The 57,671-nt window shown below is 32.9% G+C and carries 44 protein-coding genes (2 of these 44 running past the window's edge); 18 read left to right on the top strand and 26 right to left on the bottom strand.

From position 1 onward, the window contains the following. The 6 genes from DG508_RS03100 to DG508_RS03075 all read right to left on the bottom strand — a co-directional run. A protein-coding gene (locus DG508_RS03100) for a protein-disulfide reductase DsbD family protein (protein WP_108866729.1) crosses the window boundary here: on the bottom strand, window positions 1–818 show its beginning. It extends 1,228 nt beyond the left edge of the window; the window shows 818 of its 2,046 coding nt (coding positions 1–818); its start codon is at window positions 816–818; its stop codon lies beyond the left edge, outside the window. A gap of 111 nt (window positions 819–929) precedes the next feature. After that, complete coding sequence (locus DG508_RS03095; RefSeq protein ID WP_234418161.1) at window positions 930–3,764, bottom strand: M16 family metallopeptidase; 2,835 nt, start codon at window positions 3,762–3,764, stop codon at window positions 930–932. A gap of 348 nt (window positions 3,765–4,112) precedes the next feature. After that, entirely contained in the window at window positions 4,113–5,492 is a 1,380-nt protein-coding gene (locus DG508_RS03090; RefSeq protein WP_108866728.1) for a TlpA family protein disulfide reductase, read from the bottom strand. A gap of 90 nt (window positions 5,493–5,582) precedes the next feature. Next, the gene (locus DG508_RS03085) at window positions 5,583–6,998 is read right to left on the bottom strand and encodes a RagB/SusD family nutrient uptake outer membrane protein (RefSeq protein ID WP_108866727.1); all 1,416 of its coding nucleotides are present in this window, start codon (window positions 6,996–6,998) and stop codon (window positions 5,583–5,585) included. 14 nt (window positions 6,999–7,012) lie between these two features. Continuing rightward, window positions 7,013–10,552: a SusC/RagA family TonB-linked outer membrane protein gene (locus DG508_RS03080; protein ID WP_108866726.1), complete on the bottom strand. Its 3,540-nt coding sequence runs from the start codon at window positions 10,550–10,552 to the stop codon at window positions 7,013–7,015. Between the two features lie 94 nt (window positions 10,553–10,646). Further along, window positions 10,647–11,732, bottom strand: coding sequence for a FecR family protein (locus tag DG508_RS03075; RefSeq protein ID WP_159090629.1), 1,086 nt, complete (start codon window positions 11,730–11,732; stop codon window positions 10,647–10,649). A gap of 177 nt (window positions 11,733–11,909) precedes the next feature. On the opposite strand from DG508_RS03075, the gene DG508_RS03070 reads away from it, so the two are divergent. From DG508_RS03070 to DG508_RS03015, 12 genes are all read left to right on the top strand, one after another. Next, window positions 11,910–12,515 carry an RNA polymerase sigma factor gene (locus tag DG508_RS03070; protein ID WP_199912748.1) on the top strand — a complete coding sequence of 202 codons (606 nt, stop codon included), beginning with the start codon at window positions 11,910–11,912 and terminating at the stop codon, window positions 12,513–12,515. 123 nt (window positions 12,516–12,638) lie between these two features. Beyond that, complete coding sequence (locus DG508_RS03065) at window positions 12,639–13,361, top strand: TIGR04282 family arsenosugar biosynthesis glycosyltransferase (RefSeq protein WP_108866724.1); 723 nt, start codon at window positions 12,639–12,641, stop codon at window positions 13,359–13,361. Window positions 13,362–13,388: 27 nt separating this feature from the next. After that, window positions 13,389–16,610, top strand: a complete 3,222-nt coding sequence (locus tag DG508_RS03060) for a SusC/RagA family TonB-linked outer membrane protein (RefSeq protein WP_108866723.1) — start codon at window positions 13,389–13,391, stop codon at window positions 16,608–16,610. Between the two features lie 12 nt (window positions 16,611–16,622). After that, the gene (locus DG508_RS03055) at window positions 16,623–18,053 is read left to right on the top strand and encodes a SusD/RagB family nutrient-binding outer membrane lipoprotein (protein ID WP_108866722.1); all 1,431 of its coding nucleotides are present in this window, start codon (window positions 16,623–16,625) and stop codon (window positions 18,051–18,053) included. Window positions 18,054–18,062: 9 nt separating this feature from the next. Further along, window positions 18,063–19,403, top strand: a complete 1,341-nt coding sequence (locus DG508_RS03050; RefSeq protein WP_108866721.1) for an SLC5/6 family protein — start codon at window positions 18,063–18,065, stop codon at window positions 19,401–19,403. Further along, window positions 19,385–20,224 carry a metallophosphoesterase family protein gene (locus tag DG508_RS03045; RefSeq protein WP_108866720.1) on the top strand — a complete coding sequence of 280 codons (840 nt, stop codon included), beginning with the start codon at window positions 19,385–19,387 and terminating at the stop codon, window positions 20,222–20,224. The genes DG508_RS03050 and DG508_RS03045 overlap by 19 nt, the downstream gene beginning before the upstream one ends. Before the next feature lie 549 nt (window positions 20,225–20,773). Continuing rightward, on the top strand, window positions 20,774–21,649 hold the full coding sequence (locus tag DG508_RS03040; protein WP_108866719.1) for a hypothetical protein: 876 nt from the start codon (window positions 20,774–20,776) through the stop codon (window positions 21,647–21,649). Next, on the top strand, window positions 21,650–22,654 hold the full coding sequence (locus DG508_RS03035) for a S41 family peptidase (RefSeq protein ID WP_108866718.1): 1,005 nt from the start codon (window positions 21,650–21,652) through the stop codon (window positions 22,652–22,654). It begins immediately after the preceding gene. A gap of 236 nt (window positions 22,655–22,890) precedes the next feature. Beyond that, entirely contained in the window at window positions 22,891–23,487 is a 597-nt protein-coding gene (locus DG508_RS03030; protein ID WP_108866717.1) for a TetR/AcrR family transcriptional regulator, read from the top strand. Between the two features lie 301 nt (window positions 23,488–23,788). After that, entirely contained in the window at window positions 23,789–26,167 is a 2,379-nt protein-coding gene (locus DG508_RS03025) for an efflux RND transporter permease subunit (RefSeq protein WP_108866716.1), read from the top strand. A 22-nt stretch (window positions 26,168–26,189) separates the two neighbouring features. After that, entirely contained in the window at window positions 26,190–26,963 is a 774-nt protein-coding gene (locus DG508_RS03020) for an outer membrane lipoprotein-sorting protein (RefSeq protein WP_108866715.1), read from the top strand. 133 nt (window positions 26,964–27,096) lie between these two features. Beyond that, window positions 27,097–28,305, top strand: coding sequence for a hypothetical protein (locus DG508_RS03015; RefSeq protein WP_108866714.1), 1,209 nt, complete (start codon window positions 27,097–27,099; stop codon window positions 28,303–28,305). Window positions 28,306–28,379: 74 nt separating this feature from the next. Here the strand turns inward: DG508_RS03015 and DG508_RS03010 are convergent, their stop codons facing one another. From DG508_RS03010 to DG508_RS02960, 11 genes are all read right to left on the bottom strand, one after another. Then, complete coding sequence (locus DG508_RS03010; RefSeq protein WP_108866713.1) at window positions 28,380–29,780, bottom strand: TolC family protein; 1,401 nt, start codon at window positions 29,778–29,780, stop codon at window positions 28,380–28,382. A 1-nt stretch (window position 29,781) separates the two neighbouring features. Continuing rightward, window positions 29,782–31,131: an HlyD family secretion protein gene (locus DG508_RS03005; RefSeq protein WP_108866712.1), complete on the bottom strand. Its 1,350-nt coding sequence runs from the start codon at window positions 31,129–31,131 to the stop codon at window positions 29,782–29,784. A gap of 6 nt (window positions 31,132–31,137) precedes the next feature. Further along, a complete protein-coding gene (locus DG508_RS03000; RefSeq protein WP_108866711.1) occupies window positions 31,138–32,805 on the bottom strand; it encodes a peptidase domain-containing ABC transporter in 1,668 nt (555 codons plus the stop codon). A 3-nt stretch (window positions 32,806–32,808) separates the two neighbouring features. Next, window positions 32,809–33,483, bottom strand: coding sequence for a TetR/AcrR family transcriptional regulator (locus DG508_RS02995; RefSeq protein ID WP_108866710.1), 675 nt, complete (start codon window positions 33,481–33,483; stop codon window positions 32,809–32,811). Window positions 33,484–33,782: 299 nt separating this feature from the next. Further along, a complete protein-coding gene (locus DG508_RS02990; protein ID WP_108866709.1) occupies window positions 33,783–34,619 on the bottom strand; it encodes a M57 family metalloprotease in 837 nt (278 codons plus the stop codon). A gap of 562 nt (window positions 34,620–35,181) precedes the next feature. Then, the gene (locus DG508_RS02985) at window positions 35,182–35,457 is read right to left on the bottom strand and encodes an ATP-dependent Clp protease adaptor ClpS (protein WP_103864766.1); all 276 of its coding nucleotides are present in this window, start codon (window positions 35,455–35,457) and stop codon (window positions 35,182–35,184) included. A 56-nt stretch (window positions 35,458–35,513) separates the two neighbouring features. After that, window positions 35,514–36,353: a 50S ribosomal protein L11 methyltransferase gene (prmA, locus tag DG508_RS02980; RefSeq protein WP_108866708.1), complete on the bottom strand. Its 840-nt coding sequence runs from the start codon at window positions 36,351–36,353 to the stop codon at window positions 35,514–35,516. A gap of 118 nt (window positions 36,354–36,471) precedes the next feature. Next, window positions 36,472–37,224: a triose-phosphate isomerase gene (tpiA, locus tag DG508_RS02975; protein WP_103864765.1), complete on the bottom strand. Its 753-nt coding sequence runs from the start codon at window positions 37,222–37,224 to the stop codon at window positions 36,472–36,474. 63 nt (window positions 37,225–37,287) lie between these two features. Then, complete coding sequence (locus tag DG508_RS02970) at window positions 37,288–38,361, bottom strand: ABC transporter permease (protein ID WP_108866707.1); 1,074 nt, start codon at window positions 38,359–38,361, stop codon at window positions 37,288–37,290. Window positions 38,362–38,410: 49 nt separating this feature from the next. Continuing rightward, complete coding sequence (locus tag DG508_RS02965) at window positions 38,411–39,505, bottom strand: BT_3928 family protein (protein WP_108866706.1); 1,095 nt, start codon at window positions 39,503–39,505, stop codon at window positions 38,411–38,413. A gap of 180 nt (window positions 39,506–39,685) precedes the next feature. Next, window positions 39,686–40,231, bottom strand: coding sequence for a DUF1599 domain-containing protein (locus DG508_RS02960; RefSeq protein ID WP_103864762.1), 546 nt, complete (start codon window positions 40,229–40,231; stop codon window positions 39,686–39,688). Window positions 40,232–40,405: 174 nt separating this feature from the next. On the opposite strand from DG508_RS02960, the gene folP reads away from it, so the two are divergent. Beyond that, a complete protein-coding gene (folP, locus tag DG508_RS02955) occupies window positions 40,406–41,233 on the top strand; it encodes a dihydropteroate synthase (protein ID WP_108866705.1) in 828 nt (275 codons plus the stop codon). Between the two features lie 57 nt (window positions 41,234–41,290). Here the strand turns inward: folP and DG508_RS02950 are convergent, their stop codons facing one another. After that, window positions 41,291–42,463 carry an SH3 domain-containing protein gene (locus tag DG508_RS02950; protein WP_159090627.1) on the bottom strand — a complete coding sequence of 391 codons (1,173 nt, stop codon included), beginning with the start codon at window positions 42,461–42,463 and terminating at the stop codon, window positions 41,291–41,293. Window positions 42,464–42,656: 193 nt separating this feature from the next. Here DG508_RS02950 and cdaA point away from each other — a divergent pair, with 193 nt between their 5' ends. Continuing rightward, window positions 42,657–43,433 (top strand): diadenylate cyclase CdaA, encoded by a 777-nt coding sequence (gene cdaA / locus DG508_RS02945; protein WP_108866703.1) that lies wholly within the window; start codon window positions 42,657–42,659, stop codon window positions 43,431–43,433. A 62-nt stretch (window positions 43,434–43,495) separates the two neighbouring features. Here the strand turns inward: cdaA and DG508_RS02940 are convergent, their stop codons facing one another. Then, window positions 43,496–45,265: an ABC transporter ATP-binding protein gene (locus DG508_RS02940; protein ID WP_108866702.1), complete on the bottom strand. Its 1,770-nt coding sequence runs from the start codon at window positions 45,263–45,265 to the stop codon at window positions 43,496–43,498. Between the two features lie 3 nt (window positions 45,266–45,268). Next, window positions 45,269–46,012, bottom strand: a complete 744-nt coding sequence (truA, locus tag DG508_RS02935) for a tRNA pseudouridine(38-40) synthase TruA (RefSeq protein WP_108866701.1) — start codon at window positions 46,010–46,012, stop codon at window positions 45,269–45,271. A gap of 304 nt (window positions 46,013–46,316) precedes the next feature. Here truA and DG508_RS02930 point away from each other — a divergent pair, with 304 nt between their 5' ends. Next, window positions 46,317–46,811: a metallophosphoesterase family protein gene (locus tag DG508_RS02930; RefSeq protein WP_108866763.1), complete on the top strand. Its 495-nt coding sequence runs from the start codon at window positions 46,317–46,319 to the stop codon at window positions 46,809–46,811. Between the two features lie 6 nt (window positions 46,812–46,817). Here DG508_RS02930 and DG508_RS02925 read toward each other — a convergent pair whose 3' ends face one another. From DG508_RS02925 to DG508_RS02915, 3 genes are all read right to left on the bottom strand, one after another. Next, window positions 46,818–49,106: a hypothetical protein gene (locus DG508_RS02925; RefSeq protein WP_108866700.1), complete on the bottom strand. Its 2,289-nt coding sequence runs from the start codon at window positions 49,104–49,106 to the stop codon at window positions 46,818–46,820. Continuing rightward, a complete protein-coding gene (locus tag DG508_RS02920; RefSeq protein WP_108866699.1) occupies window positions 49,107–50,096 on the bottom strand; it encodes a hypothetical protein in 990 nt (329 codons plus the stop codon). Between the two features lie 180 nt (window positions 50,097–50,276). Further along, a complete protein-coding gene (locus DG508_RS02915) occupies window positions 50,277–50,684 on the bottom strand; it encodes a DUF4293 domain-containing protein (RefSeq protein WP_108866698.1) in 408 nt (135 codons plus the stop codon). A gap of 192 nt (window positions 50,685–50,876) precedes the next feature. On the opposite strand from DG508_RS02915, the gene rho reads away from it, so the two are divergent. The 3 genes from rho (at window position 50,877) to DG508_RS02900 (ending at window position 55,125) form a co-directional block, all read left to right on the top strand. Then, a complete protein-coding gene (gene rho, locus DG508_RS02910) occupies window positions 50,877–52,550 on the top strand; it encodes a transcription termination factor Rho (RefSeq protein WP_108866697.1) in 1,674 nt (557 codons plus the stop codon). A gap of 175 nt (window positions 52,551–52,725) precedes the next feature. Beyond that, window positions 52,726–53,397, top strand: coding sequence for a peptide-methionine (S)-S-oxide reductase MsrA (gene msrA / locus DG508_RS02905; RefSeq protein WP_108866696.1), 672 nt, complete (start codon window positions 52,726–52,728; stop codon window positions 53,395–53,397). A 564-nt stretch (window positions 53,398–53,961) separates the two neighbouring features. Beyond that, window positions 53,962–55,125, top strand: coding sequence for an SH3 domain-containing protein (locus DG508_RS02900; RefSeq protein ID WP_108866695.1), 1,164 nt, complete (start codon window positions 53,962–53,964; stop codon window positions 55,123–55,125). A 71-nt stretch (window positions 55,126–55,196) separates the two neighbouring features. On the opposite strand, the gene DG508_RS20940 is transcribed toward DG508_RS02900, so the two are convergent. From DG508_RS20940 to ffh, 3 genes are all read right to left on the bottom strand, one after another. Beyond that, window positions 55,197–55,364, bottom strand: coding sequence for a hypothetical protein (locus DG508_RS20940; protein ID WP_159090625.1), 168 nt, complete (start codon window positions 55,362–55,364; stop codon window positions 55,197–55,199). Window positions 55,365–55,749: 385 nt separating this feature from the next. Further along, window positions 55,750–56,634 carry a bifunctional 5,10-methylenetetrahydrofolate dehydrogenase/5,10-methenyltetrahydrofolate cyclohydrolase gene (locus DG508_RS02895; RefSeq protein ID WP_108866694.1) on the bottom strand — a complete coding sequence of 295 codons (885 nt, stop codon included), beginning with the start codon at window positions 56,632–56,634 and terminating at the stop codon, window positions 55,750–55,752. 43 nt (window positions 56,635–56,677) lie between these two features. Next, window positions 56,678–57,671: the 3' portion of a signal recognition particle protein gene (ffh, locus tag DG508_RS02890; RefSeq protein WP_108866693.1), read on the bottom strand. The gene runs 335 nt beyond the window's last position; 994 of the gene's 1,329 nt are visible here — the last part of the coding sequence; its start codon lies beyond the right edge, outside the window; the stop codon is at window positions 56,678–56,680.

Raw genomic sequence — 57,671 nt, 5'->3', positions numbered from 1 at the left:
ATTGCGGTTACAGCAGATCCTAATAATACATAAATCACAACTATCGAAACACCATAGAGTATCGCATTTTTAATTCCCTGTGCTTTATTTTTACTTTGTTTGGTAAAAAAACTGACTGTCATAGGAATCATAGGAAATACACAAGGGGTCAATAATGCTGCAAAACCAGATAAGAAGGCTATAAAAAATATCCCTAAAAAACTATTATCTGATGTATGTTTGGAGGTATTCTTGGTATTTCCTTTATCTAATTGTGTAGAAGACTTCTTTTTACCTTTACCAATTACCTGCTCTCTATCAGCAAGTTGAATGTTTTTATCTTCTAATTTTTCTTTTTTTTTTTCGGCAGGCACTACTGCCCCCGATACCTGACTAGAAATTGTAAAACTTAAATCAACTTCTTTAGGGGGTAAACATTGTGTGTCATTGCATACCATAAACTCCACTATTGCTGTAATTACTCCTGATGGTTTTAGTAATTCAACTCGTTGTTTAAATATTGCTTTATGCCCAAAGTATTTGATTCTCATATCAAACACAGGATCATCTACCGTTGTTCCTGTTCCTTCTTTGGTATCTTCTACAAGCTTATACAATTCTTTTGCGTCTTCAAATGTAAAAGTAGTAGGAATAGGCCCATTTTTTGGTACTTGCTGAGCGTATAAATGCCAACTATCTTCTATGGTTGCTTTGATCACCAAATCATATAGGTTATCTGAAACTTTTTCTACAGATGTAGCCCACCTTACTGGGTCATGTATTTGTGCATTGCTCACGAAAAAACAAAACAGCGCTATTACTACTACAATTCTTTTCATATGTTTATTATTCTTTTACAGAAACCTCTGGCGATTAAAAACACCATCTCCCTTTGGTCATTTCAATCGCCTTGGTTTCTTATTTAAACAGGCATTATATTGTTATGTAAACTATGATTGCTTTGGCTTAAAAACTACCTCATATGTATCAGCATTTTTAAGCATCTCTTTTGTAAACTCCTGAATATCTTTTTGGGATATCTTAGTTACTATATTTTCAAAATTTTTAGGATCGTTTCTGTTATATCCATCTCTATAAAATGATAACAATGACTGCATATCATAGCTATTATAGCTTTTTGCTTGCTCACGTTCTTTAAGAAAATTTGTAAGGGTTTTATCTAAATCTTCTTGATTGATCTTTCCTGTTGCTATTTTATTGAGTTCTGTATGTACTATTGTGATTAGCTTTTCTGCTAAATCAGGGTTACAATCAAAAGAAACAGAGATACTACTTTGAGATTTAGGTTCTTTTTGCATACTACCTATTGCTCTTGGGCTATATACTCCTCCTTCTTCTTCTCTTAATGTTTCTGTAAGACGTAATTGTAAAATATCACTCAACGCACCTGTAAGCAATCTGTTTTTGATGGTATACTCCAAAGGTATTTTTAGGGATATGTTTACATTGGTTTTAGGGTCTTCCATGTTTATATATATATCCTTATCAATCTTCTTATTGACCCATTGCAGATCATTATCTTTAAATTTTTCTTTTGTGTTTTTTACGGGTAGACTTGCTACGTACTTAGCTAACAATGGTTGTAATACCTCAGGTTTTATATCTCCTACTATATAAAATTCAAAATCTGCTGCATTATTGAATCTACTGATGTAGATTTCTTTTATTTTATCAAATGAAATCTTATTTGCATATTCTTTGGTAAATATCTGTACTCTAGGATTATCTGCTCCGTATAATGTTACAGTAAGGCTATCACTCATCTGTGATTTTATATTTTTACTTTTTTGTAACAAGAAATCATCAATTGATCCTTGTAATACCTGATATGCTTGCTTATCAAAGCGAGGTTTTACAAAATACAAATGTGCCAATTGTAACATTATTTCTACATCTTTTGTAGTAGATAATCCACTTAAATTTTCTGTAATTTCACCCAATCCTGGGCCAAATCTTACGGTTTTTCCTGCCAGAACTTTTTGTAATTCTGTTGCAGAATACTCTCCTACACCAGACATTAACACCAAATCTCCTAATAGTTCTGCTGATGGTAAGTCGCTATTCTTGATCAAGGATTTACCTCCATAACTAATTGCTTGTAATGCTACACTATTTTTTTCTTTATCAGTAAACTTATAGTGTACTTTTACTCCATTACTTAGTATAAATGTGGAAGAACCTAATTCTTTATTTTTTTTAATCTCCTCTACCTTTCCTTCTTTGATAGATACTCCCGACATCAAGGTTTTCCCTTCAAAAGTTTCTGTATATGGTTTGATATCTGATGAGTTCTCTACTTCTTTTATAATCTGTAATGCTTCTGTTTTAGTTAGGTTATTTTTTCCTTTTACCCCAGTTACATTTAACATCCTATTGGTAGGTGTATATAGATTTTGTATGGTTTGATGTAATTCTTGTGGGGTAATCATTGCAAAAATCTGTTTTGCTAAAGCATACTCTTTTTCTATATCAGTCATCTCTACCTGCTCTAGATAGTTATTCTGTATCACATTGATAATACTACCATGTGGTTGGTCATTCTTTGTTGCAATTCTCGTTTCATAACTATTCAAAAACTGAGCTATAGTTCTATCAATTTCTGATTGTGTATACCCATGCTTTACGGCTCTTACTACCTCTGTAAGCACCTCTCTAAAAGCTGCTTGTTGTTTTTCTGGTTTGGGTGCAATATGCACATTCAACATATTATTGGTTCTAGAGGAACCAGCGTACCCAATTCCTGCTCTTAAAAATGTAGCTTCTGGTTTTTGGGCTTTTTCTCTGATTCTGGAAGACAACATTGTCATTGCCATATTTTCTAACAATGCTCTTTTTAGCCCTCCTACAGTATTAGCATCTGATGGTTTTTTATGTCGAATTCCAAAACCAATTGAAGCTGTAGATACCTCTGGGTCCATTCCCAGATTATACAACAGTTCTTTATTATCAGGAATAGTAACTACAAAACGTTCTCTTGGGTTTTTGACTGCTGGTATACTAGAAAACCTTGCTTTTATTTTTTTTTCTATCTCTTCTACATTAATATCCCCAACTATTGCTATTGCTTGTAAGTCTGTTCTGTACCAATCATGATAAAAATCACGTAATGCTTTATACTCAAAATTCTCTACGATATCCATCAAACCTATGGGAATGCGTTTTGCATATTTAGAATGATTAAATATGGTAGGTAACGAAGCTTCAAGCACACGTCTTTGTCCATTTTGACCTGTTCTCCATTCTTCTTTGATCACCCCTCGTTCTGCATCTATTTCTTCTTCTGTAAGGGATAAATAATTAGACCAATCATGGAGTATCAATAAGCAGGTGTCTACCAGGCCATCTTTGACAGGAATGTTATCTAGGTTATATACGGTTTCATCAAAAGAGGTATAGGCATTAATATCTTTGCTGAAAACGGCTCCATGTTTTTCTAGGGTATTGAGAATCCCCTTTCCTTTAAAATTTTTGGTTCCATTAAATGCCATATGCTCTAAAAAATGTGCCAGCCCTTGCTGGTTATCGTTTTCTAAAATAGATCCCACATTTTGGATGATGTAATAACTGGCTGCATCTTTTACTACATCAGTACTTTTAATATAATAGGTCATTCCGTTAGGCAATACTCCTTTTCGTACACTTTGATCAACAGGTAGTGCCTTCTTTAAGTTTAGAGATTGACTGTTTACTTGTATGCAAAATGCAAAAAGTAATAGTATTATTACAGTAGAGTTGATTTTCATTAATATTTTTGGTTTTTTCATTTTCATTTTTTTTAAGAGGGTCACTGACTAAGGCGACCCTCAGACTAAAACTTTATAATCTTCTTAGGTAACTAATCTATATCAAACAATGAAAACAAAGATGTATAAAGGTTCTATAGGTAATTATTTCTTATTTAGGATAAACTCTAATAAAAAGTCATACAAAATCAAGGCTTTTCAACAAATAAAAATCTTGTAACTTATTATTTAGGTATCTCATCTTTTTAAACTTTATGTGTATACTTATTAATACGTCTAAAAAAGGTAATACCCTTATAATCGATACGTTAAAAAAACATTAAAAAATTGAGCTTAACAAAATAGCTTCAAAGATTACCTTCTAAAAAATCAAATGTTATTTGTGTCAAATAAGGCAACCAATTCTGGATCAGAAGGCCTTGGGGCGTTATTGTTTATAATTTCACCCTCGGGATCAAGTAATATAAAACGAGGGATTGATACGATAGAATAGTCTATCGCAAATTTTGAATTAAAAGCATCATCGGCAAACAATTGAATTCCTGTCATCGCTTCTTCCTTAATCATTGCTCTCCATTTTTCATAATCTTTCCTTTTATCTAAAGAGATACTCACAAACGTTATATCCTTACCATCATATTGTTTTATTATTTTTTTGAGATGGGGCACCTCTTTTACACAAGGCATACACCATGTTGCCCAAATATCAAGATATACATATTTCCCTTTTAGATCTTCTAGTGATACTGCTCCTCCTTCATAATCTTCATAATTATAGAATGTTGGAGATAGGTTTCCTTTTTGAATCTTTTTAAGTTGCTTATACAGTATAGTAACTTTTTGAATATCCTTAGCATTGCTTGAGGCTTCTTTAAAAACTGTATAATACTCTTTATGGTTTTTTGTAGAAACCATACCTTTTTCTATTATTGCTTTTCGATATACTAAGCTATTTTTCACTTGTTGATCTTGTACCTGATTAATCGTTTTTATAGTGGCAAGTTGGATATCTATGGCTTCTTTTTCTACTAATTCTCTGGCTTTTCTTTCTATATCCCATAGTATAAGTTTTCTATAAGCAATAGAGAAAAAATAATCTTTTGTATGAATACTATCTAGATTTTCATGATGTAATTCTGAGAAAAAATCGGGAGAAACTTTATTTTTTTTAAAAGCATAACGTTCATAATCTTTAAGCCTATCTAGGTACTCATAGTATATATTTCTTTGTTCCTTATTTCTATATGTTTCAGGTAGGTCACCCATTGTTAACAATAAACTATCTTTTGCTTTTCTAATGTTATTTATAGCTGTTTTATACTCTTGCTCTGCCACATTAAAATAGGGTTTGTATTTCTGAAGCAAATCACCTCTATGTCTATTTTTTGTTATCAAATATTGATTAATCCCTGTATCGTCTTTAGTACACTCTATAGAGGCAAAGAAATCATCTATATCTACTTGTATGGTAACCTCATTTCCTTTAGCAAGGTATACCCATGTTCCTTTTAGGCCATTATTGATATAGTACTTTCCTTCTGTAAGGTGTAATGTATCCCTAAACTTACCTGTTTCTGAATGAATCATTATGGTATCAATTGGGTTTCCTATAAATGCACTAATGATTAAATCGTTATCTGTTGCATTATCAATAGTTCCTGATAGTATAGTATATTCTTTTTCTTTTTGAGAACAACCTAAAATAGTTACAACTAAAAGGCTGATCACAATTATTTTTATAGACTTCATAAGTGTTATTTTGTAAAATGTATTGGTCTAAACTTCATTTCTTTATTCAAACCAATACATCTTGTGGGTTTTATGAATTAGCTGTTTTTTTTAATCTCTCACATTCTCACCTAATTCAGGAGTATCTAGGATATATTTCTGTGCCACTGGTATTGCCCAATTCTTACCATTGGCAGTAAGGGTATGTGTCTGTCCATTGAGTGTACGGGTTAATGTTACATTGGCATTATCAAACTCATTATACCGTTTAAGATCAAAAAACCGTAACCCACTACCTGCAAATTCTATTCTTCTTTCTTTTTTAATCAACGCTAATACTTCTGTCTGGTTAGTACTTACAACGGGAGTATAGGTCGCTGTTTCAAAACGTTTTTCTCTAAGCATGTTTAAGTCTTGTACTGCCTCTACAATATTTCCTAATCTAGCATTACATTCTGCTTTGATCAACAATACTTCTGGTACTGTAAATCCAACACCCCTGTATCCACTCAGAAAAGAATATCCTAATGCATTACCAGGTTTAGGTATTCCAAAAAGTACATTTAACGGAGCGTATAACTTTTTTCTCAGGTCATTATCTTCATACAAATTATAGAGATCATCTGATGCAATAAGCAAGTTATAGGTGCCTAACGACGCTTTGTTCCATAATAATTGTTGATCATTTTCTGGTTCATCTAATTTTAATATCCCCGCAAACCCTTCTTCATAGGTATTGAAATCATTGATTGTATTATAAAGTTCTAAGGATTTTGATGCTGCCTCTAATGCTTTGTTATATGCTGCCTGATATAAGTATATACGAGCCAATAATGCATAGGCACTTGATTTGGTAGGTCTATGATTATGAATCCCTGACTCTGACACATCAGGAAGATCGGCTATAACACTATTTATATCCTCAATAATCAAATCGTATATTTCTGCTACAGAGGCTCTGGAAAAATCCACTCCTTCTATTTCACTTCCTAATCGTAATGGCACTGCCAGATTAGATGTTGCCGTTTGAGAATTATAATGCAATCCATACAAATTGGCGAGTGCCAAATAATTAAATGCTCTATGTACTTTTGCTTCTGCTACTAATTGTAATTTTTCGCTTTGCCTACCATTTTGAGCATTCATTACTTCTTCTATCACAAGGTTGGCAACATAGATTTGTCCATACAGATTTGCCCAACTCCCATCTTCTTGATTAGGTTCGATTATATCATCCTGCCACGTATATGCATTTATGGTTCCAACCCCATAAAAAGGAAACGTTTCATCTGTAATAACAAAATCATCAGACAAATAATCTGTATTACTATATGTTCCTTGAAATCCTGGTGATATTCTAGTTCCTCTTCCTGATCCACTTTGATCCACCTGATCCAATAACAATCGATAGTCCTGTACATCAGTAGGAATAACTGTTCCCTGTGGTTGTATATTCAACCATTCTTCTCTGTCACATGCGGTACATACGATAAGAACCGCTAAAAAAATATAATATGTTTTCTTCATGTCTTATGTTTTTTTTAGAAATTGGCTGTAAAATTTAATGTATATGTTGGCTGTACAGGCAGAAGTAAATTTTCTGGATCTAATCCCCATTTATTAAAATCGATAACTCCCAGATTATTGGCCTGAATACTGATACTTGTATTTTCTAACCCTAGCTTTTTGGAAATATCTGACTCAAAACGATATCCCAATACGATTTCTCTAAATCGTATATGAGATGCCGAATCTACAAGGTGATCTCCATTAGGATAATACTGTCTATACCCTACTCGCCCTGCATCTACTCGTGTAAGAGGTAACCTAGGAATATCTGTTGTATTTTCATCTTGGGGGTTTTGCCATCTGTTTTCATAATCCTGATGAATATTAGCCGTCACAAACTGGCTAGCCAAGCTCGAGTAGTTCAGAATATTCGTATTTCTAAATACATGCCCTAACTTAAAGGTAATCAACGACCTCATAAAGAAATTTTTATACTTCATTGTATTAATCCATGACCCGTAATACCTTGGCGTTGTTGTTCCATTAAACACTAGTGCCTCTGTACTTTCAATATCTGCTGCTTCAATATCACCCCCTACCTCTCTTTCTCCTTGAAAATTAATAATTTCTCTATTTTCATTATATGCCTGGGGTCTCCCTTCTGTATCCAATCCAGCATACTGATAACTATATAAATATCGCAATGGAGTATCCACCAATGGTTCTCTTCCATTTATGTATACCAAAACGGTTTCATTAGGCACATCTACCTTAGTTACTCTGTTATCATTGTAACTCAAATTTATGGTAGTTACATAACTAAAGTTTTTACTTCGGATTACTTCTGCATTAAGATTGATATCTATTCCTTTATTTTCCATTTCTCCAACATTTAATAAAGCAGAGTTAAACCCTAATGCAGCTGGCACTTCTACTTGTGACAATAGATCTTCACTTTTTCTTTCGTAGTATTCTATACTTCCATTAATTCTACTATTGAATAACCCAAAATCCAACCCTACATTGGTAACATAGGTTTTTTCAAGACGTAATTCAGGATTTTTGATTCCTGAAACAAATGCAAAAGGTAGCCCCGTAGTAGGGTTATTAGATAGACTTGCCTGCAAAAAAGGGCTGGTAGAAGTATTAACATTTCCATTAGACCCATACGTTGCTCTTATAGAAAGTAAGTTGATATTACTACTATTAAAAAAATCTTCTTTGGCTAGATCCCATTTTATACCAACGGAGTACAAAGGAATGTTTCTATATTTTTTACTGGCTCCAAAAAGGTTGGCATCATCCAAACGAGTACTAGCGGTAAGTGTATATCTATTGAGATAGGTATACGCAAGATTGCCAAAATAAGAAACAAAACGAGATTCATTACCTCCAAAAATGGTAGGGTCTTGTAATACTCTACTTCCTATAGGAGTTACTGGCACTCTTTCTCCAAAGGGTACATTATCAAAGGCTAAAGACTGTGGATTAAATCCATATCGGGTCAAAGAATGGCTTTCTGATTGTATCTGTCGTAATTCATATCCTGCAATAGAAGTAATTCTATGGGTATTATTTTGAAATTCTTTGTCCAAGTTTAATTGAAACCTTCCTGTATGTGACGAGTTTTGTGTCGTTGATCTGGTTATAATATGTCCTTTATTAATTGCACTTACCAATTCTCCCGTATCTCGATCAGTTGTAGTAAAAGTGTTTACAAAATCTCTTACTCTATAGGTATCCTCATTAAACAATGATTTGGATGAAATATCTGCCCATTCATACTGATATGACCCTTGAATAGATAGAAAATCAAAAATGTCATATTTCAATGAAGTTTGCAATCGCAAGGAAGTGGCATTGGTAGCATTATCTCTGTTATCAAACTCTTGTTTTAGATTATAATCCCAATTATATGGATACCCTTCTGCTACTCTATCTTCTTTAAATTGTTGATAAAAAGTGCGAGGTTGCGGAATCAAATTGCCTTGATCATCAATGATTCTTTGATATTGAAGTAACTGATCTCTATCATTTGTAGTAAGCCCGTTACGTTTAATTTTTCTATGATTAAAGTTTACTGTATTTGAAAAAGTAAGTTTTTCTGTGATGTTAAAGCTTCCATTAAGGTTTGTAATAATTTCATCGGTAGTATTACCAGAAAAGAATCCTTGATTTTCATTTCTATTGTAGGTGACCGAAGCTCGGTAAATATTGTGCTCTCCTCCTCCACTAATGGCAAGATTAGTCTGTGTCCAATATGCATCACTCATAAATAAGTCAGCAAACTCTTTTCTACTATCTACTGTTCTTAATTGACTAATAATAGGTCCCGCCTCACTTTGCGACAATTGCCCATCATTAAGTAATAAATAGGTTTCAATCCCTTTTCCTAAAGGGGGTTGATTTCTACCTCTTGGCAAGTTTATCCATTCGTTATCTGCCCTATGTTTTTCAAACTCTAAAAAACTTTCTGTAGATGCATACGGTAAATCAAACAGATCTTGTTGTGGGGTGATTGCCAAATTGGTTGAAAAAGTTATTTGTGGTTTTTGGTTTTTCTTACCTTTTTTTGTTTCAATAACAATTACTCCGTTTGCTGCTCTTATTCCCCAAATTGATGCTGCTGCCGCATCTTTAAGGATGGTTACATTTTTAATATCTGATGGATTAATGGAGCTAAGATCTTGTGTTAACGGAAATCCATCTACCACTATCAAAGGATCATTATTACTGTGTATGGTACTAATTCCTCGAATAGTAGGTCCATCTGTATTATCAAATACAATTCCTGAAAATTCTCCTTCTATTTTACTTAAGATATTCTGTGCTATTTTGGTAGTCAATGCCTGAGGTTTTATATTCTGAAAAGAACCTGTTGCTCGTTCTCGTGATATTTTTTGATACCCCGTATTTAATACGACCTCTTCTAAAACATTTGTTTCTTCAAAAAGTACAACATCAACTCTTTGTTGATTGGTAATCTCTATTTCTTTAGTAGTATACCCTATTGAAGAAAATTGTAACACTACTTTTTTGTTTCTGGGTACTGCTATTTCATACTCTCCATCAAAATCGGTAGTGGTTCCTTTGGTTACATCATTCTTGTGTACCACAGCAACTCCTGGCAAAGGCAATTTATTTTGATCGGTTACCTGCCCTTTGATAATACGAGTGTTTTGCAGGCTTGTTAATCCTAATGGAGTTTTTTTTCTTTTAACTATAACAGTATTGTTATTAAACTCATAAGTACAGAAAATAGGAGTCAACCCTTTTTTTAACAATGTATCGGCTTTAATAACTCCGCTCTCAAGAAAAATACGAGGAGCATCTTTAACAAGGTCATACCTGTATACAAACTGATAATCAGTCTGTTCTTTGATTAATTCAAAAATCTGCTCAATAGAAACTGTTTTGTTTACATCAATAATGATATTAATATTTTGAGAAAATCCTTTATTAGGATTAAAACTAAATACAACTGCACAATAAAAAAACAAAAAGGTTCTCATAATCGTTTTTAAAAACCTTGGATTATAATAAATCAAAGGTATAGTCAATTTAAATTTCATAAATTAGCATTTCAATTAGTTAAACATTATTTAATTAATTCGAGTAAAAGGAATTTAGTTGCTACTTTGAACGGTCTTAGCTTTATTCCTTTTTTTATTGTATTGTTATTTTCTTACTATCTATTTCAAAATGTACTTCATTCGTTTTTTCTATATTTTCTAACAATTCTTCTATATGATCTTCTCTATTTAGTATTCCTGAAAAAATGACTTCTTTGGCTTCTTCATTCTCAAATACTACTTCAATATCATACCATCGAGACAAGGTTTTCATCATGACTTCTAGTTTTTGTTTATCAAACATGAAAAAATTGTTTTTCCATGCGATTTCGGGTGTAGTATCTATATCATCTATAATTTTTAGTTGCTCATTTTGAATATTGACTATGGCTTGTTGTCCTGGATTCAAAAACTTGCTCACAATGCCATTATCAATAGTTATTCTTCCTTTTACCAATGTAGTATACAAGGACTCTTCGTTTTGATATGCTTTAATATTGAATTCTGTTCCTAATACCTCAATATTTTGTATTTGCGTATGTACCTTAAAAGCATCTCCATTATGAAGTGTGCTATGCGACACATCAAAATAAGCTTCTCCATAAACCAGTTCTACCTCTCTGGGTTGTCCTTTGATAAAACTTACTGGGTATTTTAATTTGGTTTCTGAATTTAACCACACTTTGGTTCCATCAGACAGATGTATAAAAAAGCGCCCTCCTCTGGGAATAGTGAGGTAATTATATTTCAATTCTTTGCCTGAAGAGATCTCTGTATATACCAATTCCTCACCATTACTTACTCTATTCTGATAGTGATACTCTGTTCCTTTTTCTAAAATGATTTGTTTTCCATCTTCCAAACTTAATATTGCCTTGTTTGTTCCTGGTTCTATAATTACCTCTATATCATTGTTATAATATTTATAAACAAAAGGCATTGAAATCAATAATACTATGACAGCAGCGTATTTATATACCTTTTGATAATTAAATCTCCTACGATCATTTTTAATCTTTTTTGCAATGATCTTTTTAGTCTGTTCTACATCATATTGATTCATATTATGACGGATTGCATAATTAATTTTGATATACTCATTAAATATTTTTTTGTTATCTGTACTTTCTAACCATTCTGACAATACATCAAGCTCTGTTGCAGAAATTGATGCCGCCATATATTTTATAATAAGTTGTTCTATTTTTTTAGATATCATACCTCTATTACGAGGCTCATTGCGAATACCCTACCTTTTTTGTTAATTTTTTTTTGATTTTTTTAACATTACATTTGTTTCTTAAGAAAGCCATTAAAACCTGCTATATCAATTGTATAATTTTATCTAGAAAAGAGTATGAAACAGTGTTTTAAAGATGAAGCAACACTTATGTTGTTTTTAAAAAAAGGAGATGAGAAAGCTTATAATTATCTAATAGACACATACCACCATAAACTTTGTGTTTATGCAGATAGTTTGATAAACGACACTATGAAATCTCAGGATATTGTACAGAATGTTTTTATCAAAATATGGGAAAAAAGAAAACTGCTTAATATAAATTTTTCATTACAAAATTATTTATATCGCCTCACTTATAACGAGTTTATTGATCAATATCGTAAAACCAAAGCAGTAACTAAAATAGAGAAAAAATACATCGAATACCTTAACTCTTTTGTAGAGAAAGAAGATCCTGAAATGATGGAAAAACTCATTAATTTGGTTAAACATGCGATACAAGAGCTCCCTCCTAAATGCAAACAAATTTTTGAATTAAGCAAAAAAGAAGGGCTTACAAATCTAGAAATATCTAATCATCTTAATATTAACATCAAAACTGTAGAAGCTCATATCACCAAGGCTTTTTCTCTTATACGCAAACGTCTTAAGGGCAAAATTAATACAATCTTGTTTCTATTATTTGATTGGAAAAAAATGAGGCATCGTGTTTTTGGATAAATTAGAGATAGTAAAATTGTTTTGCTATATAGAAAAGCAATAATCATTGATTTGTATTTTTTAAAATAATAATTTTACTTTTTGTAAGTACGACCTAATCATTACGACGGTATTAGTTCCAAAATGAAAATTGAGAATACATTGCCAGACCATCAAAAGCAAATAGCTATCCTTGTATTTGCCAATTCTTCTCAGGAAGAGTTGAAACATAAGCATTTGGTACATGGGCAGCAGTTATTTGATCATCTTAATAAAAAAACACTTGTCGAGGTTCGTAAAACAGGGCTTCCTTATGCTATATATTCAGAGAAAGAGCAACATGGTACTACTTTTGGAGAACGCTTTGCCAATGCTATAGAAGATCTTTTTGAAAAAGGATATCAAAAAGTTATTACTATTGGTAATGATAGTCCAAACCTAACTGCATCTCACCTTATTGATACTAGTCATAAATTGATGCACAATACTATGGTTGTTGGTCCATCTATAGATGGTGGCATATACCTTCTGGGACTTGACAAATCAAATTTTGAAAAAAACTCTTTTGTACAACTACCATGGCAAACAAGACTATTAGCAAAATTTCTTATTAAAAAAATATCTGCCTCTGGAACACATATTAAACTCCTGTACAGGCTTAAGGATATTGATAAATTACAGGATTTACAGTACTTTTTGAATAGAATAAATCGTACTACTAGATTATTTAAATCTATTCTCTTACTATTATTTTCTTGTATTTATGAGGCTATTATCTATCAGCCTAAACCTCTCGTTACTACAATACATACTATTCCTTTTAATAAAGGCTCTCCAGATTTGATGTTATACACACAGTCAAACTAATAGTTTAATTCTATCTTATTATTTTTTATGAAGCACCTTTTTCTAGGGCTGACACTATTATTGGTGTCTTTTGCTCATGCCCAAAATGTAGTTACAGGAACTGTAACTACAGCGACCGATGGTACTACTATACCATTTGTAAATATTCAAATTAAAAACACTACTCAAGGTACTAGTAGTGATGCCAATGGTAACTATTCTATCTCAACACAAAACAATGATGCTATCCTTGTTTTTTCTTCTTTAGGTTTTAAAACCAAAGAGGTAATCATAAATAACAATTCTATTATCAATGTAAGTCTCGTAGAAGGATCTACAGGTTTGGATGAAATCGTTATTACAGCGCTCAATCGTAAACGAGAAAACAAAGAGTTAGGATATGTCGTGCAAAGTATTAACCAAAAAGATATCGCAGAGGTGAAGTCCGTAAACTTTCTGGATAATCTGGCAGGAAAACTGGCAGGAGTTACCATTACTCCAGGAGGAGCTACAGGAGTTGGTTCTTCTTCAAAAATTGTAATTCGAGGAGAGCAATCCTTTACCAATAATAATCCTTTGTTTATTGTAGATGGAACTCCAATTAATAATTCAACGGTTTTTAATAACACCAATGAGGCAGCAGCAGGTTTTCAGGAGGTTGATTTTGGAAATGGTGCTATGGCTGTAAATCCCGATGACATTGAAAATGTATCTGTATTAAAAGGGCCAAGTGCTGCTGCACTATATGGAACCAGAGCTTCAAACGGAGTTATTATTATTACTACAAAAGATGGTACTAAAAGCAAAGGGTTAGGAATTAGTATCAATTCTAGCTTGTTTATCGATACTGCTTTTCAATTACCACAATTTCAAAATCAATACGGACAAGGAAATTCTGGTCAGTTTGAATATGTAGATGGTTTAGGAAGTGGAGTTAATGATAATATCACCTATAGTTGGGGACCAAGATTAAATCAAGGTACATTGATTCCTCAATTTGATAGCCCTGTTACTTTATTCAATGGTACTGTTGTACGCGGAGGAGATACGTCTTTATACGATACTACTTCTATTACTCCTACTCCATTTATTTCTCATCCAGACAACCTGAAAGATTTTTATCAAACTGGGGTAACTACTATAAATAATGTAGCGTTTTCTTCTCATTTTGATAAAGGAAACTATCGTTTATCTTTTACTGATTTACGTAGTGAGTCTATTATTCCTGGAGTAGATCTTGATAGAAAAACCATAGCTACTCGCCTTAGTTTTTTACCTACAAAAAAAACAACAGTAAATGCTTCTATAAATTATGTAAATACTGGCAGTGATAACCGCCCATCTAATGGATATGGTTCTGAGAATGTAAACTATTCTCTAGTGGCATGGGGACCAAGATCTCTTAATACCAATAACCTAAGAAATTATTGGCAACCAGGGCTTGAAGGAATACAACAATATTCATTTAATTATACGTTTTTTGATAATCCCTATTTTATTCTTTCTGAAAACCGAAACAGCTTTGATAGGGATCGTGTCTTTGGTAACATATCTATACAACAACAATTGGCTAATAACCTAAACCTGACAATACGATCTGGAATGGATTATTCTAATGAAAAGCGACAGTTTTTAAGAAATTTTAGCACCAATCGTTTTAGAAACGGGGCATACGCAGAGCATGATGTTACCTATAGAGAAATCAACACTGATTTTTTACTTAATTATACCAAAAAAATTAGTGCTTTTGATATTGATATTTCATTGGGAGGAAATCGTCTGGATCAAAAAGCAAAAACCTCACAAACACAAACTACACAATTGGCGCAACCTGGTATTTTTAGTTTTAATAATGCCGCTTCTCCTATAGAAAGCTTTGGTTTTGAGTCCAAAAAACGTATCAATAGCTTGTATGGATTACTCAAACTTGGATATAAAAATTATCTATTTCTTGATATTACAGGACGAAATGATTGGTCTAGTGCATTGGCAACTCCTTTTTCGGCAGACAATACTTCTTTTTTCTATCCTTCGGCATCTAGCAGTTTTGTTATAAGTAATGCCTTCAAATTACCCAAAGTAATTTCGTTTGCCAAGCTAAGGGCTAGTATTGCACAAGTTGGTAATGATACTGATCCCTACCAGACTTCTGGTGCTTTTGTGTCGCAGACCTCTGTAAATTCACAACCTACATTTACAAATCAAAATTTTATCCCTAACCCTAATTTAAAACCTGAACAGACCACCTCATATGAATTTGGAACAGATATTCACTTTTTTAAAGATCGTTTGAATCTGGATATTACTTATTATCATGCACTCACCAAAGATCAAATCCTATCGCTGCCTATTCCTATATCATCAGGGTTCAATCAACAGGTAGTTAATGGGGGAAAGGTTCGTTCTCGTGGTGTAGAAATTGTGCTAAATGCAATTCCTATTCAGCATGAAAACTTTACATGGAACACTACTATCAATTTTAGTAGAAATGTCTCTACCATTACATCACTACCTCAGCAAGAAGGTCGGGTTACACTAGCCTATTCTCGTGTATACAATAATCCTGATCAAACAGTTTGGTTTCAGGTAGAAGAAGGTGGACGTATAGGTGATTTTTATGGTACAGGGTATTTACGTAATGAGAATGGTGATTTTGTAATTACTCCAGAAGGGCGCTTTATCGCTGATAATACGCTAAAAAAACTAGGAAATTATACTCCTGATTTTATAGTGGGAATAAACAATCAATTTCAATATAAAAATTGGGATATTAATTTTTTACTGGATTGGAGACAAGGCGGTGAACTTGTTTCTCGCACACTATCTCTAGCGGCTGTCGGGGGACAATTAGAAGAAACTGCTTATAGACCTGATGCTGGCATTGTTGCTCAAGGAGTTGTAAATGTTGGTACGACAGATGCTCCTGTTTATACTCCTAATACAACAGCAGTAACACCAGAGAGTTATTATCGACAGTTCTATGATCGTAATCATGAAGAGAATAATGTATATGATGCTTCTTATCTAAAACTTAGACAATTTTCTATCGGTTATTCTTTTGCTCTTGATAAAGGAGTTGTAGGCTTCCTAGAAGAAGGGGCTGATTTTAATATCTCTCTTATTGGTAGAAACCTATTTGCTATTAGTGATATTTCTCATTTTGACCCTGAACAATTAGCGGTACAAGGGCAAGGGCTCGTAAATGGCGTTGAGGATCTGTCATATGCTACCTCTAGAAGCTTTGGATTAAAACTTGGGATTAATTTTTAAAAAACGTACACAATGAAAAACTATATCTATTTATTTGTTTTTACTATTCTTCTAGCTGGATGTGCAGCGGATTTTGAAGATATAAATACCAACCCTAATGCTCCTGTAGATGTACAACCTAGTTTATTATTACGACAGGTACTTTATAACTATGGCGAGCAAATGTCTTATGAAGGTTTTGTTGCAGGCAACTTGTTGAGCCAACACCTTACTGCATTAGATTTTAATTTATTTGATCGTCATGCACTTAAATCTCCACAGTTAGGAGGAAACCCATGGGCTATCTTTTATACCAATCTTCGAGATAATGAAACCATTTTGACTAAATCGCGTGACATACCAACTTTTACTGTTTATGAGGGGCCTGCATTGATCTTCAAAGCTTATATGACGATGGCACTTACTGATCTTTTTGGAGATGTTCCTTATAGCGAAGCCTTTATTGGAAATCAGGGTACTGTTACCCCAAAATACGATACGCAAGAAGCTATTTATCTGGCTGAAGGTGGAATTCTTGATAATCTAGAAAAAGGAATCGAAGCTATTCAAAATTATTCTGGAAGTATTTCTCTAGATGGTGATCTATTATATAATGGCAATCTAGATAATTGGGTTAAATTTGCCAATTCTTTACGTATCAAAGCACTCATACGTATCTCTGCAAAAGAAGATATTAGTGAACAATTGCAGGCTATCGTATCTGAAGGAAACTATATCACTACCAATATCGACAATGCCGTTTTTGAATTTACCGATAGTGAACCTAATAATTTCAGATTAGCTCGATTACGCGCTGGAGACTTTAATAACTTTGTAATGTCTGAAACTATAGAAAATATACTGACTGACTTGAATGATCCTAGAATAAACATTTTATTTCGTCCTTTTGGTAATGCTACAACTAATGAGTATAATGGACTTATCAATGGTATCGATGCTTCTCAAACTACAATTTCTCTGGCAGAATATTCTTTGGCTGGAACAATTTTTAGAGAACACACAGGAGATCTTGATGCTAATTATATGACTGCATGGGAAACTCATTTTTTACTAGCCGAAGCGGCTGTAAAAGGGTTTATTACAGAAGATGCAAAAACATTGTATGATACAGGAATAACACAAGCTTTTGAGTATTGGCAGACTACATTGCCAGAGAATTACTTGAATACTACTGTAGCTTTTGATACCAATAAGGCACTTGAACAAATTAGTACTCAAAAATGGATTGCTAATATGATTAATGGATATGAAGGGTGGATAGAGTATCGCCGTACTGGTTTTCCTAGGTTAAAACCTGTATCTGCAAGCTTGAATAATGGGGTAATCCCTGTGAGAATGCCCTATCCAGCAGAAGAAGCTACATTAAATACGACTCATTATAATCAAGCAGCACAAAACACGAATAGCAACAGTATTGATTTTCCTGTTTGGTGGGATGAATAAAGAAATAAAATGGAAGAAATAGAAATCTGGCAATGGTGTCTAATTGTACTATCTGGGTTATTGTTTTTCTGGTGGTCACCACTAGCTAAAACCAACAATCAATTTTATAAAGCATCGAGTACAAAGAGTCAACCCTCGTTATGGATGCTTACGGGTAGTCTTGTAATTTCCTGGATTTTTGCAAAAAGCATTACCAATGCTGCAAACCTAGGTCTTAGCTTTGGGCTGGTTGGGGGTGTTGCTTATGCCGCTTATTATGTATCCTTTGCTGTTGCGGGGATTATAATATACCAGTTACGAACTCAAGGAGGTTTTGAGAGTATTCATCAATTCTTAGCTTCTCGTTTTGGAAAAGGAGCATTGCTTCTTTTTTCTATATTGATTGGTATACGGTTATTTAATGAGGTATGGTCTAACACAATGGTAATAGGATCTTATTTTGGAGAGACAGGTAGTAATGGCTATTACAGTGCAATAGTAATATTCACTACTCTTACTCTTGCCTATGCGTTAAAAGGTGGCCTAAGTAGTAGTATCTTTACAGATGTATTGCAGATGGGGTTATTTGCAGTATTACTTTTTATAATTCTTTGGAATATTTTTGAGGTGGATACTTTCTCGTTGACAGATGTTGCCTTATCAGGAGAGTGGAGCATGGCTATGGGAGGAAATTTATTACTTGCCGCCATACTACAATCTTTCAGCTATCCTTTTCATGACCCAGTATTAACAGATCGAGGGTTTATTAGCTCCCCAAAGACTACATTACGTAGTTTTTTGTGGGCTACAGTAGTAGGCGGAGTATGTATTACTCTTTTTAGTATAGTAGGTATTTTTGCTCAGCAACAAGGTTTACAAGGTCAAGCCGCGGTGGCTGTGAGTAAAGCTTTTGGGGCAGTCATATTATTAGTAGTCAATTTCATTATGATTACCTCAGCCGCTTCTACACTTGATTCCACATTTTCTTCTTCTGCCAAATTACTAGCAATAGATCTACAACTAGGTACTAGTTTATCTTTGGGTAGATGGATAATGGTCATTGTTGCTATAGCAGGAACAGTTCCTGTTTTTCTAGATGCCGAGATTCTGTCTGCAACTACCATAAGTGGTACGATGGTTATTGGGTTAACTCCCATTTTTTTATGTTGGAAACAAAAGGTTCCTAAAATCAGTTTTTTTCTTTCTGTAGGCTGTGGATTATTATTTGGCTTTATACTTGTCTTTGATCTTTTCCCTAAAGAGTTTATATATACTACTGGTACTTATGCTGAACTTTTATGGGTTAATATTTGGGGATTAGTATGTTGTTTTATTGCTTATTTTGTACCTGTATGGATAAAAAGACGATAGCCCTAGGCAAACGTAACGGAAAAATACTCCTTTTTGGTGGAGTATACAGTAATTTGCAAGCATTAGAATCTCTTATTGCAATTGCTAACAAGGAAGGAATTGCTTCAGAAAATTGTTTCTGTACTGGTGATATTGTAGGATATTGTGCACAACCAGAAGAAACCGTGCAACGATTTATACAATGGGGAGCACATTCTATTATTGGTAATGTAGAAGAACAATTGCGCACAGGTGCTATAGACTGCGGGTGTGATTTTAAAACTGGCTCTCGCTGTGATGGTTTTTCTAAAACCTGGTATGCCTATGCTCAAAACCAATTATCGAAGACATCGATACAATGGATGCAATCACTACCCGACTATATAAATTTTGAGTTTGCTGACAAAAGTTTTACAGTAGTTCATGGTAGCTATAGTTATATCTCAGAATTTATTTTTCAGTCTACTTCTTGGCAGGTAAAACAATCATCTTTTGATGCAAGTAATAGTGATGTGATTATTGCAGGACATTGCGGATTGCCTTTTTATGATAAAAAAGAAGCATTAATCTGGATTAACTCTGGGGTAATTGGTATGCCAGCTAACGAAGGGATAGCAAGAGGTTGGTATGCGATTATAGATGACTCTAATGGTTTTTCGATTCGATATGAGACTTTTGAGTATGATAATCTAACTGCAAATCAATTAATGCTAAAAAAAGAATTACCGCAAGAATATGCAAAAACACTTCTCACCGGCCTCTGGGATAATATGGAAATTCTTCCTGAAATAGAAAAGAAGTTACAAGGCAGGGATTTGAAGAAATTGATCGTCTCAAAATAAGAACGATCAATTTTCTTTAGTGCTTTTTCAAAGTTAGCTCCTGAAGGATTACAAGAATATTGGATTCAATGGAAAAATAAAAAGACACAATTTGACTGTAAATAAGCTACAATAGTCTGCTAAACTAGAGAAAACATATACAGCGATCACCAAGTCGAGGTTTGCTCTTTATTTAAATATATTATTATTAGAAATGTATCCTTCTTATTTAAGCCTAAAAATGGTAATAGCTGAATCTAGTATAAGACTTTAGGCTACCTTCTTGCTTCTGTCCTTGGGACATCCTAAACCATTTGACTACTTCCTTTTCTTATGAACACGACTCTGTATATCTAAGGCTTGACCCCTTTGAAACGTTCAAATAAATAAACTATATTTACCATTCAATACACACATAATTTCTATAATTCATTTGCTCCTTTCAAGAAGCAAACATACCATACAATAATGAAATCCATAATTATAAGAACCAAATGCAACCTAATGCTTTTTTTCTTGTCAATAGGTTAGATGAATTGTCCAAATAACAAGAAGTAAAACAATACATACATGATAAAAAAGAACAAAATTATAACTCTGTTGCTACTCTTTGTTTCATTGGCAAGTATCTCGCAAACCGAGTCCTCTACTCTTTCTAAAAAAGAATTGAGAAAAAATACACCTGCCTATATTGGGATTTCTGCGGGGTTGGGTCCTTCTAATTTCAGGGATTTTGCCACCTCTCCCCTTTTTTACAAAGGAATCTCAAAATACCTCTCTCTATCCTATCTCAAGGCTAATTCAAAAAGAGAATCAGAGATTGGATTATCTTATTCTTTTGGGCAGTTTCATAATAAATTTAATAATCATTCAGAATTCAGTACTGTTAAAAGTGTATCTCTATTTTATTCGCGATTATATCAGATCCGCAAATTGAGTTCTCAAAAACTAAATATAAAAGCTGGAGGTTTATTGAGTACTTCTGGTAATTTTAGAGTCAATGAGGCTTTATTAAATAACCAAATAGGTTTTGAACTAATACCAACTCTTTTTGGTTCTGTAAAACTGGAAAAAGATGTAAGCCGCAAAAAAGAAAAAAACAAGAAGTTTTTATTTATAAAATATAAGCTAAAACCTAGAACAAAAAATTTGGCATTCAGGCTTAATGTTGGTTTGATTAATAGTTCTTTTCGTAACGGCTATGCATATTCTGGGCAATCAAGCTTACTTAATGACCCTGTACTGTTTGATGATTATCAATTCAAGATATTTTCTGGGTACAGAGTTAATAGCGCCTTAGACTATACCATTTCACTAAAAAATAAGAATGCAATTCAATTTTCCTATTTATGGGATGCTTATAAGACTGGAGGTGATTTAGATAAATTTGAAATGGCTAATCACACTTTAAAATTCACTCTCTTGTTTAATACAAATAATAAATAAATGATGAGAAAGTTATATACTATAGTAATCATAGCACTATCACTTACTTCTTGTGAGAAAGTACTTTTTGAAGATGATCTAGAATCTACAAACCCAAGAGATAACTTTGAATACTTGTGGAATGAATGTAATGAGAAATATGCTTATTTTGAATTAAAAAATATTGATTGGGAACTTGTAAAATCTGAGTATTCTGCCAAAATATATGATGGCATGACTCAAGATTCACTCTTTAATGTATTGGGAGCAATGCTGACAGAACTTAGAGATGATCATACAAATCTCATCTCAAATTTTAATATCTCAACTTTTGGGGTTAATTACTTAGGGCAAGATAATTTTGATTGGCGAATCATTGAGGATCATTATTTATCTCAAGATTACTACATTTCTGGGCCGTTTCGCCATAACTTCATTGACAACAAAGAAATTGGATATATACGTTTCCCATCTTTTCCAGGAACTGTTGATGCAACCAATTTAAATTTTGTACTAAATAGATATAAAGATACCAAAGGACTTATTTTGGATTTAAGAGAAAATGGTGGCGGAGCAGTATCAGATATATTTGACATATTAAATCGTTTTGTTGAACAGAAAACACTTGTAAATTATTCTAGAATAAAAACAGGTACTGGTCATAATGATTTTTCAGATGCCAAACCAGTATATGTATCTCCATATAACGGAATACGATATAAAAATAAGGTAATCGTATTGGTAGATAGAGGTACGTATAGTGCTGGTTCATTTTTCTCCCTTTCTACAAAAGCACTTCCTAATATGATACTTATAGGTGATACTACAGGAGGAGGACTTGGTTTACCAAACGGAGGCCAGTTGCCTAATGGATGGACCTATCGATTTTCTATTACTCAAGCACTTACATTAGATAAAAAACCTGATTATGAAAATGGGGTTCCTCCTGATATTCAAGTTCTTTTTGACTGGAGTGATTTGACAAAAGATGAGATTCTAGAACGAGCAATCACAGAATTACAATAGAACTTGATATTATAATACGATACACTGATTAGCGATAAAATGATATAGATTGATAAAATCTTACTTTTTTATCGCTAGTTGTATTCTTGAAACATATCACAGCATACAACAAACACAATTACCACACTCATAATCAACCATTAAAAACAAATAAAGGTTTTTAAATAAAATTTTAACACTATAAAATTTGTTTAACTAGACGAGTGGTCATACTTTTGTTTCTTCAAAAGAAAATAATGTCAAAAACTATAAAGCATGAAACCAAGGCCGACTACCTTTTAGAAAAAGGGATAGAGATCATATGGTCTAAAGGGTATAATGCTACTAGTGTAAATGACATCGTAAAAGCGGCTGAGGTTCCCAAAGGCTCTTTTTATTTTTATTTTGATAGCAAAGAGGATTTTGTGATTAAAGCTTTAAATAAGTATTTTACCATGCAAATCACTCCTACTATTGCTATTTTACACGATACATCACTTTCTGCAAAACAGCGTTTGCTTAAATTTTATGAATATAGAATTGAAGTACTCAAAAAAGAATTGGAATGCAAAATGGGATGCATGGGTTGTAATTTAAGTAATGAAATGGCTGATCATAATGACAATATCAGAAAAGCTATTTTGGATAAAAATAATATTATAAAAGAAGCAATTATCAAAACAGGCCTAGAAGCCCAACAAAAGGGAGAGATTGATGCTTCTATAAACATAATCGATATAGTTGAATTTATTGAAGATGCTGGTAAAGGAGCAATGACCACTATGAAAGAATCTCAAAGCAGCTATCCAATTGATAATGTACTCAATATGACTAAACAATTCTTTTTAAAGTAATTTTTTTTTAAACACCTAGTAGTCGACTGGTCAATTTTTAATTTTAAAATAAAATAACAATATGGTATAGATAATAAATAAGTAACATTAACCAATAATCGACTGGTCAATTTTTAACCATTACTACTTAAAAGATCATGTCCTATTTAACTATAAAAAAACCACCACAGAACAAGCCTCGTAGTATTAAAGTCTCACTTAGTGAGTAAATCGTCTAAATAATAAAACTCATATCAACAACCTGTATCAGATTGAACTGTACCACACTACAAGTCGACTGGTCAACTAATAAGCTAAAAAAATGAATGCACTTAAAAAAGCTGGTGACGCTACAAACGCGTTTGCAAAAAAATGGGCAGAATTTGTAATCAAATTCAAATGGCCAGTATTAATTTTTACTATAATAATCGCATTAGGTCTCGGATCTCAAGGAAATATGGAGTTTGATGGTGATTATCACGTATTCTTCAGTGAATCTAATCCGGAACTCGAAGCTTTTGATGCACTACAAGATAAATACACCAAAGATGATAATGTAGTTATCGTTCTCTCCCCTTCTAATGAGAATATATTTACCAAAGAGAATCTGACTGCTATAGAAGAGCTCACAGCAGAAACGTGGAATACTCCTCATTCTTCTAGAGTAGATGCCGTAACCAATTTTCAACATACAAGCGCTCAAGGTGATGACCTTTATGTAGATGATCTATCCTATGAATCAGCTTCAAAAACAGAAGCAGAAATCAAAATCATCAAAGAAAAAGCGTTAAAAGAACCTTTGCTTGTCAATCGTATTATCAATGAAAAAGGAAGTGTAACCGCGATTAATATTACCGTGCGATTACCAGGAAAAGACAGTGCAAAAGAAATACCAGAGGTAACTGCTTTTATAAGAAAAACCATTGCTGATTTTCAAGAAAAACACCCGAACTTTCAGATACATTCATCTGGTTTGGTTCCTCTAAACACTGCATTTTTTGAGTCTTCTATGAGAGATATGATGCTCACTTTAATCATGCTAGTAATTGTTATCATAACCACCTTAATCCTTACACGAAACTTTGTGAGTACGATTGCTACTTTTATCGTAGTTGTATTCTCTATAATGAGTGCTATTGGTTTTGTAGGGTTGATGGGAATTAAACTTACTCCTCCCTCTTCTGTTTTTCCTACAATGATATTAACCTTGGCTGTAGCAGATAGTATTCATATTCTGATCACAATGTTACAAAAAATGCGTAAAGAAGGGTATGCTAAGAAGGAAGCTCTTGTAGAATCCATACGTCTTAATTTTATGCCTGTATTTATTACTAGCTTAACCACCGTAATTGGATTCTTAACCATGAATTTTGGAGATGTTCCTCCTTTTTGGGATCTAGGAAACATTACTGCATTCGGGATGACTATGGCTTTCTTGTATTCTACGACTGCACTACCTGCTCTTATGGCTATTTTACCTGTAAAAACTAAAGAGACTAAAAAAAATGTTCAAAAAGCAAGCTGGTACACCAGTCTAGGAGAATTTGTAGCTAAACAACCAGTACGACTTACTATTATATCCACAATCATTATAAGTGGTATGACCTACTTGGCTACTAAGAATCAGTTTAATGATGAGTTCATTAACTATTTTGATGAGACAGTACAGTTCAGAAGTGATACAGATTACATCAGTAAAAATCTAACTGGAATTTACAATGTTGAATTTTCTGTTGGTAGCGGAGAAAGTGGAGGAATTAATAACCCTGAATATCTACAAAAATTAAATGAATTCGAAAACTGGCTTAATACACAACCAGAGGTAATTCATGTAAATGCATTTAGTGAGGTGGCTAGACGAGTTAACAGGTCTATGCACGGGGATGATGAATCTTTTTACAGGGTTCCTACTAATCGTGAGGAAGCTGCTCAATACTTATTATTATATGAGCTCTCTCTTCCTTTTGGTTTAGACCTCAACAATCAAATCAATGTTGATAAATCAGAAACCCGAGTAACTGTTACTATACAAAATATATCGAGTTCTGAGATGATTGATTTTTCAAAAAGAGCTGAACAGTGGTTACAGGATAACACTCCAAAACCAATGCATACAATTGCTGTAAGCCCTACTCTTATGTTTTCAAAATTAGGCTTTAGACAAGCAGATAGCATGCTCAAAGGAAATATTATTGCTTTAATCCTAATTTCTTTAGTACTCATGTTTGCTTTACGAAATTTCAAAATGGGACTGCTTAGTATCATTCCAAATGTTACTCCTGTATTTATCGGGTTTGGTTTTTGGGCTATGTACAAGGCACAAATCAATACAGGAATGGTCATCGTTTTTGGTATGACCTTAGGGATTATTGTAGATGATACAGTACATTTTATGAGTAAATTCTTACGAGCACGTAGAGAATTGGGATATGATGCTAAACAAGCTGTCATCTATGCTTTTGAAACGGTAGGAAAAGCATTGGTAACCACTACAATTGTACTCTTGGCAGGATTTGCAGTGCTTTCTACTTCATCATTTGCTTTAAACAGTTATATGGCTAGAATTACAGTTATTATCATTCTATCTGCATTAATTATTGATTTCATATTGCTTCCTTCATTACTAATTCTGATAAGCAAAAAAAGTGAAGTCAAAACACCTGTAAAAGAATTAAACACACAAATACAATTAGACAAATAATAAACAATAAAAATTATCATTTATGAAAACCTTAGTTTTAATTGGCCTATCTCTTTTGAGTATCACTTTTTTAACAGCACAAAGTGCCGAACAACGCGGTTTACAAATTGCTAAAGCTGCTGACAAAGCAGACCAAGGATTTAACAGCTCTATCGTTCATCTAAAAATGACTCTAAAAAATAAAAACGGGCAAACCAGTGAACGTTTGTTGATTACCAAAACTCTGGAACAAACTGCCGATGGTGACAAATCATTAATTGTTTTTAATAGCCCCAAAGATGTAAAAGGAACCTCAACTCTTACCTTTACTCATAAAATAGGGTCAGATGATCAATGGTTATTTTTACCCTCTATAAAAAGGGTAAAAAGAATATCTTCTAATAATAAATCAGGGCCTTTTGTGGGTAGCGAATTTGCTTATGAAGATCTTTCTTCTCAGGAAGTGGAAAAGTATAGCTACAAATTTCTAAAAGAAAATGGAACTCTTTTACTGGTAGAACAAGATCCTGTTGATCCAAAATCAGGATATACCAGACGTATTGTGACCTATAACAAGAGTAAAGGGTATCGTATTGAAAAAGTTGAGTTCTATGATAGAAAGAATTCTCTTCTAAAAACACTTACTTATAGTAATTATAAGTTATACAAAGGAAAATTCTGGAGAGCAGGTACATTTACTATGGTAAACCATCAAAGTAATAAAGAAACTGTGCTAAAATTTAGTGAATATAACTTTGAAGCTAATCTTACTGATGAGGATTTTACTCAAGTAGCGCTTAAAAGAGCTGGGCAATAAAAACAATTATATAATTGGCATAACAAAATCACAAGGCTCTGTTTGAGCATTAATTACAGGTTTTTTTGGTTACAAAATAGTTAGTATCACAAACTTGCCTTGTGTTTTTTGTTACTCATAATAAAATAAAAGTATGAATAGTAAACCTATTTATTATCTACTTCTCTTAGTATGCAATATGCATAATATAGCTGCCCAAACGGAAAGCCTAAAAAAGACACATCATGATTTTGAGTTAGAATTAGAAGGTGAATATCGTTATTTTTATGACGATGCGCTATTTAGTTCGCAAAAGGATCATTTTCCTTCTCTAGCAATACGACCAGAATACAAAGCAGCATGGAATAAAGGATACGAGAGCATCAATTTCAAAGGTTTTTTGCGAGTAGATGTTGATGATGAGCGTACGCATTGGGATATTCGTGAACTATACTATCAAAAGGCCAAGAATAATTGGGAGTTGAATCTAGGTATTAAAAAAGTGTACTGGGGAGTAACAGAAAGCAACCACTTAGTTGATATTATCAATCAAACGGATGCGGTAGAAACTTTTGATGGTGAGAAAAAACTAGGTCAGCCTATGGCTCAGTTTACATGGAATACCGAAAAATTTGGAACTTTTGACTTTTTTTATCTTCCTTATCATCGCAAACGTACTTTTGCAGGTGATAAAGGGAGATTGCGTTTTGCTACGGTTATCGATAAAGATGATTTAGGCTATGAGAGTGGTGCTGAAGAGTGGAGACAAGATGCTGCTTTTCGTTGGAATCACTATTTTGGTATTTTTGACATTGGGCTTTCTCATTTTTATGGAACTGGTAGAGAACCTTTGTTTTTGTTTGATACCACAGGTAACATCAATGCTTTTTATCCTATCATCAATCAAACAGGATTAGATTTACAGATTACGCATAATGCTTTTTTATGGAAACTGGAGTCTATCTATCGTCATGCAAAGGCACAAGACTTTTTTGCAATGGCAGTTGGGTTAGAATACACTTTTTCTAATATTGACAGAAATGGTCTTGATATTGGATTATTAGCCGAATATTTATATGATGAGCGAGATGAACTTGCATTGAATGCTTTGCAAAATGACATCTTCTTTGGTAGCAGAATCGCTTTCAACGATACTCAAGACACATCAATACTATTTGGGGGAATTACTGATCTAGAGTCTAGTAGTACTATTTTTAGCCTTGAGGCTTCAAGGCGTTTTGGTAGTAGTTGGACTGCCGCTATAGAAGGTCGTATTTTTAATGATATTGATAAAGATGAATTGATCTTATCCAATTTTAGAGAGGATAGCTTTTTTAGAATCTCTATATCAAAATATTTTTAAACCAAATTGTACAGTAGAACATAGCTCGTCTTATAACTAATAGTTTTTCTACTGTACAACTTGTTTTTTTCTAACTACAACCCTACTGGATTTACAGCCAAACTATTAAATAGTTTGGCTTTTGTTTTAAGAAATTTATTCTGCATTTTTACTTCTTTGAGTCTAGCGTCGATAAGACTACGTTCTCTATAATTCACAATAAATAAAGAACTCTCTCCAAAACTAAATTTACGTTCCTCGGCAGTAAGTAATGTGTTATAATCCTTGACGATATCTTTGATTAACTTATTTTGGTCTGTAAAAGATGATAATTCTGCATAAATCGTCAGAATTTTATTCTTGATTTTTAACTGAGTGGATTCTAGTTCAAATTTGGCATCTTGCACTTTATACTTTGCCATTTTTAAATCTCCTCGTTCTTTTCTTAGAAATAGAGGAAAACGAAACCTAACTCCTCCTTTATAATCTGCGGTATTATAAGACACTGCTTCTCTGGGGTATTCTGTCAAAAACTTGTATTCCAGATTGATTTTTGGCAATAGCTTATTTGCTTTTAGTTTCTTATCTATTTCTAATCTTTTCACCTTATAATTGAGTGCTATTAATTTAGGATGGTTTTCTACCGTATAATCACTCAAAGGCAGATCATTTATCTCTAATGTAGTATCTACACTTTTTTCGAGTTCATTTTCAGGAACAACATTAGATTGTAATTCTACTGGAGTATTCTCTATCCATAAAAAATTAGATACTATTAATTGCTTTTTGATTAATTTAATTTTTGCTTGCTCTAGACTAAGTACTCTATTCTGAAAAGTAATTTTGGCTTCTACAGTATCTATACTTGCTTTATCACCAGCCAAAGCGCTTTTTTTGACTCCTTCAAAACGCATTTTTGCATTCTGTACAAAATTGGCATAAATCTCTTTTTCATTATACGCTTGTACCCAATCAAAATAGGATAATGCAGCATCATGTAAAATCTGGTTTACCAAAAGATCACGATCTGCTTTGGTTTGCTTTTTAAAGAGTTTCGCTTTTTTTAAGGCAGCCATTCTATCATTAATCAATAAGCCTTGTGCCACATCAATAGAAATTCCTGCATTAAAAAGACCATCCTGCGGAACTACATTTTGAGGGTTTAGATAAAATCCTTCATTTTGCTCAAAACCTCCTTTTAACTCTATTCCATACCATGTAGGGATTTTGAATGTCGCATTTAATAAATCATAATACTCTTTTTCTTTAAATTTTTTGCGATCATAGTCTATTTCTATTTTTGGATCAAATCCTCCTCTAGCTTTCATAAGGGTTGCTTGCCCTACGCCAATAGTTAGTTCAGCTTGTTTGGCGATTGGGTGATATTTTTTTACATACCCCAAATACTCTTTAAAATTTAATACAATGGTATCATTTTGTTGAGCACAAAGAGTATTCACCAAAAAATACAGGAAAAACAAAAAGTAGTACTTCATTTTATTTTTTTTCAGATTTGGCTATTTTTTTATTGGGCTGGTAATAGTTTGGAGGGAAACCGCTTAATTGTCTCCATAACTCATACCATATCGGCACATCATCTAATAAAGCAATGGTTTTAGCTCCTGACCCTACTTGTATTTTTGGCCATTTATGGTCATTTGAATCTGGAGCAATAAGAATTCTATATTTTCCGTTATCGCTAATAAAAGTTTCTATTGCTACAATCTTTCCTCCATAAGTTCCATAAGAAACATTAGGCCATCCGCTGAATACTATTGCTGGCCATCCATCAAATCGTATCCTCGTTTTTTCTCCTAGGTGAATCAGTGGCAAGTCAATAGGTCTTACATATGTCTCTACTGCTAAGTCGTATTCTGAAGGCATAATATTGACAAGTTTTTCTCCTTCTTTGAATGTTTCTCCTACTCCAGAACGTAATGTTTTGTTTATAAAACCACTTTGTGGTGCTTTTATATAATGCATATCACTACGCCTCTCGTAATTTGTATATTGGTTCTCTAGTTTGGTTACTTGTGCTTCTGCATCAAATTGATTAGATGTTGCTGTAAACTTATCGCTCTGAGATTTTGATATCTTATCTGTATAGGCTGCCATTACGCGACTAATCTCTACCTGAGCATTAATAATTTCATTTTTGCTTGCCAGTAGCTTATTTTTCTTAGACACTAATTTTGCTTGTGTTTCCTGAAGCTTTAACCTCTTTCCTTCTACATCTGTCAGTGATTTCAATCCTTCTTTTTCTAATTGAACTATACGATTATATTGCCGTTCTGCTATACTTATATTTGTTTTTGCGGCTTCATACTCGATACTATCGCTTTGCACTTTTAGCTTAGACTGTAAGAGTTTATTCTTTGCTTGTTGCAGTTTTAGCGATCGTTCACTTTGCAAAGCCTGTATTTGATTCTCTAGGGCTTTTACTTTTCCTTCATAGGATGTTACAGCCATCGATTTGGCACGTATTTGCTTACCTGTTCTCTCTACCAGATTAGGGTCAAAATATTCATTTTTTATTTCAGAGATAAATAAAATGGTATCTCCTTTATTCACAAAATCTCCTTCTTTTACATACCACTTTTCTATCCTACCAGGAATCGGAGATTGTATTGTCTGCGGTCTTTGATCTGGTTTTAGCGTGGTCAAAAAACCATTGCCAGAAACATTTTGAGTCCAAGGCAGAAACAAGACCACCACGACCAATACGGCAAAGATTTTTAAAAATCTATTAAAATATTTATAGTGCCTTTTATGAAGGACTTTATTCATTGCATTATAATTAGAAAGGTCTACTTTCTTATTTAAAGTATTATGAGAAATATTTAGCATAACTTTCTATTTATCGTCTATAATTTTACCTCTTTCAATATTTATCTTCCTGGTACATCGTTGTCTCCATTTTTGATTTTGACTTACAACGATTAGCGCCCAAGGGCTTGAAGGTTTTGTAAGAAAATCCATAATTCTAGTTACCTCATCATCATCAAACTGATCTAGCGGATCTTTTAAGATCAATAATTTTGGTTTTTTAATGATACTTCTTGCTAAAACTACTTTTTTGGATATGGTATATGCTATTTGTTTTCCTTCTGGATAGAGTATCGTATTCAATCCTGCTGGTTGTTCTTTTACAAATTGTGTTAATCCAACCTTCTCTATTGCCCAATACACATCTTCCATTGGTATAGAGATGTCTCCAAAAGTGATGTTTTCAAGAATACTTCCTTCAAAAGGGGATTCCTCTACTAGTGATTGCCCTATGTGAGACCTGTAATAATTTAGATCTACACCTTTTAGATCAACATTATTTATATATATATTTCCGTTATCAGGCTCTATAAGTCCTACTATCAATCGTAATAATGTAGACTTACCTGCGCCATTGGCTCCTTGAATCAAAATTTTACTATTCTCATCTATGGTCAAAGACACGTCATCAATAATTTTTATTTTACTGTCGGGGTTAACAAAAGAAACAGTATCAAGTTCAACAATAAAACCTTCATCTTCTTTAAACGGTTTTTCTCCTCCTTGTGGTTCTAACTCTTTATCTACAACTTGCCCTAATTTCTCTAAAGAGGTCAATACATCATAAAAGGTTTCTAGTCCTGCAATTAGCTTTTCTACAGAGCCTATTACTAATACAATAATAATTTCTGCCGCCACAAATTGACCTATATTCATCTCTTGGTTAAGAACCAGAATACCTCCTATCAATAAGAGTCCTGCAGTAACAAGTACTTTAAATCCTATCAGTTGGATTAGTTGGACCACAAGAACTTTGAAATGCCCTTCTCTCTCTTTTAAATACTCTGTAACCAAAGCATCGTTTTTCTGTAGTGCTAGATTGGTTTTTCCTGATAATTTAAAGCTTACAATAGATCTAGCTATTTCCTGAATCCAATGCGCTACTTTATATTTGTTTTTGGATTCTTTAAGGCTGGTTTCTAGCCCTTTTTTTGCTGTATACTTAAAAACTATATATACCAATACCAATAATAACAACCCATAAATGATAAAAAACGGATGGTAAAACGACAATAGCATTAATCCAAAAATAATTTGCAAAATAGCTGATGGAAAATCAACCAGTATCTTTGCCAAACCTTTTTGTGTGGTTAATGTGTCAAAAAACCGATTTGCTAATTCTGGCGGATAATAGTTACGTAACTCGCTCATTTTTATTTTTGGAAAACGATACGAAAATTCAAAAGAAGCACGTGTAAAAATTTTCTGTTGAACATTTTCTATAATACGAATCTGCATTAATTGTAACAACCCTACAAAGACTACTCCTATTGTTACCAAGACTACCAAAACAATCCATGATGTACTGATCTGCGCACTTTGCAACAAGTTTATAATTGCTTGTATCCCTAAAGGAAGGGAGAGGTTTACCAACCCAGCAAATATTGCGTAATAAAATGTTTGTAAAATATCTTTTTTATCAAGTTTTAAAAGCCCTATTAGTCTTTGCCAAGAGGTTAAAACGTTTTTGATCATATATTACTTCTTTATTGAATTAAATACTAGGTCTATAAAATATTCTGTAGGGGTAATTTTTTTATTACAGTCTGTTAATGAAGGAAAATGATCTGCCAAAAAATGCTGATGCATTGCGCCTTCTATTATAGTACTGGATAAGCTAGAGGGATATGCATAGTCACTATCTACATCTTTAATCATATCGGTAAGTCTTATTACCAGACGTTTATAGATAGAAAAATACCCTTCTTTATTCTCTTCATCTACTTCTTTTGTCAAATATGATTTAGAATATTCATTGATAACAATTTGATTAAGTAGCACCTCGTTTATATGAGAAAAAGAGGTATCTTCTTTTACAGATCTTGTAATGATCTCAATCCCTTTTCTGAGTTTGTTTTTTGAATCGGGAATACTATTGGTTGCAAATACCAATTGATATTCTAACCATCCCCAATACCAAGAAGTTAGATATAGTAATAATTTATGTTTATTTTCAAAATAGCGATAAACAGAGCTTTCATTAGACCCTATCTTTTCTCCAAGTTTTTTAAAAGTAAACTTATCAAACCCTATCTCATGGATCATAAGAATACTATGCTCGATAATTCTTTTTCCTAAATCTGATGATTCAGGGTCTTTAATATAAATTTTGTCATTGACTCTAACCTTTAAATCCTGAAGCAAATATTTCATATTAATATATTTTCGTCCAAAGATAATAGTATTACTATCAAACTATAGTAGATTAACTTTTATTTAACCTATTTATTTAAAAAAAGCATAATTAAGAAAAGAGCCTAAACAACAGTAAGAATAGGCTTTGCACTAATATCATAGAAAGAAAAAGATATGACTAAAACCAATAAATCAACACATTACATCGCTCCTAAATAGGATGTACACTTAAAAAAAGGACACAAAAAAAGCCATCCCTAGTTAACAGGATGGCTTTAATAAAACGTTCAAAGCTTATCTACTACATTACTAAATTTTTAATACAGTGCATTGATTGCTACTCTATCACTATTAGAGAATTCTCCATCCTCACCAGAACTAAAGCAAGCAAGCATTATAGAATCTTCAAACTGAGAGCTAGGAGTCCCTGGTATTAATACAGCTCCTACTCCTGCTTGTCCTTCATTAGAATTTTGCCCGCAGCTTTGACGAGAAACCCAATCCTGATGACGGAAACCTATACAATGTCCTATCTCATGAGTCATTACATGCTCTACTACATTTGTACTACTCGAATTTGTTCCTTGATTGATTTGAATCCACTTATAGGCTCTCCCTCCGCTAGGGAAACCAGCAGATCCACCACCTCCTGAAGCTCCATTATTATATACTACCATATCTGCATTTGTTGATGCACCAAAAGATAAAGTAAAATTCAATGAAGTGTTTAATGCATTATAGTTGTTTATTGCCCACTGTAATGCTGTTTGCATCTTACTAGTCAATGCATACCCAGATCCAGTATATCCGATAACGCTAATATTTCTATTAGAACTAGATACCAGGTTATTTGTTCTGTACTGCTTTTGACCTCCTGCTACAGCTTCTAATTCTTCGAATTTTTGAAGCCCCGAAAAAGGAACTGTTATATCCCCTGAAACCAAGAAATTTTCTGAGGTTCCATCAGGAAAAGTTATTTTCTCTACTGTAACATTACTCGTATTAACCCCCATATTGTGCAACTTTGATAGTTGATCTTTTGTTGGGGTTAAAACCGCTTCTTGTTCTGTTTCGTTAGAAACGTCTTCTTTTTGACAGGATGTTACGAACCCTGCGACAATAGCACAGAGTGCTAATACTTTGATTTTTTTCATTTTTAATTAAGTTGAATTTGTGTAGTTATTTTTTAACTAAAATAGAATTGTTACCTTCTATCCTAAATACAATTATGTAGAAAGCTTTGAACTTTTCTAAATTTTTGCGGTTTGAAGATATGATATTTTTTTTGAAAAAAAAGTTAATTTTTTACACTATTCTCTAAAAATACGGTTAAACCGTAGGTTTTTTTTAATTAAAATCAAAAAAACATATTTTTAGCTACCCAACAAAATCGACAAAATACACAGATAATTCTTACAAAAACATATAACTAAAGCATTTAAATAAAAGGCAAAAAAGGATGTTAAAGAAAACTTAATCATATATAAGAAAACACAAAAAAGAAAGTTTTTTCTTACAAATAAAGAAAATCAAGATTACGTATGTTAAATTTTACTTTCTTTTTAAATATTTAACAAAAAAGCAAAAAAGTGTACTCATATGTAACAGCAGAATGCAACTCTTTAGTTCCAAAAAAATAAAATTAAACCAAAAAAAAGTCCATAATTTTATGGACTTCTTAATTTTCTTATCAAAAAATGGGTGCAAATTAGTCAATCATACAATCTCTGCACTAAGTCCTGCTTCTAACAATTTAGAACACCTAGGCACTAATTCCTCATAAACTCCAGTTTTTACTGTACATTTTCCTTTGTAATGTACCAATAATGCGCATTGTTCTGCTTGTACTGGTGTATGCTCACATGAATAGATTAAAGTTTCTATAACATGATCAAACGTATTCACATCATCATTATACAAAACAATCTCGCTATTGCCTTGTTCTACCGTTTTTTCTAAAACTTCTTCTAAAACTTTTTCCTGAGTACTCATAGGGGGTATTTTATGCAAATATACTAACTTCGTATTTTATAATCTCAATAAATATATCACTTTACATCATAAGATGCTGCTATCCAATTATTTCTAACAAAATTATCATTAAAAATTAAGTTATGCTTACTACATTCTTTGGTGATCATATCCAAATCCTCTTGATAAAACCCACTTAGAAACAGTTTCCCTCCTGTTCTTAAACATCCTGCATAATATTGAATATCATTAAGTAATATATTACGATTAATATTTGCTATAATGATATCATATTCTTTTCCTGACAACAAAGAAGCATCTCCTTCATAGGTCGTAATATTTTTGCAATGGTTACGCGCTACATTTTCTACCGTATTCAAATAACACCAATTATCAATATCAATAGCATCAGTTAATCCTGCCCCTCTCATTTCTCCTAAAATTGCCAAAACACCTGTACCACACCCCATATCCAATACTTTTTTATTTTTCATATCAGTTTTCAAAATATGTTGAATCATCATATGCGTGGTCTCATGATGTCCTGTACCAAAAGACATTTTAGGCTCTATAATGATATCATACTTTGTATCTGGTTTATCATGAAACGGAGCTCTCACACTACACACATCATCTACAATAATGGGATTAAAATTTTTCTCCCATTCTTTATTCCAATTGATCTGTTCTATTTCTTCAACTTTATAATCTATCGTAAACTCTCCTGAATTCAAGACATAAATTTCTTCGAGAATTTTTTCATTCCACTCACTCTTTTGTATAAAAGCATTAACTCCTTCTTCTGTTTCTACAAAGCTTTCGAACCCAGCATACCCCAACTCTGCCACTAATATTTCTGTAGCAGGCTGAACAGGTGACACTTTAAAGTAATATCCTATATATATTATGTCTGACATTTCATTATTTTTATATCGAGGCAAAGTTACTCTATTACCACAAAATATACCTAATAAAAAAGCATCCCATATAAATGAGATGCTCTAGAATTATCACTTCTATTGAAGTGTTTATTTTTTAGATTGCATTTACTATAGCTGTAAAATTATCTGCATCTAATGATGCTCCGCCAATTAATCCTCCATCTACATCTGTTTTTGCAAAAATTTCTTGTGCATTCGCAGGTTTTACACTTCCACCGTACAAAATAGAAACTTGATCTGCTATATTTTGGTCAAAGGCTTGTGCAATAGTTTTACGAATAAAAGCATGCATTTCTTGTGCTTGTTCTGGAGATGCTGTTTCTCCTGTTCCTATAGCCCATACTGGTTCATATGCTAAAACTACATTTTTCCAATCTGCAGTATTGATATGAAAAAGCCCTTCTTTTAATTGGTTCTCAACCACTGTAAAATGAGCATCGTTTTTACGATCTTGTAATTCTTCTCCAAAACAAAAAATCACAGTCATCTCATGTTGTAATGCTGTATTCACTTTATTTGCAAGCAATTCATCTGTTTCTCCAAAATAAGCTCTACGCTCACTATGTCCTAATATCACGGTTTCTACTCCAATGTTTTTAAGCATATTTGCAGAGATCTCTCCTGTATAGGCACCATTTTCTGCCTGATGCATATTTTGTGCTGCCACAACAATATCAGTTCCTCCTAGAGCTTCTTTGGCCGTATGCAGATTTGTAAATGTAGGTGCTACAATTACCTCTGCATCAGATGATCCCCCTAACTTAGCTGTCAAATCTGACAACAATGTTTTGGTTTCTGCCAGATTTTTATTCATTTTCCAGTTTCCGGCTACAATTTTTTTTCTCATTTAATTTAAAATTTTATGTATTTGGTTAATAGTGTGGTTACTTATTCTTAAGATATTAAGTTATCAAGTCCTTATCCTTGGATCCAACCATCCGTATATTATATCGACAAATATATTGATTAGTATAAACATAGTTGCTATTACTAATACAGATCCCATAATTACTGGCAGGTCTAATGTATTTAATGCATTTACTATTTCTTTCCCCAATCCATTCCATCCAAAAATATATTCTACAAATACTGCTCCTGCCAACATAGATGCAAACCACCCTGATACTGCAGTAACTACAGGGTTTAACGCATTTCTTAGTGCATGTTTTCTGATTACATCAAATGTTGAAAGCCCTTTTGCTTTTGCGGTACGAATATAATCATGACTCATTACTTCTAATAATGAATTACGCATTAATTGTGTAACTACTGCCAAAGGACGTATACCCAATACCACTGATGGGAGTAATAAGTTTTTCCATTGGATATAACTTCCTTCTCCAAAGTCATCTACTTCATATAAACTTCCCGTCATATTGAGGTTTGTATATTCTCTCAGCACATACCCGAACAACCATGCAAAAATGATGGCACTAAAAAAAGAAGGAACACTCATCCCTAATGTACTCAATAACTGAATTATTTTATCTGGCCATCTATCTTTTGTCAAAGCACTTATAATCCCTAACAAAACCCCTAAAATGATTGCTATTGATATAGCAAGCACTGCCAAAATCGCGGTATTAGGCAATGTTTCTTTGATCACTTCACTTACTTTCTTTCCGTTCTTTTGAAAAGATTCTCTTAGATACGGGAATTTGAACACTATCACCTTATCACCTATCTCTAAAAGATCAAATCCTGTGTATTTTTCTTTATCATAATGTGAGAAATCATCAGGGTTTGTACTATGAAATGAAACCGGAGCGAGGTCATTAAGATAGTATAAATACTGTGCAGATATTGGTTTATCAAAACCATATTTTTTCTTTACATTTTCTAGTTGCTCTTTTGTTTCGTTTTGCCCTAACATCATTTGTGCAGGATCACCAGGAAGAATTGTAAATAACATAAAAATTACAGTTACCACACCTATCAAAGTAAGCAAGGCATATCCGATTTTACTGATGAGATAACTCCCCATTTTTATTTTGAGTTTTCTTTTTTTATTTAATCAACAGGTTTTACAACTTTTATAAATCAAGTTCTCCTGCATCATTCCAATGTAATTTTTCTATGATGGTTCCTTTTTTGAGTTTCATAACCCCAGGGTTTGATCGTATAATTGTTTTCAAAGCAGTTTCATCTGTTGTATAAAAATCAAACCCCAGACCAAACTGTTCTTGTTTTTTTGCAATATCTTCTGGCATAGAAGCGGTAAGACCTATCACCTCATATCCTTGAGACTTTGCTTTATCTGTAATCTCTTTTATAGCATGAAAGCCTTCTGTCTCACTTTTTGATATATTATAAGCCACAATAATGATTACATTTTCTTTCTCTAAAAATTTTGCCGTATAATCCTCTCCTCCTTTTTCTATAGAAAAATCATGAATTGGGGGTTCGTACCCCTCTTCTACTGTTTTGGTTTCAACCTCAATAAAATCTCCTTCTACTTTTGGGTAGTCTCCTCCAGTTGTTATAATTTTTTCTTCTCCGTTGACATTAAATTTCCATAGGTATTCAAACACAGCTTCTGGCGCCCCTTCTGGGATCTCCATACCTGCCTGAATATTTGTTCCTTCTTTATATGCTCTAAAATCAAGAGCTGGTAGATGCATCAAAACATAGTATGCAAATCCTAAACATGCTGTAAAAGAAGCAAATACTATCCATTTGTGAGCCGTCACAGGCTGCAATGGTGTTATATACTTTCTCCCAAAGAATAATATCAAAATAAACACTAATAAAATAAGGTCTTTGGTAAAAGATTCCCATGGTGTCAGTGGTAATGCATCCCCAAAACACCCGCAATCTGTAACTTTATTGAAATAGGCCGAATAAAACGTAAGAAACGTAAAAAAGAGTATCATTAATAATAACGACCATACCGTAAACTTTGACAAATACCCTAGCAATAGGGTAACTCCTAGTATAATTTCAAAAATCACCAAAAAAACCGAAATCAATAATGCAAAAGGAATAAGGAATTCTAAATTAAGGACTCCTTCTCCAAAATATTCCTGAAGTTTATAAGAAAATCCTAAAGGGTCATTTAGTTTTATAAATCCCGAAAACAAAAAAAGTGCGGCTACAAATATTCTTGAGAAAGTAACTAATATTTTCATCTATGTATTTATATTTTTACTAATCAGAAAGTCGTTTAGATTCAATCTTTTTTGATTCCTATCAAAAGCATATTATCTATATCGACCTCTCATTTTAATTACTGTTTTTTTATAGTACAATTTGCACAAGATACTATGGTTTACAGCTTATCACTCTCAGTTTAACAGTATTTTATACATCTAGTTATCTGCCTGGCCAAGGTGAATCATGGCAAAAACAGCATAATTAATCATATCTTGATAATTTGCATCAACCCCCTCACTCACCAAGGTTTTACCTTTATTATCTTCAATTTGTTTTACTCTCAGTAATTTTTGCAAAATTAAATCTGTAAGAGAGCTCACTCTTAAATCACGCCAAGCCTCTCCATAATCATGATTCTTATTCATCATCAATTCTTTGGTTATACCAATATGCTTATTATACAGTTCTGTTGCTTCCTCTGGTGACAAATCTGGCTGTTCTGCTATTCCTTTTTCCAACTGAATCAATGCCATTATACTATAATTAATAATTCCAATAAATTCAGGAACTTCACCTTCATCTACTTTGCGCACTTCATTTTCTTGAAGACTTCTTATTCGTTGTGCTTTTATAAAAATTTGATCTGTCAAAGAAGGTAATCTCAAAATTCTCCATGCACTACCATAATCTGTCATCTTTCTGCTAAAAAGATCTCGACAATTATTAATTACTATATCGTATTGGGTAAATGTATCTTGCATATAACTGTTGAATTTTGCGTAAATTTCGCTTTAATATGGGAATTAAAAAAATCATATGCCAAGTTTGAAAATAAAATCCATAAAATTAACCCATAACTATTCTATCAATCCCTCTCAAAATGAACACTGATAGATTACATTTGCTTATTAAAACAAATAAACGAAATATCAATAATGACTATCAATTGCAAAGGCTCTTTACTTGATCTCTCTACTCCAAAAGTAATGGGAATTCTTAACCTTACTCCTGATTCTTTTTATGATGGAGGAAAGTACAAAAACGAAAATGACCTCTTACAACAAGCAGAGAAAATGCTTATTGATGGTGCAACTTTTATTGATTTGGGAGCATATTCTTCTAGACCAGGAGCTATTCATATATCTGCCGAAGAGGAAAAAAAAAGAATCTTACCTATTGTCTCCTTATTACTTGATAAATTCCCAAAAACCTTGGTCTCAATTGATACTTTTAGAAGTGAAATAGCACAGTTATGTATCCAAGCTGGAGCAGCACTTATTAATGATATTTCTGCGGGGAAGATGGATGACAATATGATTCCTATAGTCGGGCAACTGGGTATTCCCTATATAATGATGCATATGAAAGGGACTCCTCAAACTATGAAATCTATGGATCATTATGACAATATGCTACTCGAAATAAACTCATATTTTGCCGAAAGAATTGCAGAAGCCAGAAAACATAATATACATGATATTATTATTGATCCAGGGTTTGGTTTTGCTAAAAATATTCCTCAGAACTTTGAGTTATTAAAAAAATTAAAACTTTTAGGCATACAAGATGTTCCTCTTCTTGCAGGGTTATCTAGAAAATCTATGATCTATAAAACACTAGATATTTCTCCCCAAGAAGCTCTAAATGGCACTACATCACTGAACACAGTTGCACTTCTTAATGGCGCTTCTATTCTACGAGTTCATGATATTAAAGAAGCTATTGAGTGTATTAATCTGGTCGATATGATGATTTGCCAATAACATTTTTACTTTCTTTTATCTATTCTATAAAAGTTAAAATGGTATTAACACTCATAACTAGGGAAAAATAGAAAAACTATACCTTTTTGGTTTTCTGTTTTTGAATGAAATATTTATCAAGGCGTACTCAAGTAAATAAAACTGATATTCTTCTGGATAATTACCATCATATTCTACCCACTTTGACACTGAATCAACAAATTTTTCTTCTGTAGTTTTATTATTTATCACAAAATCGTTTATTACAAATGCGTTATTATCTGACTGCAAAGAGATCCAATCAACTTCTGCTATATTTTTCTCCTGATCTACTACAAATTCTGCATTGCTATATTGATACCTTTGATCCCCACTAAAACAACAATCTGGTTCTTTTTTCAAAATCTTTAAGGGATCCCCCATAACTTTAATCAATTTAGAGAGTGGTAATGTTTCATAATTAGAAAATTTGACTCCGTTTATTACCAGATACGTACTTTCTGACACCCCCATAGCATGTAGTTTTTCAAAAGACACTCTATCCTCTCCTGCTTTTGCCAATTTGAGATTTAATTTGGCCGTATATATCTGCTTTTCATCTTTTAATTGATTTGCTATTTCAAGGAATCGTTCTAATGCAGGAATTTTGGACTCTCCTGATTTCCAAGAAAATTCTACCAGTCGTTCTCCTACTTGTTTTCTTTTTTTGAGATCTGATTTAGGAATAGCATCAAATTCTTCATACAATTCTTTCATACTTGGCTTTTGCCCTAAATATTTTTGTTGCACAAAATAATTTCCCACATTTACCCATTCCTCAGGATCACATGGATAAAAAGTAATTCTCACTATTGTTCCCATCGTAAAAACAGTTCCTATCTTGGCATTTTTACTTGGTTGCTCCCTTCCTCTCAATGAAGCTACCTGTGTATAAAGGTGTGGTGAACCATACTGATTATTTTGATCTATGATAGGAGGTGGTGGTGATGTAAATTGATCTCTGGCATTCAATGTTTCTACAAGAAACCTTTTTTTTACATACCCTATCATATTATTATCAACTTTTACTTTTGCCCATTCTTGATTCTCAGAAATAATTTCTACCAGTGCATCACGTAATAAAATCCCACTTACTATCCCTTCTTCTTTTGGTTGTTCATAAAGATCTGTTGGAGAAACCACCCATATATTTTGAGCACAAATAGGTCGCGCACATAAAAACAATAGAAATAAGCATTTTACATTCCACATATGATAACGTCTTTAATTTACTGATACAGTTAGAGTAAGCGAACCTAACTATTATTTACTTCTTTACCCAATAAAGAAACAAAATAAGAATATATTTTATTCTAAAAACACAAAACAACTATCCTTGGTTTTTATCTTACTTTTCAAAACAAGGTTTCATTAATTTTTCTATTTTTACAAAAACGCCCGAATTTTGGATCTAATAGACCTGAGAATACTTGATGTACTCGATATTGTGCTTGTAGCTTTTTTGCTATATTATGTCTATAAGCTAGTAAAAGGTACTGCTGCTATTAACATTTTTATTGGTATTGTCATCATTTATCTTGTCTGGAAGCTTACTCAGTTTCTTGACATGGAAATGTTAAGTAGTGTTTTGGGGGAATTTATTGGTGTTGGAATGTTTGCCCTAATCGTTGTTTTTCAACAGGAAATTAGAAATTTTCTCCTCATGATTGGATCTACCAATTTTGGAAGAAGACGTAAGTTTTTCAGACAATTAAAATTTATCAGAGATACTCCAGAAGATAGTATTACCAATATTACTGCAATTGTTCTTGCTTGCAATGAAATGAGCAAAACATATACGGGAGCATTAATTGTTATCAAAAGAACTACTTCTTTAGATTTTGTAAAAACTACTGGGGATTCTATGGATATTCAGGTAAACACACCTATTATAGAAAGTATATTTTATAAAAATAGCCCACTTCATGATGGGGCAATGATTATAGAAGAAAATCAGATTGTCGCCACCAGAGTTATTCTACCAGTCACCAATGATACGAATATCCCTTTACTTTTTGGGTTACGACATAGAGCTGCTGTGGGTATTACAGAAAAAACTGATGCGCTAGCTCTTGTAGTAAGTGAAGAAACAGGTAAATTATCGTATATAAAAAATGGTGAGTTTGTTATCTACAAAACAGATGAGGAACTAATAGAAAAAATAAAAAGAGGATTGGATTAATAATCATCATACCTAGTATAAAGATAAATTCTTTAACGAGCACTCATTAAACCCTCCATAAGTCATTCTGTAGTAGTCGCATTGGCAAATTGCACTTCATACAACCCTTTGTAATACCCGTTTTCTACCTTAAGTAATTCGTTATGGTTACCTTTTTCTACAATTTTTCCTTGATCCATAACAATAATTTGATCAGCATTCTTAATAGTAGCTAATCGGTGTGCGATAATAATGGATGTCCTTCCTTTGGTAATTTTATTTGTAGCATCCTGAATCAACTGTTCACTATAGGAGTCTACAGATGATGTCGCCTCATCAAGGATTAAAATACCTGGGTTTGCAACATAAGCTCTTAAAAAAGAAAGTAATTGCCGTTGCCCTGATGATAACATTGCTCCTCTTTCTTTTACATTATATTGATACCCTCCTGGCAAAGTCATTATAAAATCATGAATTCCTATTTCTTTTGCCGCTTCATATACTTGTTCTTCAGAAATATCAGAATTATTCAATGTAATGTTATTAAAGATAGTATCTGCAAACAAGAATACATCCTGAAGCACTACAGCAATATGATTTCGTAATGATGACAGCTCAATAGTTTTAATATCGATATCATCAATAGAAATAACTCCATTATCTATCTCATAAAACCTATTGAGCAAATTAACAATAGTAGATTTCCCTGCGCCCGTAGCCCCCACGATAGCAATAGTTTCTCCAGTTTTAACATGAAGAGAAATCCCCTTTAACACTTCTTCTCCTTCTATATAACTAAATCGTACATTATCAAAATCGATTTTCCCACTTACATCTTCTATCTTTTTATCTCCTTTATTTACTATTTTGGAATCGATATCAAGAATTGCAAATACACGATTAGCGGCCACCATTCCCATCTGTAAGGTGTTGAACTTATCTGCAATTTGCCGTAGTGGTCTAAACAAGATTTGAGATAATTGTATAAATTCTATGACAAGCCCTAGTGTTATTCCATCTAATTGTGCCGCTTTAAGTCCTCCAAACCATACTATCAGCCCAATTGTAATTGAGCTAGACATCTCTGCGATAGGAAAGAAAATAGAGTTATACCAAACTGTTTTTACCCAAGCTTTTTTATGTTTCTCATTAATCTCTTTAAAATTAGCATACTCAATTTCTTCTCTGGTAAATAGTTGAACGATCTTCATCCCTGTAATTCGTTCCTGCACAAATGAATTCAAGTTAGACACCTGTGTTCTTACCTCTTCAAAAGCTACTTTCATTTTCTTTTGAAAAACTCTGGTAGCATACACCACTAGGGGCAATACAACAAAAACCAACAATGCAAGTTGCCAACTCTGGTATATCATATAACATAAAACCGCTAGCATTTTGAGCAAATCACTAATAATAATAAACAATCCTTGGCTAAAAATACTGGCGATAGTTTCTATATCACTCACAGCTCTGGTAACTAACCGACCCACAGAGGATTGGTCATAATATTGTTTTTTAAACCCTAGCATATGCTTAAACAACTTGACTCTGATATCACGAATAACTTGTTGTCCTAACCAATTGGCAAAGTAGATAAACAAGAACTGTGTTATCACATCTAGCAATAATACACACAGCATCAAACTCACAAAATTAACCAACAGCTCTCCATCTTTAGGGATAATAGTTCTATCTATGGTTTGCTTAAGAAGATGCGGGTTTACAATAGATAAAAAAGCTAATAAAATAGCTGAAAAACCTACAAAATAAAAAGTCAACCTATAAGGGTTGGTATATGTGATTAATCTTCTGAAAAGTTTAAAATCAAAGGCTTTTCCGTTTTTTTCTGCCATTTATTATATATATATATTTTGGGGATACATCACAGCTGTCAAGTACAAGCCATGCGCAGGAACAGAATACCCAGCTTGACTTCGGTTTTCACTCTTAATAATAGCTACTAAATCCTCTATATTTAATTTATGTTCTCCAATTTCAATAAGTGTTCCAACGATCGCTCTAACCATGTTTCTTAAAAAACGATTGGCCGAAATTTTAAATACTAATTGATCATCTTTATATTCCCAAATAGCATTTGTAATATTGCAATTATACGTTTTTACATCCGTTTTAGACTTACTAAAGCATTTAAAGTTAGTATAGTTTAACAGTAATTTAGCAGCCTCATTCATAACATCTATATCTAGTGTTTTTTTTACATAGTACGATTTATCAATCCTAAAAGGGTCTTTTACTGTTGTAATATAGTACTCATAAGATCTGCTAATCGCATCAAAACGTGCATGAGCACTCTCATGAACTCTACACACATTTTGTATCGCTATCTGAGGCGGTAAAATAGAATTAAGTTTATACCTTAATTGTTCTGATTCTAACTCAAATTCATAATCAAAATGTGCCATAATTTGTTTTGCATGAACCCCAGTATCTGTTCTTCCTGCCCCTACAATTGCAACTTTACTCCTTAAAATAGTAGATAAAGAATCTTCTAGCACTTCTTGTACCGAAATTGCATTTGGTTGTCGTTGCCACCCATGATAAGGGGTTCCATTGTATGAAAGTTCTAAAAAATATCTCACTTACTAAGTTTCTTAATGCTTATTTATTATAAAGGAGCTAGCCTATTTTACTAGAATCAAAAATATTGAATCTCTTCTATTTCAAATTAAATCAAGTATCAAATGACCTCTTTGTTTATGTTCTTCATACCTTTCTCTAAAACATACATATTGTTGTTTTGATATTTTCACACAACCTTTATTTAAAATCAATACCCTATTTTTGCAAAAAAGTAAACGCAAATATACTTTATAAAATAGAGATAGAAGTTATGGTTTGTTTTCTGTTTTCTATCACCCTATCACTCAACTTTATTATTCTAGTTTGAAAAAAATACTTTTACTTAGCGACACCCATAGTTATATAGATGATCGAATTCTACATTATGCCAAAGAAGCTGATGAAGTTTGGCATGCTGGAGATATTGGAGATTTACAAGTAACTGATGCACTTGAAAAAATGAGTCCGATCAGAGTGGTCTACGGCAATATTGATGATGATAAAGCCAGAGCTACATTTCCTCTACACCAACGATTTATTTGTGAGGGAGTTTCTGTATGGATTACCCATATCGGAGGATACCCTCCTAAATACAATGTAAACACTAGAGATGAGATCAAATCAAACCCTCCACAATTATTTATCTGTGGTCACTCTCATATTCTCAAAGTAATTCCTGATAAAAAAAACGGAGTATTACACATGAATCCTGGAGCAGCAGGCAAACACGGTTTTCACAAAGTAAGAACGATGCTTAGGTTTACTCTCGATACTGGGAAAATTGAAAACCTTGAAGTAATCGAACTAGGAAAAAAATAAACAAATTTAATTGATGTAATATCTATAATAAGCACATTCTTGTATAACCTCACTCATAAATTGAGTTTTTGAGTATTCTTGCGATAGTGTTTTAAAATACCCCAAATGCTCTTCACACAACTCAAATTTATAGTTACCATAACTCCCTGTTATATCATAACATGGATTAACCTTTGCTAACATAAATAACACCTTGGCTTTGATTTCTTTATTCGTACTTGTCTGTAATGCTTTTTTATAATAAAAATCAGCATGTTGCACAGCTTCATAATTTACTAAATCTTTAAGAGTAGGACTATTATATTCCAGTTCATATCGATCATCATTATAAAAATAGTTAAGAGCATAAGGAAACCAACCTCTTTCACTTAGATTATACCATGCATTGCCCAACATATAATAATACTCTCCAGCCTTATCTGGGTAATCATTTGCCAATTTTTCTATTTTAAGTAACATTTTTGCTAGTGCCAGTTTATCATCCTTATGATATTCATCTACAATCTCATTTCCTGAAAACAAGTCTTTATACTGTGCATGTATTTGATCTGATTGTATACTAAAATCTCTATCAAAGTATTCTCGTATAGCTCCAGAAAAAATTGCTCCTCTTATACCTTTACCGTAATATGGACTTGTTTTTTTTATAGATTCATATTGCTCAATTGCTTCAGGTAATCTATTTGATCTAAAAAAGAAAGTTCCTCGCATCTCATTAATATAACTCTGCGGATCTGCAGGCAATACTGTCAACAGATATTTCTCAAAAGATGTTTTATCAGAGATATCCAAAAACTGCTGAAAAGCATTTATTGCTATTTCAGACAAATGATCTCTTTTTTCTATATCTCCTTGTGTCATCAAAACACCTAAGATTGTATTTTGATTTGTGTAATATGCTTTTGCAACTCTATTTATAAAAAAGTCATAACATTGCTTATTCAAATGAGAATTATGCTGACTTTCCTGATATAAAGAATCTAATTCTTTTCTATCAATTTTCGCATCTATTTTTAAAACCTTTGAAACAAATAACAATTGTTGTGCTTGAGAGAAGTACTTAGAACTTTTAGGGATTTCTTGCAGAACAGCGCTTCCTTCACCAGTTTTACCTTCATATATTTTCACAAAACCTAAAAATATTTGCCATAACTCTTTATTCTTTACAGCATGAGTTCCTGATTGCTTCTCTACTATTCCTTCTAATTTATTTATAAATTTAGCATCATATTCTGTAGTAGCATAAAAACTATATTGATGCTCACTAGTAATAGATAAAACCTCAAAGAGATCATGCTGTAATTGCTCTATTACTCGCATAACAATCACTTCTAAATAAGGAGAATTAGGGTTGATTTTTATCAAATTTTCAGCTTCAGCAAGATCATTATCTCCTCCATAAAACACATTAAAAAAACGAAACATCTCGCTATCTCTATCGTATGCATTATCTATAAGGTTTCTAGAGTCTGCATTTGCTAATTGCATCAACATCCTAAGACTCAATGAGCAATACTCTCTTCTATCTGGCAATTCGCGATAGACTTTTGCAAAAGAAGTAGCACTTTCCTTTATTTGCTTAAGATTATACAATACTCCCGCTTTTTGCTCTAATGAACGGTAAAAAATATAACGAGAAGATACATCATATGACAAATAAGAATCAAAAGCATTTAGCGCATCTTGATTCCGCCCTAAATAATGACATAACCGTATAATTTGAAAGGCAAATCGGTTTTTTACAAAAGAATCATTCTTCTTTTTATACAATTCCAAAGCTTCTTCCAACAACTCTTCTTTATCAAAAGCTATAGGATTCTCATTTTCACCTTGGTACCATGAATTGTAATTTGAAGAACCTGATTGAATATTTTCTGTTTTTTTTGCAAAAAGCAAATACCGCAAGAAGCTTTCTTTCTTCTTCTGGCTTAGTAAGTTCAAGTTAGCATCATATGTTTTATCCTTATGCTCAACAATCTTAACTATTTGATCAATTGTAGACTTATTTATTATAGCAATAAGCTCTTTAATACTAAAAGCATTTTCTAAATAGGCTCTCCATTCTACAATATTATCATTCTCTCCTTTCTTATCTCTATCTTCGCAAAAATGATCTTCTGGGCAATACAAAAATGAAGATAACGATGGGTCTGTGAGCAGGTGCTTATCTACAATCTGGTAATATTCATCTGCATAATACCACTCTCCCCCTCCACAAAACACTGGACCTCTCATTGCATTAGAACTAAAAGCACAGGCTAACACAAGTAGCCAAGAAACAAAAAAACTTTTCATTTAGTTTATTATTTTTTGTAGAGTTTTACCTCCCAAATTCTTACTAAGACTAGAATTTATATGATAATAAATCACTGTATAATCAGATCTTGATGACAACTTTCTAATTTGTTTTACCAATAAAATCAATTCTTTTTCTGTAGGTTGCTCTAACCGTACTTTATCTCCTAATGACAAAAAGGTAGATTTGAGAGTAGTCGTCTTTTTTACCTCATAATACCCGTTTTTATATTCAAAATCATCATTCAAATCCTTTTTTGTTATATCATTAATCAATCCCAAAAAAGAATTATTTCTAAACACAACACCCCACGAAAAAGTAGGCAAGGCTACATCATACTGTAAAGGATACTCAGCCAATTTACCAGTATACTTTGCTACTTCATTAAGAGATAGTAGAGAATTTTCTTCTTTTATATCAAAAACACGCCCTGTATTATAAAACATAATCACTCCTTTATCTACAGGAGGAATTCCTGTTTTGTTTTTATATTTTATCTGATGCAGTCTTAGCGTAGCAGAAATTAAAGGTTTTTCAAGTTCCTTATAGGAATCCAACTCCTTTATTTGATTTAAAAAATTGAAATATACTTTTTGTGTATTTTGTGTCCAATCACAATCAAACTGTATTTCTTTAATCAAAAAATCGTTTTTCAAATTTGAATCATACAACCTCTTTATCTTTTCTAATACCTGATAGCTCAATTTTGTAACATCATCAGAAACTTTCACCTTCTCAAACACCTCATTAGTAATATACACCACAGGAACAATCTCTTTTATTAAGGTTGTATCTATTTTATGAAACTGAATAGTGGCTTTGGGATATGCTTCATTTTCTGATGCTACCCACGAAACATCAAAAAACTTACAATACAATTTTCTAGCTCCTACCTCTTTAAACAACAAAGCTTCTTCATCAGTAAGATCAAGATTTGTTTTCCAATGATAAAAGCTAATATCATTAGATGAAGAATTATTACATGACATACATACCTGTATTATTAACAACAGCAGGATACTTTTTATATATTTTCTTCTTAGCATATCATATTTGTATCTATAGCAAATTACCCCTTTTTCAAATTTATATCCAAAATCATTTCATAAAAAAACCCAGAGTTGGCATACTCTGGGTTTTAACGCACTAATACTACTAAGATTTTAGGTTTATCGCAATCGATCTACAGATTTTACGAGATCTTCATCCTTTTTAATAGCCTTATTGGCCATCACTAATAAAACGATAGAAATAATAGGTATGAATTTCCCAATACCCTTCACAGGATCAGATCCTCCAGGTAATGTTAGAGACCAATAAACAAATACTCCTAGTAAAATAAAGTTTAATAAGATATTGATACGCCCCAATACAAATTGAAGCTTTCTGTTTCTAAATAAAAATATTGAAATAAAAGATAAGACCGCCGACCCTATAAAGAGTGCCAAAAGAAATGGATTACCTATCGCAAAAAGCTCTAGTCCATTTTGATCTAATCCATATGGTAAATACACCCAAAGACCTCCTGAAATTATAGTGGCCAATAAAAGGTATATGGTTTGAATTCTTTGTAACATTAATTTTCTTATAACTAAAAAGCAAAAATAAGAGTTTCTTTTTATAATTGTGTAAATAATTAAAAATAAAGTCGTATACTTGCATCTCAAAATATGTAACCTTCTCAAATGAGGTTACTTACCTTCGAAAATAAAATTTTCCTAGAATTCTTCTTTAGAAAATTTAAATCTAAAATTATATAACACATTTAAATGTTAGAAATTTCTGAACTAAAAGCAAAAAAGCTTCCTGAATTGCAAGAAATTGCAAAAAACCTTAACGTACCTAAATTTCGTACCTTAAAAAAACTTGATCTAGTATATCAGATATTAGATTATCAGGCAACGAACCCTAGCAAAGTAAAACAAGTGATTACTGAGGAACCTTCAGAAAAGAAAGATTCTGAAAAGCCTAAACCCAACACTAGACAAAGAAGACCACGCACACGCAAGTCTGAAAACACTGAAAATACTGAAAACACAACACCTAAAGAGGTAAAACCAACAAAAGAGCGCAAGGTTAAAGAAGAAACAACCCCAGCTCCAGCTACAACTACACCTCAAAAGACTACTTCTCAGAAAACTGTTGTCAAAGACAATGACAAAGGCGAAAAAAACAGACCGCAACAAAACAGAGAAGACAAAAAAGAAAATCGAAACAGAGGTAATGACAACAAACCTCAACAAAACAAAACTCGAAACAATAATAATAACAAAAAAGAAAACGGGAATCGCGATAACAGAAATCGCTATAAAGAACCCGATTTTGAATTTGATGCAATTATAGAAAGTGAAGGTGTACTTGATATTATGCAGGATGGATACGGGTTTTTGAGATCAAGTGACTACAACTACCTATCATCTCCAGATGATATCTATGTATCACAATCTCAAATAAGACTTTTTGGACTCAAAACAGGAGATACTGTATTAGGACAAGTACGCCCTCCTAAAGAAGGAGAAAAATATTTCCCTCTTATCAAAGTAAACAAAATTAACGGCCTTGATCCACAAGTAGTTCGAGATAGAGTTTCTTTTGAACACCTTACTCCTCTATTTCCTCAAGAAAAATTTAACCTAGCAGAAAGACAAAGTACGATCTCTACACGAATCATGGATCTTTTTGCCCCAATAGGAAAAGGGCAACGCGGTATGATTGTATCACAACCAAAGACAGGTAAGACCATGTTACTCAAAGATGTTGCCAATGCAATTGCAGCCAATCATCCAGAAGTATACCAAATGATTTTACTTATAGATGAAAGACCAGAAGAAGTTACAGACATGCAACGTAACGTAAAAGGAGAAGTTGTTGCCTCTACTTTTGACAAAGAAGCCAATGAGCATGTTAAAGTAGCCAACATCGTACTTGAAAAAGCAAAAAGATTAGTAGAGTGTGGGCATGATGTTGTAATACTATTAGACTCTATCACTAGGCTTGCTCGTGCATACAACACAGTACAACCAGCTAGTGGTAAAATACTAAGTGGTGGTGTTGATGCCAATGCCTTGCATAAACCAAAACGTTTCTTTGGGGCTGCTCGTAATATAGAAAACGGAGGCTCGTTAACTATTATCGCAACAGCACTAACAGAAACAGGCTCTAAAATGGACGAAGTAATTTTTGAAGAGTTTAAAGGAACTGGTAACATGGAACTACAATTAGACCGTAAAATCTCTAACCGTAGAATATTCCCTGCTATCGACCTTACATCATCAAGTACTCGTCGAGATGATATCTTACTAGATGAAACAACCATCCAAAGGATGTGGGTAATGCGTAAATACCTTGCAGATATGAATCCTGTTGAAGCAATGGAGTTTATTAATGATCGTTTCAAACAAACAAGAAACAATGATGAGTTCCTTATCTCTATGAACGGGTAAGAGATACCATATATAAATACTATAAAAAGACGGCTATCTTCATTGATAGTCGTCTTTTATATTTTATCTATTCTTTAAGAATAAACAAACCCCTTCTCCTTAACTTTATTTTTTTAATCAACCATTTTGAAAGTTTTACACCTAGAGCCTGACCAATCATTAAAACCATATTATCATGAAAAACATACCATATATATTATGCATCCTTGCAATAACACTATCAAGTTGCCAAGGCAATAGCCAATCAAAAAACAACCAAAAAGAAATCACCCCTACACAAAACATAACTCCTGTTCAGGTTCAACCCAAAAACGGCTTAGAGAGGGCTTATTTTGCAAGCGGATGTTTCTGGTGCGTAGAAGCAATTTACGAAAGCGTACATGGCGTAAAAGAATCTATATCAGGCTACTCAGGTGGGCATACCAAAAACCCTACTTATGAGTCTAGCAATACAGGACGAACAGGTCATGCAGAAGCTGTAGAAATAATTTATGATCCAAAAACAGTAACTTTCTCAACATTAGTAGATGTATATTTTGGATCTCAAAATCCAACACAAATCAACGGGCAAGGCCCAGATCATGGCCCACAATACAGATCGATTATTTTTTATCAAAATGAAAAACAAAAAAAAATAATCATTGAAAAAAAAGAAGCTTTAAAAAAACAATTAAAAAGAAGAATCGCAGCTGAAATAGTACCATTTCAAAAATTCTGGAAAGGAGAAGCATACCATCAAGATTACGAAAAAAGAAACCCTAACAACCCATACATAAGAAACATATCTATACCGAGATTGAAGAAATTTCAGACAAAATACCCTAATCTTATAAAAAATAAACACTAAACTAATAACTTATTTTCTTTTATTGTTTCCTTTAAACCAAGAATACAAATACACAAATCAAGAAAACAAAATTTAAACGCTACTTTACTATAGAGTTTAGTCATTTCTCACAAGACCGACAAAAAGAAAAAAATATTAATATTAAATCGGTTATAGTGCTCAAAAAAATCGTTGAAAAACACAATTTGAACAAAAAAAAATGTTATTTTTATGTAAATAAAATGAAAACAAGTTGTGTTTTTCATATTAAAACATTACTTTTGATTCTGATTTAATAGTTTTCTTTTCAGTATTTTAATAGTAAATATTGAAGTTTTACTAAAACAAAAAAGCACTAGTAACCTGAAAAACAGCTATTTAAACCACGAATTGTTCTTTAAAAAAATGATTATTTATACGTCTTACAGCAAGATATATTAAAGCAAAAAATAAGAGTTAATTAACTTTGGCATTTTTTTTGAAGTTCAATTATTGACGGTAAATTATGTTTTTTTATAAAAATTTTAGAAAACAGTAATATAAAAATTTGAAAATTATAACCCAATCTACTTAAAAACAAGCAATATGAAGTCTATTTTTACATTTATTCTGCTTTTGGTGATTACTTTTTCGTCTGCTCATGCGCAGGATGGGCAATACTTAATGTCTTCTGGTAAACTAGAAGTAAGAAGTGGTCCAGGTCTACAGTTTAACACTATTGCCGAAGTTCCTCAAGGAACTCAGGTATACGTTATGAGTTCTAGTTATGGAGACTGGAGTGCAATACAATTCAAAAAAATGAATGGTTTTGTACTTAGTAAGTTACTAACGGAAGATAGCCGAATAGCAGACGCGGAAAGAGCCGCACAAGAAGCAGCTGCAAAAAGAGAAGCAGCAAAACAAGCAGCAGCACAAGCTATTGCCAAAGCTGAAGCAGCAAAAAGAGCTGCTGAAGAAGCAGCAAGAAGAGCAATCGCTGATGCAGAACGTTTAAAAAGAGAAGCAGAAGCATCTGCAGCAAAAGCTATTGCTGATGCTGAAGCCGCATCTAGATCTAAAGACGCTGCAGCAAGAAGAGCTCTTGCTGATACTGAAGAAACAAGAAAAGCTGTGGAAGAAGCTAACAAAAGAGCCGCAAGAGGATCTAATGTCGCTTCAAATCCTATCGAATCTACAACACCATCATATGGATCTAGCAGCAATAGTTCTTCTAACACAAGTTCAGCTAAACCAGCTTCTATCGAAGTATCTAGAGAAAATAAATACTCTAGCTGGGAGAAAAAGACATACAAATCTGGTGCTACTCCAAAATCATTTAATTTCAAAGGGAAGTTTGACTACAAGTTAGATAACTACTTAAAAATTAAAGTAGGAAAAAATACTGAAGTGGTTATCAAGATGTACAAAATGGGTAAAACCAAATCTGACGATGAGTTAGTTCGTATTACATACATCAACTCAAATACGACTCAGTTTATAAGAAACGTTCCTGAAGGAGAATATTACCTTAAAATAGCTTATGGTAGAGACTGGAAAGAAACTACTAAAGATGGTAAAAAATACGGAACTTTTACTCAGAATGCTTTATATGAAGAAAGTAAGCAAATCTTAGACTTTAACACTGTTAAAACATCTAAAGGAATCAATGTACCTTCTTATAACTTAGCACTTGACCTTCTTACTAACGGAAGTGGATATAGTACTGGTAACAAAGAAGAGAGTATATCTGCTGATGCTTTCAATAACTAAAATTTAAAACAATACAATACATTTTATAATCACCAAAATATAAATGTAACAAATAAACGCCAGGGCTTATATTATATAAGTTCTGGCGTTTTTTTCATTACTTCTTCTTTCAGTTTAAACCGCTCTTTCTCTATATTAGACGTACCATACAAGTTTCCAGGTTTATCAACACATACTTCAGAATAATTCATTATTCGTTTAGCAATACATCCCAAAGCTAAATCATCAAACAAGTTCATGATGTATCCAACTGAAAACTATTTTTCAAATTTCGTGACAAGCCCTCCCAAAATCAAATTCTACAACATAGAACAAAACTCATCTCTTACACATAACAAAGACCGTCCTCCTCTTTACCTCCACTATTCTATTTAAAAACCATTCTTTACAAAACTCACATGCCTCCTATAACAAATAGCCTAAAATCCATTTATCAAAAATTGAACATTAAAACTATATCTGTACTTATTTATATTCTTATACTACCAGCCATCTCCACAATATTGAAATCTACCCCTCCCCACAACCTTCATATAGCCTTATCATACACCGATAAGGCACAAAAAAAACTCTGCTATATAAATAACAGAGCCTTTTTATGATAAAAAAATATTTTAAAACGAACTACGCGTTATTACGGTGCCTTTCTCTTGCCAACAATGTATTTTTAAGCAACATTGCTATTGTCATTGGCCCTACCCCTCCAGGAACTGGAGTAATAAAAGATGATTTTTTACTTACATTTTCAAAATCTACGTCTCCAACAATTCGATATCCTTTTGTTTTTGATTCATCTGGAACCCTAGTAATACCTACATCAATAACTACTGCATCGTCTTTAACCATTTCTGCTTTTAAGAAATTAGGCACTCCTAATGCAGAGATTACGATATCTGCCTGAGAAATAATCTGAGTAATGTTTTTTGTATGGCTATGCGTCAATGTTACGGTTGAATTACCTGGCCATCCTTTTCTTCCCATTAGGATACTCATAGGTCTTCCTACAATATGACTTCGCCCTATAACAACAGTATGCTTTCCTTTGGTATCAACACTATATCGTTCTAATAATTCAAGAATACCAAATGGAGTTGCTGGAATAAAAGTAGACATATCCAATGCCATTTTACCAAAGTTCATAGGGTGAAAACCATCTACATCTTTATCTGGATCTACTGCTAGCAATACTTTTTGCGTATCAATTTGTGGCGGCAATGGTAACTGCACTATAAAACCATCAATATCATCATTTTCATTTAATTCTTTGATCTTTGCCAACAATTCTACTTCACTAGTAGTACTCGGCATTTTGACCAAAGTAGACTCAAAACCTATTCGCTCACAAGCCCGCACCTTACTCCCAACATAGGTTAAACTAGCTCCATCATTACCTACTAATACAGCTGCTAGATGTGGTACTTTTTCACCACGCTCTTTCATTTTCTCTACCTCAGCAGCTATTTCATTTTTGATATCGTTACTTACTTTTTTTCCGTCTAATATTTCCATTCCCCCTAGAGTTACCTTTAGTTTTTATGATTACTAATTATATTTATTTCATTTTACCCATCATCTGCATCATTCGCTTTCCTCCACTACCCTGCATCATTTTCATCATTTTGCTCATCTGATCAAACTGCTTTAGCAATTGATTTACTTGCTGAATCGATGTACCTGATCCTTTACCAATACGTTTTTTTCTACTTGAATTGATAACTTGAGGTTTTGATCTCTCTTCTGGAGTCATAGAATGAATAATAGCTTCAATATGCTTAAAAGCATCATCATCTATATCCATATTTTTCATCATCTTACCTGCACCAGGAATCATACCTATCAGATCTTTCATGTTCCCCATTTTTTTGATCTGCTGAATCTGTTTCAAGAAATCATCAAACCCAAACTGGTTTTTAGCAATTTTTTTTTGTAATTTCCTAGCTTCTTCTTCATCAAATTGTTCCTGGGCTCTTTCTACAAGAGAAACTACATCTCCCATTCCTAGGATACGATCAGCCATACGAGAAGGATAAAACACATCTATCGCTTCCATTTTTTCTCCAGTACCTATAAATTTAATCGGCTTATTGACTACAGATTTTATTGATATTGCCGCCCCACCTCGAGTATCTCCATCAAGTTTGGTAAGAATCACACCATCAAAATTCAATACATCGTTAAAAGCTTTTGCTGTATTTACCGCATCTTGCCCTGTCATAGAGTCAACAACAAATAGCGTTTCATTGGGTGTAATCGCTTTGTGAATATTTGCAATCTCTGTCATCATGACTTCATCAACTGCCAAACGTCCTGCTGTATCAATAATAACTACATTAAATCCGTTGGCTTTTGCATGAGCAACTCCCGCTTTGGCAATAGCAACAGGATCATTATTTCCTCTATCACTAAATACCTCTACATTAATTTGCTCACCAACTACATGTAACTGATCAATTGCAGCTGGTCTATAAACGTCACATGCTACAAGAAGTGGTTTTTTAGTTTTTTTAGTCGCAAGAAAATTAGCTAGTTTACCAGAAAATGTGGTT

The organism is Aquimarina aquimarini (assembly GCF_900299535.1).
Classification (GTDB): Bacteria; Bacteroidota; Bacteroidia; order Flavobacteriales; family Flavobacteriaceae; genus Aquimarina; species Aquimarina aquimarini.
Note: the sequence above shows the minus strand (reverse complement) of the source record. Positions and strands in the feature narration are given on the sequence as shown.

What these genes read in the sequence shown, in the direction of transcription:
- DG508_RS03095 (WP_234418161.1), bottom strand. Translation starts at nt 3,764, where the DNA reads ATGAAAAAACCAAAAATATTAATGAAAATCAACTCTACTGTAATAATA.
- DG508_RS03090 (WP_108866728.1), bottom strand. Translation starts at nt 5,492, where the DNA reads ATGAAGTCTATAAAAATAATTGTGATCAGCCTTTTAGTTGTAACTATT.
- DG508_RS03085 (WP_108866727.1), bottom strand. Translation starts at nt 6,998, where the DNA reads ATGAAGAAAACATATTATATTTTTTTAGCGGTTCTTATCGTATGTACC.
- DG508_RS03080 (WP_108866726.1), bottom strand. Translation starts at nt 10,552, where the DNA reads ATGAAATTTAAATTGACTATACCTTTGATTTATTATAATCCAAGGTTT.
- DG508_RS03075 (WP_159090629.1), bottom strand. Translation starts at nt 11,732, where the DNA reads ATGGCGGCATCAATTTCTGCAACAGAGCTTGATGTATTGTCAGAATGG.
- DG508_RS03070 (WP_199912748.1), top strand. Translation starts at nt 11,910, where the DNA reads ATGAAACAGTGTTTTAAAGATGAAGCAACACTTATGTTGTTTTTAAAA.
- DG508_RS03065 (WP_108866724.1), top strand. Translation starts at nt 12,639, where the DNA reads ATGAAAATTGAGAATACATTGCCAGACCATCAAAAGCAAATAGCTATC.
- DG508_RS03060 (WP_108866723.1), top strand. Translation starts at nt 13,389, where the DNA reads ATGAAGCACCTTTTTCTAGGGCTGACACTATTATTGGTGTCTTTTGCT.
- DG508_RS03055 (WP_108866722.1), top strand. Translation starts at nt 16,623, where the DNA reads ATGAAAAACTATATCTATTTATTTGTTTTTACTATTCTTCTAGCTGGA.
- DG508_RS03050 (WP_108866721.1), top strand. Translation starts at nt 18,063, where the DNA reads ATGGAAGAAATAGAAATCTGGCAATGGTGTCTAATTGTACTATCTGGG.
- DG508_RS03045 (WP_108866720.1), top strand. Translation starts at nt 19,385, where the DNA reads ATGGATAAAAAGACGATAGCCCTAGGCAAACGTAACGGAAAAATACTC.
- DG508_RS03040 (WP_108866719.1), top strand. Translation starts at nt 20,774, where the DNA reads ATGATAAAAAAGAACAAAATTATAACTCTGTTGCTACTCTTTGTTTCA.
- DG508_RS03035 (WP_108866718.1), top strand. Translation starts at nt 21,650, where the DNA reads ATGATGAGAAAGTTATATACTATAGTAATCATAGCACTATCACTTACT.
- DG508_RS03030 (WP_108866717.1), top strand. Translation starts at nt 22,891, where the DNA reads ATGTCAAAAACTATAAAGCATGAAACCAAGGCCGACTACCTTTTAGAA.
- DG508_RS03025 (WP_108866716.1), top strand. Translation starts at nt 23,789, where the DNA reads ATGAATGCACTTAAAAAAGCTGGTGACGCTACAAACGCGTTTGCAAAA.
- DG508_RS03020 (WP_108866715.1), top strand. Translation starts at nt 26,190, where the DNA reads ATGAAAACCTTAGTTTTAATTGGCCTATCTCTTTTGAGTATCACTTTT.
- DG508_RS03015 (WP_108866714.1), top strand. Translation starts at nt 27,097, where the DNA reads ATGAATAGTAAACCTATTTATTATCTACTTCTCTTAGTATGCAATATG.
- DG508_RS03010 (WP_108866713.1), bottom strand. Translation starts at nt 29,780, where the DNA reads ATGAAGTACTACTTTTTGTTTTTCCTGTATTTTTTGGTGAATACTCTT.
- DG508_RS03005 (WP_108866712.1), bottom strand. Translation starts at nt 31,131, where the DNA reads ATGCTAAATATTTCTCATAATACTTTAAATAAGAAAGTAGACCTTTCT.
- DG508_RS03000 (WP_108866711.1), bottom strand. Translation starts at nt 32,805, where the DNA reads ATGATCAAAAACGTTTTAACCTCTTGGCAAAGACTAATAGGGCTTTTA.
- DG508_RS02995 (WP_108866710.1), bottom strand. Translation starts at nt 33,483, where the DNA reads ATGAAATATTTGCTTCAGGATTTAAAGGTTAGAGTCAATGACAAAATT.
- DG508_RS02990 (WP_108866709.1), bottom strand. Translation starts at nt 34,619, where the DNA reads ATGAAAAAAATCAAAGTATTAGCACTCTGTGCTATTGTCGCAGGGTTC.
- DG508_RS02985 (WP_103864766.1), bottom strand. Translation starts at nt 35,457, where the DNA reads ATGAGTACTCAGGAAAAAGTTTTAGAAGAAGTTTTAGAAAAAACGGTA.
- prmA (WP_108866708.1), bottom strand. Translation starts at nt 36,353, where the DNA reads ATGTCAGACATAATATATATAGGATATTACTTTAAAGTGTCACCTGTT.
- tpiA (WP_103864765.1), bottom strand. Translation starts at nt 37,224, where the DNA reads ATGAGAAAAAAAATTGTAGCCGGAAACTGGAAAATGAATAAAAATCTG.
- DG508_RS02970 (WP_108866707.1), bottom strand. Translation starts at nt 38,361, where the DNA reads ATGGGGAGTTATCTCATCAGTAAAATCGGATATGCCTTGCTTACTTTG.
- DG508_RS02965 (WP_108866706.1), bottom strand. Translation starts at nt 39,505, where the DNA reads ATGAAAATATTAGTTACTTTCTCAAGAATATTTGTAGCCGCACTTTTT.
- DG508_RS02960 (WP_103864762.1), bottom strand. Translation starts at nt 40,231, where the DNA reads ATGCAAGATACATTTACCCAATACGATATAGTAATTAATAATTGTCGA.
- folP (WP_108866705.1), top strand. Translation starts at nt 40,406, where the DNA reads ATGACTATCAATTGCAAAGGCTCTTTACTTGATCTCTCTACTCCAAAA.
- DG508_RS02950 (WP_159090627.1), bottom strand. Translation starts at nt 42,463, where the DNA reads ATGTGGAATGTAAAATGCTTATTTCTATTGTTTTTATGTGCGCGACCT.
- DG508_RS02940 (WP_108866702.1), bottom strand. Translation starts at nt 45,265, where the DNA reads ATGGCAGAAAAAAACGGAAAAGCCTTTGATTTTAAACTTTTCAGAAGA.
- DG508_RS02925 (WP_108866700.1), bottom strand. Translation starts at nt 49,106, where the DNA reads ATGAAAAGTTTTTTTGTTTCTTGGCTACTTGTGTTAGCCTGTGCTTTT.
- DG508_RS02920 (WP_108866699.1), bottom strand. Translation starts at nt 50,096, where the DNA reads ATGTCATGTAATAATTCTTCATCTAATGATATTAGCTTTTATCATTGG.
- DG508_RS02915 (WP_108866698.1), bottom strand. Translation starts at nt 50,684, where the DNA reads ATGTTACAAAGAATTCAAACCATATACCTTTTATTGGCCACTATAATT.
- rho (WP_108866697.1), top strand. Translation starts at nt 50,877, where the DNA reads ATGTTAGAAATTTCTGAACTAAAAGCAAAAAAGCTTCCTGAATTGCAA.
- msrA (WP_108866696.1), top strand. Translation starts at nt 52,726, where the DNA reads ATGAAAAACATACCATATATATTATGCATCCTTGCAATAACACTATCA.
- DG508_RS02900 (WP_108866695.1), top strand. Translation starts at nt 53,962, where the DNA reads ATGAAGTCTATTTTTACATTTATTCTGCTTTTGGTGATTACTTTTTCG.
- DG508_RS20940 (WP_159090625.1), bottom strand. Translation starts at nt 55,364, where the DNA reads ATGAACTTGTTTGATGATTTAGCTTTGGGATGTATTGCTAAACGAATA.
- DG508_RS02895 (WP_108866694.1), bottom strand. Translation starts at nt 56,634, where the DNA reads ATGGAAATATTAGACGGAAAAAAAGTAAGTAACGATATCAAAAATGAA.